A 57671-nucleotide genomic window follows, 5' to 3' on the forward strand; every position below is an offset into this window, starting at 1 on the left:
AAGAAACAGCAGATTATTGTACCAGTAGATTGAAAATAGCAGGCTGTATGAATGAAGTATTTACTCCATCAGCCTTAACTGCTATTCATACCATAACAGGTGGAATCCTAAGATCAATAAATAACATAGCCATAGCTAGCCTAATGTATTCAACCGTTAGAAAGATGCAAGTAGTAAATGAAGAAACAGTATATCAGGCTAATATTGAAACGGGAATTTAAATATTGGTTTCTTGCCTATCTGGAGGATAGGGCTCTGCAGGGATGCAACCTGAGCGCCAAATAGGATTCTATAAAAACATAAAGAATCATAAAAGGGGTATCTATCCTAGATACTTCTTTTATGTTTTTAAAGAACAAATGCGAAAAATCCCGGGGTTTGGGGCAGAGCCCCAAGGTTCTATGTAATACTAGGACAATTTGAAAATCTACTAAATATTTTCTGAATTAATTTGATAATTTAATGCTTTTGAAGTCTTTTATAGATATTATAAAGCAAGAAATTTTACTTGTTTAATTTGAGAATCGACATTCTACCAAGGAGCCCATTTTTCTCATTTTGTTCTAATAATTCATTTATTTTATCTATTATCTCATCTGTTAACTTAGTCCTAGTTCTACTACTTGTATCATACTTAGGTTTAGAAGTCATTTCTTCAATTAGAAGTAGTATTTTACTTCTATCTTTTTCTTCATCTTTATCCAAATCCTCTAAAAGTTCAAGTTTAGATTTAAATTCATTGATATATTTTGCTACTGTAGATCTTGACATTTTAAGGTCTCTACTAATTGCTCTTTGTGATTTATTTTCCCTAAAATACTGCATTAGTATTTCGGCCTTCTTATCCAAACCTATCACCCTCCATCTCCCCCTTAAAAAGATATGCTTAAGGGGAATTATATTTTAAGGTGGCTTGGTTTTCAATTATTATGGTGGCCTACTTTTAAAGTATCATAAACATCTTCTTTAGAAGAATTAAATTCTTCTTTGTTTAAATATACTGAGGAGGATTACAACTCTAAGGTTCATTCTTCTACTAAGGAGAAACCTATTGATAAGTTTATTCGTCATATTGATTTAATTAAATTTATCCCTACTAAACAGGAAATTGACTATATTTTTCTCTATAGGGTTACTCGTAGAGTTAAAAAGGATTCTACTATTTCTATACAGAATATACTCTTTGAAGTTCCGCAAAGGTATGTGGGGGATACCATTAACATCAGATATGATCCAACTAGCATGGATAAGGCCTATATCTTTTCTAATGATAATCTTCTCATTGATACGATTTATCCAGTTAAAAAGATTGATAACTCTAAAATTAGAAGGGAGCATAATGTCAAACCTGTTGATTTTTCCTCTTTTAATCCCAATGAAAATGAAAGGAGTATGAATTAATATGTATAAAGCTTTTTATGGTTTAAGCTATGATCCATTTCTAAAATCCATTGAAACCAAGGATTATTTTAAATCCCAAGACTTTAAAGGGGCATTAAGTAGATTAGAATTTCTAAAAAACATCAATGGTTTTGGTCTAGTTACGGGAGAACCTGGGGTTGGTAAGTCGTTTCTCCTTAGATGTTTCGTAGATTCTCTAAATCCTAATCTTTTTAAACCTGTATATATTCCAATTTCTACTTTAACTGTTATGGACTTTTACAGGGCCTTATGTAATGGACTTGGGATTATTCCAGCATACAAAAAAATTCTTATGTTTAAACAAATTCAAGAATCAATCTATACTTATCAGCACAGTAAGAATATTACTCCTGTGATTATTGTAGATGAGGCACAGTTTTTAACTAATTCAGTGCTAGACGATTTAAGACTTATATTTAACTTTGAAATGGATTCTAAAGACTATGCAATTTTAATTTTATCAGGGCAGACTCCATTTATCTCCCAGATTAGTCGTCAGCCCCATGAAGCCCTTCGCCAAAGGATTGTTGTGAATTTCCATCTTACAGGATTAACTAAAGATGAAACTAAAGAGTATATTAAATCAAGGTTAAAATTAGCAGGATGCTTTGATCAAATATTTACAGACAGTGCATATGAATTACTCTATTCTAGTACAAATGGCTCCATAAGAACTTTAAACTCTTTGGTTAGAATGTGTTTAATTTCTGGAGCTAATGAAAAGCTTAAGTCTATTGATAATGAATTAGTCTTTATGGCCCAAAATGAATTAAATATTGTAGCTTAACACTCAAGGTGTGTCTTCTTCCTTAGGAAGGATAGGGCTCTGCAGGGATGCAACCCGAGCGTCTTAAGGAAGGTCATACCCTTAATCTCCCCTTCTTGGGGAGAAGGCACACCTTTTTCAACATAAAATTAAGGGGTTACCTTTAAGGCGATAAATCCCAGGGGTTTAAGGGGACTGGTCCCCTTTTCTTTTATTTTCAAGGTACAATAATTTGACTTATTCCATAAAAACCTTATGGTCAGATTATTTAATCTGCTGTATTATATACTTTTCACTCCGATTTTAGGTTAATTTAATTTGACTTTTGCGGGATGGAATAATGTGCTTCGTAACATTTAGTAACATCAGAAGGATTCGCAAATGTCTGCTGAACCTTAATATTATCTTTTTTTGAAACTACTTGGTCCTGTTGTATTTCATTCTCAATTAATAATTCATTATACTTTATTAATGCACTAATTTTACAATTTATGGTTCTTCCTGTATCCTTCTTTATGTTACGAAGATAACCGATATAATCTAAGATGTTTTCCCGGTATAGCACCGAACAGTCTCTGCCAAAGGCCTCTAAATACCATTGATTATAACCATTAACATGCAAATAGTAACTATCGATAGTATTCTTGCTCTTTCCTTGCAGTGCTAAATATTCTTTAAATTCCTCCATCAAGAACTTCACCCCCCATAAATTATGTTGCCATCCATACTTCTCAATTCCAATAAATTATGTTGAATTTATAGATAGATGTTACCGCATTTCTTGATAAAAGTCAGGACCTTTGCAGCATAATTTATATTATGTTGAAATATTATTCTACTATTCAGTCTCCTAAATAGCATACTAGATTCCATAATATATGCTTATATGTTGGTCCCTCTTTCTATGGAGGCTTTTTCATTGGGTTAATGTCAGAATCAAACTCTCCCCCATTATGTTACACTGTATAGATTAAATAATAATAAAAGTGCCATAACCCTTTTATTTTCAGGACTCATGGCACTTAATTGACAGTAACATATTGTAATTATGTTACACTCATATTAAATTCGATTATTATACCTATACGTTCCTACTTATCATTTAAATCTATTAAAACAACTTAATAATTAATTCTCCAGAAGTTGTTCAAACTGCTCAGAGATTTTTTCAACAAAATAATTCCTTGAATCATTACTATTTATAATAGCAAGTCTATTTCTTCCTCTTTTTGTAACCCTTCCAAACCAAATCTCAGATTCCTTATGTAAATCTATTTGGTTAATTAAAGGTATGTACTGTTGCCAGTTTTCTATATCTCTTAACACTTTACTTATTGCTACATAACCATAAAACATAAAGTTCTCTGCTAATAATGATGTTTCTTTACTTTCTTGGCGACTTTCATAATCTAGAAGTTCTGGTACCTGATTAAATACTTCATCAAAAAACTCACATAAATAGATTGCCAATTGTCTTGCTTGGGCATTTGTCATTTCTCTATATACCATATTGATTGCATTTACCATAGTTGCAAATGTTACGACATTTCGCTTCTCACTTTTTGTGATTGTATTCCTTACAATCTCAATTCTTCCAGATAATTCACTATTTCTCATTAATTCCCTAACAATCTCATTTGAGTGATCTGCAGTATTAAAATTGGGAGAATTGATGAAATTGCTGTTGTGCTTTCTCTATATCATAATGCGTTATTTTAACTGGAAATGCAAAGGAGTCTAGAGGAATATTTGTTATTCCTTTTTCATTAGTTTCTTTTAACATTTTTAGTGCACGAATACGATGTTGCCCATCTGCTATATTTATTTCGCCATTTATCGCGATTACATTAGTATCACTTGATTCATCATAAAAAGCATCTGAAATTCTACTTTCTTCTGTATTTAATACATTAAGAGTAATCATATCTTCAAAAAAATTGCCTTCAACCATTGATTTATATATCTTCTTTACATTAGAATTACTGTACACTGGTTCTTCGATTTCTTCATTGTTTCTAATCCTTACCTTAGTGCCTCTTTGAATCTCTGGATTATATGTTATTATCCCATCATCCCAGAATTCAACTAATTGGTAACCATCTAAGATAGTCATATATACATCTTCATTTCTATTAATTGCAAATATAATATCAAATTCAATTTCTCTCATCTAGTGTTCCACCCTTCTGTTAGCATAATATACTTCTCATTCTTAGTGATTTTGATTTTTACAATTATAACCTATCGTATATATTTTCAATATTTATATTAGATTCTTTTAGTAATTTTACTGTATTTTTTATATCTACTAACTCATATTTAAGAACTTCTATTTGCGCAAACCTCGGTAAATGTTTATAAAACTTAGAATGACTTTCAAAGTTAGAGGATATTAAAGCCTTCTCAATTATTTCTTCCATTTTATCTGTATCTGTTTTAAGTCTATTGAATATATCTAAAATATGTTTTTCAGTAATATTTTTTTCTACTTTTCTAACCTTAAGTTTGTCATAGGAAACGTTAAACTCAAGCCCAAGTTCATGTTGAATTATTAATCCAAGAGTGAAATTCACCTTATGGCCTGCATAAGTATATATATCGAATCCATCTTTTACTACATCTATAAGGATTTCATCCAAATCTATAGATAATGCAGAATGCTCTAATCGTATGCTTTTTAATACATCCTTAGACCTAATATCAATGTATGGATAATCGTTGTTACTATTAAGTACTTTTAGCATTTGTTTGGCTATTTCATAAGATATGACCATCCCATTACCCATCCATATGGCAAGTCCACCTTCTTTAGATATTTGCACATATATTCTATATCTATCATAATCAATCTTGTCTATCACCCATGTATTTCCTGCTAATATAAATTTAGATGTCTTATTTTCTTTTAATAGTGAATAGATGAACCACGATTGCAAAGTTCCAATTTCTTTATTTTTATATATAATTGAAAATTCAGGTATAGTTTCAAATACAGATAAAAAGTTCATTATAAAGTTATAACCATATTCCTTCTCAATTTCCTTACCAAGCAGATATTCACCATTACTAAATTCCAGATAGTTTTCATCAATAAGATATTGAATAAATTCTAGTAACTTATCCTCGTTAATATCTTTAAATGAATTTGATTTCTCTACAATCCCTTTTAAATATGGATGCTTTAGCCCGAATTTTTGTTGGATCATAGAAAACAATTGTTGAAATAGTACAGTATATGCTGCTAATGGAGTTGGGGTAGACTCTATCCACTTTTGTCTTGCTAACTCAACAATCGCAATAGCATTTATTAAGAAGAATTCTTGGCTAACACAGAATTCATAATGTGATATAGTGCCTTGCCTTCTACCCGTTCTTCCCATTCTTTGCCTAAATGAAGCGACTGTTGAAGGACTGTTTAATTGCATAACAACATCTAGTTCACCCACATCTATCCCTAATTCCATAGTAGATGTGCAGCATAAGCACATTTCACTTGGAGCATTTTTTAATTTATCCTCTGACATTTCTCTTAAATTCTTACTAATGGAAGAATGATGAACCTTTGCATTTAGCCCTAGGTTCTTTAAGATTCTAGACATCATTTCACTATTAGTTCTACTATTACAGAAAAATAATGCCTTTTTGTCTCTTAACTCAGGTAGTAGACAACTAACGGTATTTTCACTAAACTCATCAAAATATCTAATAAAAATTTTAGATTTATTTCCCTTGTTTTCTGGCTTGATAACTGATTTTCCTCTTTTACTAGACCCAGATATCCAATCTAAAATTTCTTCTGGATTACCTACAGTTGCAGATAAACCTATCCTTTGAATATCATACTTTGAATAAGTCTGGATCCTTTCAATGATACTCAGAAGTTGAGCCCCTCTATAGTTTTCTGCAAAATAATGGACTTCATCAATTACTATGAATCTTATATTTGAAAACAATTCTTCTGGGTCATATGAATCTGACATTAGTATAACCTCTAGTGATTCTGGAGTAGTGGCGATAATATGTTTTGGTTCTATCTTAAATTTTCTCTTATTGCTATAATCAACTTCTCCATGCCATTTAAAAGCATCTATATTTCCAATTTTCCCCAGTTTTTTCAATCTAAACTCCTGATTATTAAGCAACGCCCTAATTGGAGATACATAGATTACTGAAATAGGTTTCAATTTTTCTTTATAGATTTCAGATATAATAGGTAAAAATGCTGCTTCTGTTTTTCCTCCAGCAGTCTGTGCAATTAAGATAGAGTTATCTCCATTCAGAAGACGTGGGATAGTCTTTTCTTGTATAGGTGTTAGACTATTCCACTTTAAAACGTCTTTGATTCCATTCTGAATTTTATCATCTAATAAAAAATAACTAGATTCCATCATAGTTCCATCTCCATGGCAACTTCTCTACCATATAGTTCAATTTGCTTATTAACTTCCTCTATCTGTTCTTCAGAAATGTTTAGAAGTGATTTTATTTTACTCATAGGTTCTTTTTTCGCTGCTTCTAAGATGAATATAAAATTCCGTAAAAAGGTCCTCGGTAATATGCTTACTTCCTTTCCAAAAGCATTAGTAAAACTTCGGACATATTCTCCTATAAACTCATCTGATATTTTACTTTCGGGATTCCAGCCATGGACAATTCCGTGGATGTGTCTTACCTTTTTAGAAACTTCTATTAACTGGCTTGAATCAAATCTTGATAATTTAATGAGTGGTTGTTCTAATATTCGAATATCTCCTAATTTAATTGGCTCTATTCTGGTATATAAAGCATCATGCTCCTTTATGCCTTTTTCTTCGTCTTCTATTAATTCCTCCGTACCAGTAAATAGAAGATAGCAACCGGGCAGGTTATCTTTACTTACCATATCTATAAGTAATCTTAAATTTTCATAAGCCTGATATCTTATATCTTTTCTCTCTTTTCTTACAGTCTCAACTTCATCTATTATTACTAGCAAACCTGCATAACCAGATTTTTCTATGATATATAGTAATGTTTTAAGAAATTCAAATACATTTCCCTTATCTACTGATCCTTTAACCCCTATACTCCTCTTTATGTCGGCAGGTATATTAGTATCACCAGCAAACCAAGCAAGAGACTTTTGTGCCAATGTATTATCACCACGTAATAGCCCTGTACAAAATGATATAACTGCATTTACAATAGAAACATTAGTTGTATTTGCTTTAGCAAGTTCTAATGATATCTTATCTTCAAGCCTTGCTATAAGTTTTTCTTCATCCTCTTCATTATCATCAGGATCTAAGTTATATTTACTTATAATCTCAGATTTTTCTTTTTCAATCCAACTTTCGATTATAATTCTAAAAGCAGAGAACTCCCTAAATTCATTAGTTCTCATACCAACCATTATTTTATTGTATATTGTTTCAAAATTATGGAGTTGAGTATTCTTAGATATTACTATTTCTGAAATAACAAAATTATCCTTCAGTGCTTCCTCTTTTAAGACTTCGCATAAAAAAGATTTACCACTTCCATATGGCCCATATATCATTTTGAATCCTGAATGTGAATCCCCATTTGACTTGAATTTTATATAATCCAAATCTTCTAGTATTGCATCTCTCTCTTCTTCATGACCACACATAATATATTTGGCACCTTCATATGCTGGAACACTTCCATTGTGTAAAGCCCTTAAAATTTGTTGTCCTTCGTTTATATTCATCCCTTGAACTCCCCCCTATTTCAGATAATACTCATATGTTGACATACCTACAACCTTAAACCCTATCCAATCATGTCCTTCATTGTTAAGTTTTGAGATAAAATCTTGCATAAATACCATTACTGACTTAGAAATAAACCTAATACCATCCTTATTACATATTTCTTGTATATCTGCCTCTGTATAAGATGTGGCTCTTGTAAATAGTTCCAGAATTTTTCTTTCCCTTTTTCCTAATGACTTATTATTATCTAGATACATCTCTATTCTTTCTTGTACCGTTAAACCTTCAATATTAATGCTCTCTTCCTTTTCTCTAGCATTATCCTTAGTTGGATCATTACTATAATTAAGGATTTGCATCTCAAAGTTGTATAGTCGTTTTTCTTCTAATTTTCTAGATATATATTTTTCCAACCAAACATTTAAGTTGTAAAAATAATGTTCATTGTCATTGTAATTAATCTTTTTATTATAAATTAGGTAATACATTAAAAGAGATATGTTTCTATTATCTATATAGTCAATATTAGGGATTTGTATATAGTTTGCTATTATATCATCTATATCTAAATCAATATCTTCAATGATTTTATCTTCATACCTCATTTTGAAAGAATTAGAATAGTATTTGACCATATATTTCTTGAATATTTTCCAAACTGTATTAAAATTATCTGTATTTTCCTTGGCTCCAACTTTCTTTAATATCAACCTTATGAAAAGGTCTAAATATGAATTCTTATAATGCTTAATCTCTTCCACTTGTGAATTATCTATTTGATTTTTTTCTAAGTATAATAATTTATCCTTATCTAAATATATATCACCAGAATATTTTTCTATAAAGTTATAAAATAATATTTTAAACTCATCATTGCCATAAATCGCTTCTATTTTCCAAATATCTAGAATTTTATTTAAAATACAAACTAGATCTGAAGTCCATTTTCTTTTCAATCGTGATATTTCTAAATTTAAGTCACTTATTGATTTATTTTTACTTGTGTAATTGACGTTACTTTGATTAGATTCTATATCTTTTGTTTTATATTTATTTTTATATTTATTTTTATTTTTATTATCACTGCAAATACCATTGTTATCACAATCTTCATGAGCCAGTTTATCTGCATATATATTGCCTTTTTCTAAATTTACTGACTGATGTAAGGTTAACTGAAAATTTACATTTAAATATTTTATTAATTTTTCATAGTTTTTCAGATGCTCTATCCCATATAAAGTAAAGACTATGTCCTTATTTAACCTAATATGAACACAATCTACATCAACTTCTGTATACATCTCTATCTTTTTATCTTTCAGAATATTAGTTATTTTAAAACCATCACAATAAAAAACTAAATTCTTATGATCTAATCCTAATACTCCAATTTCATACTTACCTTCATCATTATCTAAGTATTCCACATGACTAATGACTAGATTACTCGAGGTATGGTTTACTATATACCGATATAAATTTAATATATTTGATTCGGTTTTCGCGGTTAATTTTTGTATTCTTTTATCATAGGTTGAAAGTAATTCAAGCATACTTTCATAATCTAATAAATATTTATTTAGTTTTTCTTTATAAAGATACTCACCTAGAAATGTTAATTCCCCTATGCAATTATGAATATTTTCATTGTGAAAACTATTTCCATTTAATCCAGTGTACTCTGCTCTTTTTACTATCAGATATTTATTAAGAACATCATCAACATTATTTAAATTCCTAAATGCATCACCATATAAATTAAAATTGTGAATATAATTATAATCCTTACTCTTCTTATAAATTATATTAGTTAACTTATTTACCTTCTTTACAGCATCCAGATTATTATTTTTAATCCTCTCCATTAAATATCTAATTCTCTGATTTAAGTAATGAAAATCTGATTTTAGTTTTTGATTGTATTCATAATTTTCTAGTTTTACATCTTCCCATTTTCCCTTAATTACATCCCTTAATAAATATCTCCCTTTTTTAATAAAAATACATTCAGGTATATAGTTGTCCAACATTTCATCTATTAAAGCATTAATAATCGTTTCTTCATCTAAAACTTGTATATCCATAGTTTCCCCCTGTATACAATTTTTTCATCTCTATTTCAGATAGTACTCATATGTTGACATACCAACAACCTTAAACCCTATCCAATCATATCCTTCATTATTAAGTTTTGAGATGAAATCTTGCATAAATGCCATTACTGACTTAGAAATAAACCTAATACCATCCTCATTACATATTTCTTGTATCTCAGAATCTGTATAAGAAGATGCTCTTAAGAATAACTCTAGTATTCTTTTCTCTTTCTTACTTAAACTATTATTTTCAATATAGTTTTCTATTTGTTCTTTAACTGATTTAGGAATTTCCCTTGTCTTATTTTGGGCAAAATCCGTACTTAAGCCAACATCCTCTAAACTAATTTGTTCTACTACTTCAGGAGTATATTTTTTTATTACTTTTTCATCATTTTTCTCTATAACTATTACAGGTACTAGTAATTCTTGAAGCGATATTCCTCCATGGTGAAATTTAGTTCCTCCACTAACTGGAAACACATTTATTCCCCTTGGAAAATTAAAATATAAATCTCCATCATAATTTGAGGAGTAAGCACTCTTAGTTATATAGTTTCCCTCTACCTTTTTTCTTGAAATAGTATATCTTCGTTTCTTTACAACATTATCCATATCCTTTGAAATATCTACCTTCATCCATTCCTCTAGCCCAGAAGTTAATATGAAGCCATGATCAGCAACAACAACTATTTTTTCAATATCAATATCTATCAATTTCTTTATTGCACTTTGTATCTTATTGAGCAGTCCGGGAAAAATCTGTATGCTGCTATCTTCAATGTGACCAGCCTCATCGATTTCATTTGAAAAAATTAGTATTCTATTTTTTTCTTCAAATTCATTCTTTAAACTATTTATTGGAATATCTACAATTTCACTTAAGTTTTTAACTACTCCATCACCATCAGATATTTCCAAGAAAAATTTAACACGTTCCGATTTATTATTTAATGAATAATTAAGGTTTCCATCTGTTATTTTTATTAAATTATTCTCTTCATTTAAGATAAGTTTTGTATTACCGTTAGGTAACAAACTAGCCATTCCGAATTCCGTAACTGTTGGTATAGAAGAGATAATTGGTGTGATTGTTTTATATTTAATTTCATCAAGCATTGAGAATATTTCTTTTCCCATTTCATATCTTAAAGCATCTACTATTACTACTGCTGTCTTCTTATCAGAGTTTGATACATATTTAGACCAAAAATCTAATTGTATATCTGTCTTAAATTCATAATCGTGTTTACTCTCAATAATATTTGATATCTCTTCATTTAAGGGTTTAAGATATTGGTAATAATATCTCTTGTCCACAAAGTTTAGAAGTTGCGATATAAAATCATCAATCACAGTGTAATCTTCTTGAACTTTTCTATACAGTAGGTCTATCTTCCACCAATTATTCATTTCATAAAGAGAAATTATATTATCAAAGTTATTATCTATTGCTTTGAACTCTTCTTCAAATAGGTAAATCATGTTTATTAACTGAAATATATTATTAAGGATGTTCCATTTGTTAAATATCTTTGATTTAGAAAAATAGTATCTTCTTCTAATATCTACAAATACATTTAGATCTTTTAATTGGCTCCTTAGTGATTCTATATCTATACCATTTTCAATTTCGCTATACTGATAATTTCTTTGTTCTTCCTTTACATATAAACCGTTCAAATATCCTAATAAGTCTTCTTTTATTAAATGTGGGTCCTGAACCCCTTTAAATATCTGAATCTCTAATTTTTTATATAAAATTTCCTCTATACCATATAGATATTCAATAGCAAATAACTCGTCTACTTCCATTTCATTAAGTACATTTATCATGTATTTTTCTGAAACCTTTTTAGAGTACTCAACAAACTTTTCTCTATAAATTTCATGATTAGCCCAAGTTTCAAGAAGTTGAACACAATTCATTATTTTATTAATATTTGATAATCTAATTCCAAAAGGTCTTATATCTTTATTTCTGCTTTTCTGTATCAACTCACTTTGAAACAAACTATCTACGATGTATTCAACAACTTTATCCTTTGACTCAAAATTAGATACATTAATACCATATTCTAAAGAGAGGAATTCAAAAAATTTATCTTTAATCCTTGCTTCTTCAAGTATAGATTCATACTTATCTGTTTCGCAAATATATTTAAGTATTGTGTATTCTTTACTAATATCAACATACCCAAATCCATTAGTTAAGACAATATCATCAAGTGTTTCTTGATTAAGGCTTCTAATAACACTCTCAGGTATAATATCCCATAATCTTTTCAATATGTTTAGGCGTTCTTCCAGTGTTGATATGTCAAATTGACCAAAATCTATCCTGTAATTTCTTTCCAAGATATCTTTTACTGATGCAATATATGTGTCTCCAAAATATTCAAACTCAGTTAAAAAACCTTGCTTATTTTCTATATTAGAATATATTAGCCACTTTTTTGTAAGTTCACTATCAGCCAATAGTATTTTGTAGCGGAGTTCAATAAAACTGCCTTCATAGGCAATTTTATTGACTCCTTGTTCATCAAATAAATTAAACTCTTGTAAGAATTCATTCTGGTAATCATACCAAATAACAATATTAGAGTTCTTAAATTTTTCCCTTATCTCTGCTTGGATCAATTTATAAAATGGTGGTTTCATTACTTCCCTACCTCTTCATAGTACTTATCTCTTTCTCTCTTAGTTGCTACAGGGGCTGATAGTATAGGTTCTATAGGTATTATATTATACAATACCCCTTCATCTATATTAGGTTCATATGGCAATATCTCCATTATCTTTTTATCCAAAATATTAAGATCTTCTAATTTTGCTTCTAAGTCACTACATTTATCTTTGAAATCTTTTTCTTTACTCTTATCACCGTTAGTCCTTGCCTCGATTAACTGATTAGTATAATACTTTAAGTCTTCTTCATATCTACTTATCATTTGATTCAGATAGATGCTCTTAACTTTATATAAGGTATCATTATCCAGTTTATGATAGTAAATAAAACAATTAAAGGTTTTTTTAGGGCTACATATGTGCCAATATATCGGGCGTTTCTTATATTTTGTGACATGACTGTTATAGAAGTCTTTTATTAAATAGTCTTCTAATGGCTTACCCAATATCTGTTCTATTTCATCAAATATAGAGTCCCCACATTCTTCACCATATAATTTTTGTATACATACATATATTTTTTCGATAATATCCTCTTCTAAATATATTGTAGATGATACTGGTAGGATACCATCATCTTTGATAACAGTTAAATTAGATTCCCAATTTCCTAATATACAACCAATCAAATACGAAAGAAGGTTCTCCACTTCACTTTGAAGTTCTTTCTTCTTGTAAATATTGTATTTTTTAATAATATCAACTACATCGACTGGATTAATATCGAATTTTTCACCTAAAGTACTAAAAAAGTATCTTTCCTTAATATTGTTTTCCTTTATAAAATTGCATACTTCGTTTTCATTATAATTATTACCATTATATAATCCTTCCGATTTCCCTACTTCATAGAAAATTTCTTCTTGTAATGTATTTTTTATTTCATATATATTGAAGATTTCAGTATCTATTTTCCCATCATTTACAAGAATTTGTGCTTTTTTATACATGGTATCAAAATAGTATTCAGTAAAAGATTCTATAATCGAATCCCTTTTATACTTCATTAGTGGTGGTGACTCAAAAAAATATTCTGTTTCATCATAAGAAGATATTTCTTTAGCCAACAATATATTTTCTTCTACTAATTCCTCTACTATGTTTTTAATAATTTTGCTAGGTTCTTTCCAGGGTAGTCTTCTCAAATCTGTAGCCTGATAAGATACTGTAGGATTTAACAGATTCATAATATAGTTACAGAACTTTGAATTTATATATCCTAAAGTGTAATTAATCATATCATCCTCTACAAATATGGCTGGTCCTTTCATATCGAAAATACAATTTTTAGGCATGAACCTTGCATTGAAGTTTTCTCCTGCATTTGCAGAATAGCAAATTCCTTTCTTATACCAATAATCCTCTTTTAATAGATTTGATGTTTTGTTATTTTTATAAAAATGTCTAGCCTCTTCAGACCAATCCACTATCAAATTCCAATTACCAAAATACCTCTTATATTCCCCACCTTTAGAGTATAATATCCATCTCTTTCCTAATCCAATAGTATCTTTGCTTACTTCCCAAAAATATTTTAAATACTTTGAATTATTTGCCGTCTTATGCTGACTACCAGTCACATCTGCATAAGTTCCAAATGAACTTTTTTGAAACAATTCTAACATCTCTTCGTTCAGCATATATAAAAATGGTTGCTTATCTATTTTTGCAAATCTTTCTTGATTTACACTAAAGCAATAATTTTCATCTTTTTTTCTTAATAATTCATTGAGTTTATTCTTTTTCTCTTGTGCAGATTTAAATAAGGTCAATCTGATATATTCACCAAAGTTTGATTTATTCATTTGTTTGTTTAGCACAAAACTAACTGTTCTAACTTTTTCTCCTTTAATTTCTTCAAAAGCATGAGGACCTAAGTGCAAAACTTTTTCTATAAAAGAATTATTCAATATAAATTCACGTAATTTATCAAACTCCGAAATGAACATAAAGGAATCCTGTGTTATCATACCCACTCTACCATTTTTATCTAGAAATTCTAAACATCTCAATATAAAAACTGAATATAAATCTGATGAATTAACAGAGTAAGATTTTGATAAATAATCCTTTAATTTATCATTCATGCTCCTTTTCCCCATATAAGGAGGATTTGTTACTACTACATCATATTGTTTCATAAATATATCTACTAACTTAACGGATTTTTGGGCTTCGCTTGCAAATAACTGCCTTGATATATCATTTGCTTTAATAGCCTCGCTATAAATAGCATCCAAACTACTCATTAGTTCTCTTTCTTCCTTAGTAAAATCTCTTTGAGACTTATAATCTGATAAGGAAGTAGATTGTTCCTTCAGTAACGATTCTTGTCCTTTAGTTTGCTTTCTCTTAGTTCTTTTTGCCTTGCTTAATTCTTTCTTAGCAAGTCGATTCTTAAATTCCTCAAAAAGTGGAAACAACTTCTTTTCAGGTTGGATAAGACTTCCTTTAAGTCTAACATCTTCAAACTCCTCATAAATAATTTCTATCATTTTTAGTATAGTCTTATTACCTTTATGTTTTTCTTTTAGATCTTCTAATCTACTTCCATTTAATAGAATGGAATCAGCACATACTAAATTAACTGAAAGTTTATCCTTTGTATTGGTGTCATAACCATTATCTTTTAAGATTGATTTGGTCTTTATAAATAATATTAAACCAGTTAACTGAACCGCTCTTAAGTCTATATCTATTCCGTATATATTATTTTCAAGTATTTTGTAAGGTATTTCTTCTTTTGAATATATACCTTCTTCTACATACATGTCATAAAACAAATCATAAGCCTTTACTAAAAAATGACCACTTCCACAACAAGGATCTAAGAGTTTAACATCTTCTACTTTTTTATCTTCTCGTTTACCTTGTTTTATCTCATTCCATAATGAACCTAATGAATTATCTACTATCCAATCAACAATCCAATCTGGAGTGAATAATTGTGTTGCAGCAGGTATATCTTCTACCTTTATCTTTTGCTTTTTATTATAAAGTCTGTCAAATACATCTTCTTTTTCTTTTTCGTTAAAATATTGATAAATCCAACCTATAATTTCATCCTGTCCCCATGATTCCTCATCAATATTAGTGCATAGGAGTTCTATTACTTTCAATAAACTTGTACTTGATGGAGTTACGAAGGAATATTCATCCTCCGTATTAAATAACATCTTTATCTCCTCACTGATTTCTTCAAACATTATATTTAAGAGGTATCCTAATCCTCCATCCATTTCATACTTGCAAAATTCTCTTGCAACTTCATAGAATCTAGATCCAATAAATGATCTATTACCATGTTCTCCTCTAGGTACTAAAATTTCATCAATAAGGCCTCTGACCTCCATAACCCTAAGAGCCGCTAAGCGATTAAGGTAGGTGTATGATACCTCCTTTATATATTCCATAACGGCTTTGTCTTTCTCAAATCCACCTTTTTCAAATTTCTCAATTGCCTTTTCTATATTCTTTCTATTATTTTCTTGTTCCTCAGTTAAGTTTCTTAAATCTCTTAAGTTAACCCAGACTTTATTTATATAGATACCATAATTTATTAAAACCTGTTCTATATCTTTTTCTAATATTTCTCTACACTCAAGAATAGTAGATTTAATAGTTTTCTTCTGTTCTGCATTCAATGAACTCCCCCCTATTCAATCATTATGCTATTTCCAGCACTAATCTCTTCCATCAATTGCTTCTCAATTTTTTTCAGATAGTCTTTCAGAGACTTTGGACTTTGAATAAGTACATTTTTAGGAAAATTATTTGTACTTAAATACTTAATTACTCGTTTTGGAACTTCAACCTCATCCTTTTCTCTTTCTTCCTCAATTTGCTTGTTAAGATACTCATATAATTTATCCATGGCTTTTTCGTTATAAACATCTACTGCATCAATAATAGTTTTCATATCCCTAATAAATGTTCTACAAGTAGGACATGGAATTTCTAATTTGGAAATATTATGAGAACATAATTTATCAGAGAATGTACTTAATATATCTCCTTTTGCTATTTCGCTTTTAAGATTTAAGAAACTCTTATTCTTACTCATTTCTTCTATTTTCTCATTATAAACTTCATATAGAGTTTCATGAGTTTCTAAATATTCTTTTACATATGGATCATAGAGTTTATAAAAATCATCTCTAACAGTAGGCCATGAATCTATAAATGATTCACTTTTTAAATCCTTCATTATTTGAGCATATATTTTTTCTTTAATTTCTATATCCTCATCATTACGGTCAAGTTCTATTATCCATACATTATTTAAGAAATACTTCATTTTCTTATATTCTTTTAAATTCCCATTATCTATAAAATTCTTTAATTTCTTATATTTTGATAAGAATATTCCATATTCTGAGGCTTTTTGAACAAAGTTGTTTATTGTTTCACCTTGTGTCTTTGAGTTCAATATAGTTTTGAAAAACTCATCTAACTTGTCTATTGAATCTTTAAAGGCTAAATCGTTACTAGATATTACTTCTCTCATTGCTGAAATATCATTTCTATAATCAATTAATATATTTCTTGTATTGCTATATAACTCAACTAAGGTATCTTCAGAACTTCTGTTAAACATATTCATTAAAATATCCTGACATTTTTGCCTTGTAGATGCGTCAACTACTACCGCTAACTTGAAGACTGCTTTTCTAAAATTAGGCTCATTTTCAAATATATCTCTTACTCCTGATTGATTATAATCAAGAAAATCTTTGCCTTCGTAGTTAAGTTCTATATTACCATTTTTAAATAGTAAAGCCGTAAAAAGTCGTACTGCTTCTGAGGCCCACCCATATGGTTCATTATCAAATACACTTAGTAAATCCTTACCAATACATTGTCCATATTTATTTTTTAAGGTTTTTATTTCATTTAAAACTTCTTTTAATACTGCAGATTCGGCATTTACGTTAGTATCCTGTATTAGATTTAATCCACTTAAATCTATAGATAATTGATTTCCTTTAAAAACACTCTGAATATCTTCTTTTGTTATCTTAACCCCTACCGTATCAAATCTATGATAGACTTTTGGTATTGCTAGATTAGCAATATCTTCAAATATGGATTTTAAATCACCTTTATCTGGTGTAGGGAATTCCTTTCCTTGATATATATAGGTACCATCAATAAAAGACTTTTCAATCTTCTCTTTTATATCTTCATATAATTTTATATTCTTTTGTTCTTCTTTCCTTAAAAAGTAACTCTTATCTTCATCTGAACTCCATTTTCTTCTATATTCATCTATTATTTTATTGAAGATCAAATATTGCTGCATATCCTCATCAATTGTGCTATCATACTTTGCATACCAATAAATATTTCTGCTATCTCCTATGCTTTTCATTAAATGCTGCTGTTTTCTTAATTCATCTAAAGATTGCATCACACTATTTAAATTTAAACTTACTAGCCCTCTACTATTCCTTACCTCATCGTCAATGGTTAGTTGTATATCAAATGGTCTAATATTTTTATAATTTATTCTTGTTATAGTGAATATTCCATCGATTACTTCTTTTACTTTTTTATTTATATCTCTAACTCCAATTTCATTTAATCTAGAAATGGCTTCTTGCCTAAAACTCTGCTCCTCAGGCGCTATGAACTTATAATTTCCATGTGCATCTCTTTCTACATATCCATGTCTGTATAATATATCTAAGCCTGATTTAACCTCTTCTAAAATATCAATAAAATCTGCATCTACATTGTTTATTAGCAATTTTGCAATAGTATCTATATCCTTTTGTAATTTATCATCGTTGTCTAATAGATAAAGCACTTTTAAAATCTTTACTAATAGTTCACCATTATTTGGGTCCAGTTGTTCTGCTTCTTTAATACTTATTTGGATTTGATCATCTATAAATTCTTTTGCTTGTTCAAAGAACATATCTAAAGTAACTAATTCACCAATATTCTTCTCTTTCACATTAACATTACTGTCAATAAGTATCCCTTGAGTTGCTTTAATCATACTTCTATTAGTTCCACCTAGTTTCTTGTTAACTCTTGAATTAGAGATAACATTATAGTAAATAGGCTGGATTAGTCTTATATGATAAGGAAGAAAAGGATAAGTATCTATAAAATCTTCCTTATTTAGTTTAGGCATATATTTTTTAAAATCTTTAAACTCTAAGATAGATGATAACTTTCCTTTATTACTTTCATATAATCTATCTATATCTTTTACTACGTCTGACTTTTTCTTTAAAACTCTTTCATTTATAACCTTATCTAAGTTTTCTGGAGTCAAATGTATCCTTACTTCAAATCTATCTATTACTTTATTTACCTCATCTTCAGTCTTTAAGTACTGCTCTGTTATTTGTTCTAATTTGTTTTGTGAAGATACTGCAAACCATAGTTTACCTTTACCTTTTCTAGCAAAAGTACTTTCTATGGCTTGTAGATATCCAATTACCTCTGGATTTGCAGAAATGTATTGACCTATTTCATCTACGATTACAAATAATCTATTATTTTGGCCATTCTGTTTGTCTAGTTCGTCAACATATTTACATAATTCATCTGCCAAAATAGACGCAGAAATACTTTTACTTCTCTTAAGGTCTTCTATATAATCTTTTGCTATTGATTCCGTAGGTATTTGTTCTGGTAATACCCTAACTAGTGCTCTTTGAATATAGTTTTGACCTATTCTTGTTGGCCTTATATCTTCCCATTTCCTATTACTCATTTCTTCAATAGTTTGTACAAATTCTTCATACTTTCCTTCATCAGATAATTCTTTTTCCATTTCTGCTACCCAAAGTTTTCCTGTATAAAATCCTCTAGCGCTTAGCCATTGTTTATAAATAGTTTGTTCTATAGGCTCAACTTTTCCTTCTAATTTTGCTGCCTCTTCTAAGATATCAAACATCACTACAGTAGTTTTATATGTTTCATTTATTTTTTCTATATAGTTTTTTAAAGTATTGGTTTCGTCTCTTCTAATAAAAATATCCGCAGCAGAGCAATCATCAAATTGATGGTTTTCTAGTAGATATCCGAAAATCTTTAAGAAATGTGATTTACCTGAGCCAAACCATCCAGATATCCAATATCCTACCTTGTTCTTATCATTAAGATATTTATCCAAGCACTCCTTAAAATGTTCTCTTAATTGATCTGTAATAACATACTCTTGTAATTCTTGTTTTGCTACATTTACATCATCTTCTTGTACCTTAATTACTGGATTTATGTATCTTTCTATAGGATCCCTAAATAAATCTTTAATTAACATACTCTTAACCCCTTTCTATATTATTAAAGCCCTAAGGGCAGTTTCCTTATATTTGTTTAATAGTGTAACTGAAAATCTGTCATAACTTCCCGGATAAAAGAATACAACTGGAATTTGAACTCTTCCCTCTAAATAAGATAGTAATCTAATAAAGTTAAAGTATATAGCCGTTGCTCCTACTCTAGTAACCAATATTCTTCCTTTAGGACCTATTTCTTTAGCCTTGGATATGAAGTGAGACCTTACTTTTTCTAATAAAAATTCTCCTAATTCCTCAACCATGTCGATGTCTTCTTCTATCTTTTCTAATTCGATAATGCCATCTATAGTCTCGTATTCCTCTATAATATCAAACAAAAGTTGTTCCATATTTATTAATTCTAAATGAAACCCTTCTATTTCCTGTTGTAATTTGTTTATTATATACATAACATCCTTATGCTCCTCTTTTTCATAAGGACAAATGACAAAAGGAACTCCTGAATGTCGTACCCAAGCAAGGCTATCATTATTGATTAACTCTATTATCTTAGTGTATTTCTCCATTAACGTAGCCATCTATTATCTCCTTCATAGTTTTATATCTATATATTAGAGTTTTAGGTTCTTCCCTTCCAAAGTCTAAAACTCCATTTCTATATGCTTCTTCAAGTAATATATGAATATCGCTTTCTAACAGCAAAAACAAATGTAAATCCTTGCATTTATATACATCTTCTATAGTCTTAATGCTATCTTTATTCATGTATAGAACATAGTAAAAAATTATTGATGGAATAAATGGTTTATTAAACGTAGGTCTTTTTCTACTATCAATAAACCCAAATTCCTTTAATACTCCCATCATCCCTGAGCGTACATCGTTAATGGTCCTTTCAGACCATTTAGATACATTTTTGTCTTTATCAGCAAGACCTAAAATAAACTCTGTTGTGTCTGCTGAAGATATCCCTAAAAAACCATCAGCATATTTTCCATATACTAGATTCGCTACATATTCGTAGATAATTCTCTCTTCCTTGCATAAATAGTAGTATAGAAGGAGGTTTATAATACTATCTGAATCAATCTTTTTCAAAAAATAGATAAATGAGGTTTCTTTATAGCCATCTAATTGATCATATAGATACCTCTTTCTTAACTCGTAAAATATAGTCTCTGCTCTTCGTTTTGAAGTTTTTAAGATTAAATTATTATCAAGTACCTCTTTTCTTAAAAGTTCTACATCTTTTAATTCTAGATATTTTTTTAATATTACTTTTGTATCTGGTAAAACTGTACCTACTACCTTAATACTAGATCTGTAATCCTTTGATTCCATTATATAGCCATCCTTCTCTTATAGTATGGGGTTACAACGCTTCCTAGCGTACATAAATCATAAATTGAGATAAATGATTTTATTGCATCTTCAAAATTTACTTTGCTTCTATAGAATGTTTCGCTCATGCTTCCTAATTCAATAGTCTTTTTATCATCTAAAGTATGAGTTGGCAGTTTAGGTAGACTAAAAAATCCTCTAGCCCATGGACTCGTAAACTTTTTGTCCTTGATATTTTCAATCATATCTAATACTTCTTTCCAACCATCAGAGTTTGAAATTTCCTTTACGAAAGGAGTAAATATTTTGGTCTCAAATTCGTATCCAAAATTAAATAATGTAGTAAATCTTTTTTCTGGGATTTCTCTATTTTCTTTTTCAACAATAATTTTCCTTGCAATATCATAGCGTTGTTTATAGAAAGTATTAGGGAAGAATTTCTCTAAGTTTCTTCGCCCTACTTCACCTAAAATACTAGACTCCCACCATACATTGTTATCTTCTTCTCCTAAACGAATGATGGTCAATCTATAAAAAAGTGTATCTGCTAATATTTCTACATTGACTTCTGATTTATGTTTCTTTGCCAATTCATGAATTTTATTTCTTATGGCTTGCATATAAATTCCTCCAATCTGTTATGTACTATTTAAGATTATATCCCTTTTGGTAAGAAAAATAAAGAAATTCCAGCAATCTTTTTTGTATTGCTGGAATTTTTGGAGTGATTTTAATACTATTCTAAAATTTCGATTATTGCAAATAAAAGCAAGGGCTGTATACATGCTACATTCCGTAACTAGCCCTCGCTCTTACTACAATTAAAGACCAATACTATTGTTTCTTCTCCTATTTACTATCATCTATATCTTTTATAAGATACATAATAAATCTTAATATCTCCTTTATTTCTTCAGCATAAAACAGTTCATCTGGAACAGGGTAAAACTCACCTTTATACTTAATAGCACCACTGGCAATAAGTATAGTTACATCATCTAGTATGGTTTCTATCTTTTCTTTTGCAGCAATGCTTATGGACTTCTTATTTTTGAGATTTTGTCTAGCAGTCTTCCAAAAACCATGTTCTAAAATCTGCTTCTCTAAATTATAGATTAGTAGTTGAGGATCATTATAGTTACTTAAACAATTTAAATATTCTTCAGTTGTAAGTTCATCTAGCCTTCTCTTATAGGCTAAATATCTACGCTCATTTGATCCAACAATGTATTTAGGGTATTTAGGGTGGTAAAGATCTAATATAGTTTCAATTTTTAATAATCTTAGCATCTTAGACAACCTCCTAATCAAAGAATTGGTCGTAGTAATCTCTTGGGGTAGGTTTTAAGGGCGCTCTATCCTTATTAACTTCTTTAGCCCTTTGCTCTGCCTGCTTCCTTAGACTCCTATTTTTAAAACCTCGGGCAGCCGCCTTCGCCGTTGCTGTACTTGGCTTATTACATACAGACCATGCATAATTGTCGTTATCATTATCATCTGCCTCAAAGTTTACTTCTATCAGTAGTTTAAAACTTTCAAAAACATCATTTAAATGTTGTAAATTTTTATTCTCTAGAAGAGACATTATGGCATCTTGTTGTTCTTGTGAAACATTGAATTTAACCAACTGCCCTTCGATATCCTTTAAGAGTTTTTCAACTTTAGAAGTGTTTAAGGCTTTATCTTCACTGATAAACATGTCTTCAATATCTGTAACAGAAATACCTTCGAATTTATAAGTCTTATCATCAGTATTATATTGTACATTAAATTGTGTATTGCATTGTATATTATACCCCTATGTGGAGATTTCCTGTTCCCTATGGAAATTTTGAATCTCCACTGGGGTTTCCAAATCCCCTTTGGGGATTCCATTTTCTAAAAAATATTCAACTACCCGATTGTAGTTTTCCTTATCTCTTGTAGTTGCTAAAAGTATATTATAAATACCTTGTGCTAATTTTTGTGCAAATTTCTCCACTTTTTGATTAGATTCCATACGTTCTTTAGGAGATTTCCTTGTTCCATCTACCCTTTGTAAACGGCAAGTACTTTTCCTTAAATTTCGGAAAATAATTTTCCCGAACAATTTCCAGTTTCTAATCCTCTAAAAAGGATTTTCTATGTGTAAGCCTATAGCTTTTGCCAGTCATATTAAATAACTCACATTTATAGGTAAGCCTGTCTAATATAGCTGTAGTTAATGCTGGGTCTCCTAATAATTCGTTCCAATCTCCAAAGCCCTTATTTGATGTAATTATAATTGAAGTCTGTTCGTGTAAGGCTGATATTAACTGGAAAAACATATTAGCTTCCTCACGATTAATTGGTAGATATCCAATTTCATCAATAATTACAAGGTCTGAGGAATGTATTTTATTTATCTTTATCTTACTCTTTCTCATTATATCCTGTGTTTTTAATGAATAGACCAAATTGTCCATTGAGATGAAGCTTACCTTGTATCCCATATCTATAGCTTTATAGCCTAATGCTATGGCTAAATGTGTCTTCCCTACACCAGGAGGACCTAGGAAGATAAGATTGTATATCTTATCTATCCAGTCCATTTCTAGAAGCCTGTTTATATGTCTTTTGCTGATAGACTTTTGAAATTCAAAATCAAATTCTTCTATTGTCTTTATTACAGGAAATCCTGCATTTTTTAATCGAGTTTGTTTCTTTCTTTCCTCTTTAGCAATTATCTCTTCATTTAGTATTTTGTAAAGAAATTCTTGATATGATAAATCTTCATTTTCTCCATGTTCTATGAACTCATCTATCTTTTTCTGTAGATTTAATAGCTTTAGTTCTTTGGCATATTCTTTTATATAATCAATTTTACTTATCATCTTATCCCTCCAATGCTTTTACATATTCTGATGTATCCCTAATTTGGGTTTTAATATCATATTTTTGAGGGATAGAAGGGGTGCTTATGTCAGTTGTTTCTTCTGTTTTTTGGTTTTCTAATTCCTTATATTTCTCACCTAAAAATTCAATTGTATCTCTAAAACTTACAGCACTGAATATCTCTCTTTCTATGCAATATTTAAGAGATTCTTCTATGAGTTTTTTCTCTACATTTTTACAAGTATTGCATATTAAACTGTATTGGTCCCTTATGTATCTTGGTTTTTCAATCCTAATTCTATCGAGAAAAATCTTGGCTTCATTGGTGTTATTCAGTACATTTAAAGCTTTTTCATATAGTTTGTCTATCTTTAAAGTTTTATCCCTTTCAGGATGATCAATTTGTATTAATTTTCCTTTCAGTGTGCATTCATTATGTTCTGCTAAAATTTTACCTGTATCCTTATCTATTATCTGAATAATACCATCTAAATTACGAACTCCAACTGTTTTTCCTGGTTCATATGTCCCTTTAGGAACTTGATATCTATTTTGTTTATACGAAATGGTGTTGTCTTTTCTTACTGTATAGGTTAAAATTGAATTAGATGGTACATTTCTAAATGTTTGTGATACTGGAAGAAGGTATTTCTTTTCGAGGGAGAATACTTCTTTCGGTATCTTTTTTGTTGTTCCATGAATATTAGCATTTCCTGTTCTATCTAACCACAATAGACAATCTTCATTAAACTTGTCTATATCAACAAAAGTTCTATTCTTTGCAAAATTATACTTTAAATATTTAACAACTGCTTCTATTTTTCCTTTGCTTTCTGGGTCATATCCTCTACACATTCTTACTCTAATTTTCATAAAGTCTTTAAAGTTTTGAAATTCTTCTGTAAAAATTATGTCTCCATAGTTTTCATCAACTGCTAATAGTCTGTCTTGGTCATATACTATTTCGTGGGTTTTACCTCCAAAGTATTCAAAGGCCTTAGTATGAGCATCGATAAAATCTTTCGTTGTAAATGGCTTGTTCTGCCAATAGGCATATTTCATTCTAGAGTGAGACAGTACCATAGCAAAGGCATAAAGTTTAACTCTTTTTCCATCTGCATTGTTAAGCCATATTTGTCCAAAATCAACTTGTGCCTGATAGCCCATTGGAAGTTCTTGCACTGCTTCATGTTGTCTTTTAGATACAACCTTTGGAATATCATATTTATCTCTTATGTATCTTACATAGTTTCTCACACTCCTATCTGTGCATTTAATATCTCCATATCTTTCCTTTAACCAATCCAAAATCTGAGCTGCACTCATGTCTGGAAAATCTCTTAACCAACCTACTATCTCATCTTCATATTCATCTAGTATTTTCTTTCTAACCTTCACTTTTTCCATATTTTCAGCAAACTCCTTTACCTGCATATTCCAGTATTTAGATACAGTCCCATAGTCTAAATCTAAATATCTTGATACTTGAGATTTCTTTAACCCTAACTACTTCATGTTTTTAATTTCATTAAACATATGCCAACCCTTCAATCCCATTTTCTATCTACCTCCTGTAAAATATTTTACAGGAAAGTAGATTTGTTTTATATACAACTGGAAAATTTTCAGGATTCTTATTTTCCGAAATCTCATGATTTTATTTTACCACTTACACCCTTATTCTATAGCCCTTTTCTGCTTTCGTTTCATATGTTAATTTCAGATTTTTTTCATCTATATCCTCAATGGCTTTAGATAAGAAACTCATTCCTTTTCTGTACCTTATTTTATCTGTTTCGTTTTTCCTTTGTTCCCTTTTCATTAGAATATATTTTGTTACCTTTAAAAAATCTGTATTTAAGATGGTTGTATTTACAGTTGGAATATCTAATACTTGGTATTGATTAGAGATATTATATCTATAATCTCCATTTTTTACATTTATAAAGCGAAATAAATTTAAAAACTCAATACTAGCAGCAAGATTATCTTTATTTATCTGAATATTAGTTAATATGGTCTCTTGATTTGGATTACATATATTTGACTTGTTATTTAAAAACGTCTTCAAGTAAGAGTATAAGGTAAATGCTTTAGAAGGGAGGATAAACCCCCAGCCAGAGTCAAAGACTTGATTCATGCTATAAACAGCATATCTGCCGTTCTCCTGTCCATTTAAACGCCTAATCATATAAAACACCCCCAGATTAATATGGAAGTATTGTATTTATAATTTGTTTTTCCACTATAGACTCTAAACACTTTAGAAGACTAATTACTTCAAATCTTCTAAAGTGTCTAGTATCATCTATTTAAAATGTTTATTTATTGCAAGTACTGCCATTTTATAAAGTTTATCATTATTAACATAGAGTTCCTGAAACTGTTTTTCTTTTGATTTATCTAAGATATTTAGTTTTGTCTTTGCCATATCTATTTTATATGTACCTAGTTTTTTAATTGGAATGCAATTTTTATAGTTCCAGTAATTTTTGTCTGTTACTTCAAATTTACCCGTTTTTATATTTATTGCTATGTAAACCCTAATTCCATAAGTATACACATCCCAATTTTGAAAATATATTTTTTCTAGTTGTGCTCTATTTTTCTCTAAATGTTTCAGTAACATCTCTTTACTCATAGTAGATACAGTTAACATATTCAAACCTCCTATTTTAGGTTAATACAAGCGATAACTAGATTAACCATATATAACTATACCAACACATCTTACAAGCCCTAAATCTCTTATATTTCCTTTCAGACATCATTCATTAGTTGTACTTTCATCCCTATCATCTCCTTTTCATATATTGGAGATATTTTGTTTAAACTGTATTTACTCCTACACAAAATCTTTATTTAAGACTTAATAAGCCTTAAGGTCATTTTGAGAAAATAAAAAACAGAACAAGGACCCAGTGCAAATGCCTATGCATTTACACCAAGTTATTTTTGTTCTGTTTCAGGTTTGTTTTTAATATTCTATTTTTGCTTAGTTTAATTTGTATTTTATATCTTTTTTTATTTTGTAGTATAATCTTATCCTATCTTTTTTTGCTTGTCAACCCAATTATATCAGTATTTTACAACATATTTATAAAATTTTTATTTATTTCGGTAAAATTAAATTAATTATAATTTTTTCTTGTAATCCATACTTATATGCTAAAATACTTCTGCTTTCAAATACTCTATTTATTTATTTCGGTTATAGAGTTGTGTTAAAAACCTTAAAATAGGTTGTTTTCCCTTGTTTTAGTTTGTTTTTCCTGATTATGATTAAATGTCTTGCTCATGCATTTAATTCGGTTTATTTTCGTTTTATTCGGTTTATTTCCCCCATCATCTTCTATATTAGGTCATTTTATTCGGTCGAAAATAATAATTATACTGATGTCGCTAGATGAAGTACCTACAAGGGTATATGGCATCTCCTTTAATAAACATTATTAACTCTTAATAATAGTTAATAACTAATATACCTTTTAATAATAAATATATCTAATAGTAATATTTATTAAAAAATAATACTAGATATAAATCTTAATAAATGATTTATCTAGTATTATCTAAAATTAATCAATATATCTAATTTATTAGTTATTATCAGGTAATAGAATACTATTTATTGTGAAAATGAAAAGAGGGTAACAGTAGGAAGTAAGTTACCTTACACTACCATTCCCTCTTTCCACATACTTACAACTTTTCACTTTTAGGATCACAACTAAATCGGGGAAAACATAAACTAATCTTACATCCTAAAAATGAGATAATTTTTTACAAAAGAAAGGATTTTAACCTTTTGATTAACCCATTATATTATTTCAATACTCATTACAAATTTCCTTCTTTTTTAGAAAGAATATATTAACTAATTTAGATAATATATTTCTCCTTCTACTTCGTAAAAGGCAACATACAGAGCAAAAATATTGGTTATAACCTTTTCTTCAACATGGTCTACTGACCCGAGTTTATAAATTTTATACTTATAATCATAGTTATCAAAGAGTTCTGGTCTATCTTCTTTAATTTCATTTAGTGCCTTTAGGATATCTTCATTAATATCCATATTTGTTTGAACAAAAATTATCTTTGCAATTTCTACAGCATCTTCAAACCCAATTTTCTTTAAATCTTGGTTTATTTTCTTTTGCTGTCCATTTTCAAATCCTCTAATTATATTCATCTAATTACCCTCCAGTTTTGCTTCTCTTCTTATTAATATTTGACCTGAAAATTATATTCGCATAGTCAATTGCAAACTTTTTACTCATAAAAAGATTGAAAGTTAATAGTAGTAACCCTATGGATATATCTATTTCTTCAGATAAAATTTTGAAGGGCATAAAAGATGCTAAACCTAGTAAGATATTTGTAATAATAAAAACCAAGACTACTGAAACTCTTTGATTTAAGGTTAACATAATTTCACCACCTTTTCATAAAGAAAATACCTCCCATGTAAACGGGAGGCTTTGCAAAAAACACTAAGATAAGAAAGGAGTTTGTTACAAATGAACAAAAGAGAGAAACTTAAGAAACTTATTTTATTTTAAAAAGGAGGATTCTGAATAATATTTTCAAAATCTATCTGATTTATCAGATTATCTAGTTTTTCAGATAAATCTATTACCTCTTTATGAATTTGTCTATACTGATCATTTTTTTGCTCCCAAGTTGGACCAGTAATTAAATTAACTCTTACAATTTCTATATTATCTATTGGTAACTTACTACTTGAAATTCCTTCTAAGATTGATTGAAGATCCATGGTATATCCTCCCTGCTTTTATACTATTATCACCTTGTTTGTAAATACATTATAACGCAGAATCCAGTCATCTACAAGGCTACATGGCTTTTTTGTTTTAATTTTTACAAAAAAATAACGACCTATTTTTTATCTAGGTCGTTTATCAATTTATTAATTTTATTTTTATTATGGGTTTTAAAACTATGTTCCATTACTCTATTTTTTATGGTTGGTGTTCCTTGTGTATATACATCTAAGACCCTTATGTCTTTATGGCCTGTCCACTTCATTATGTCTGCTTGGCTTAATCCTTCTTCTACTAGATTGGTAATAAAGGTATGCCTAAAGTTATATGCAGTAATATCTTTGTCTATTCCACTTGCATTTGCATATTTTTTTACCATTTTACTAAAAGCAGTATCGCTTACCTTTTTACCTCTATCGCCTTTAAATAGGTAATCATCAGGCTCCAATGAATCTCTTTCCTTTAGATAATTCATTAATGATATATAAACCCTATCATCAAGGGGAAGTACATCGTGTACTTTTGTTTTACTACGTCTAACATATAGGGTTTTGTTTGTCATATCGAAATCTTTAACTTTTAAATTTAATACTTCTTCTCTTCTAAGTCCTAGGAAGGCAAGAATGTATAATATTGCTGCACTACGTTTCCAATTTTCATCCTTAAGTTCAAATGGCATTGATAGTATCTTATCTAACTCATCAGGTTCCAATATCTCTACTTTCTCCCTATCTGCAAATGGCCTAGTTGTTGGAATAACTTTCATATAATTTACACTTATTATTCTAAGGTTTTCTAGATATGTAAAGAGACTTTTAAGAGCATTTAGTTTTCTGTTTACTGTTGCTATTTTATATCCTTTTACATCATATAAGTAATCTCTATAGTCCAATAAATTATCTTCATCTACAACTTCTATGTATTCAATTCCCGCTTCCTCTTCCATATACTTTTTAAAGATATTATAATCTGTTTTATAGGCTGTAATAGTATTTTTACCTTTACCTGTTCTTTCCATATTATTAATATATCTTTCTATTGCTTTTTGTATTGTCATTTTCTCCATTGGTAATATCCTCCATAAAAATATCTATCTTTATAGTAGCACAGAACTTAGTTATTTTCAATTTGGGGCTATCTTTTTTCATAAGTATATAATAATATATAAGTAAGATAAATATTGTAAAATAAACCTTTGAGAACATTTCGGTGTAAAAAGCAAAAACACCCGAAATAATCGGGTGTTTTCTATGCCTTTTTTGAAGAGTAAATCTATAAGCCGTGTTCTGTCTTAGATGATCATCTATCTATGACCTATTGTTACCAATAGGTTCCTGCGACCTACCATTGGGACGGCGGCGGGCTACCACCTTTTTCAGTCCCTTCTTGGTCTTGCTCCAGATGGGGTTTACAGAGCCAGTTAGTCACCTAACCGCTGGTGAGCTCTTACCTCACCTTTCCACCCTTACCTAATATTAAATTAGGCGGTATCTTTCTGTTGCACTATCCTTAGGGTCGCCCCCACTGGACGTTATCCAGCATCCTGCCCTATGGAGCACGGACTTTCCTCATGCAAAAGCACGCGATCATCCGATTTACTCATCCCATTTTCAATTATTTAATAACAATAATATATCATAAATTAGAATTATCTTCAAGTGGAATATATTCCAGTTTTGTTACTTTATGGTAAGGTTGAGCTATTTATTTAGATAGAGCATTCTATCACAATTTTCACAATATAAAACTAAATTATTATTTTTCAACCTATCTAAGGTTATGGCGGGCAGAACCATATTGCATCCGCTGCACCTATTATCTATAACCTCCACTACAGCCCTTCCCCTATTTTTTCTTAACTCATTATACTTTTTTAAAAGCTCCTTATCTATTGAAGAAGATATTTCTTCCATCTTCTTCTTTTCATCAACTGCTTCCCGTTTTAATTCTTCCATAAAAGATTTGTATTCATTTACTACCTTCTTATATTCTTTTCTTAACGCCTGAAAATCTTCTTTAATCAGGATGAACTCTTTTTTTAGTTCTTCCATCTCCTCTAGCAAATTCAAAATTTCCATCTCTTTTTCTTCAATTTTTTTTGTTATATTTTCCCTTTCTTGGTTTAAGAATGTCAATTGTTTCAAATCTGAAATATTTCCTTCATACAAGCTTTTCTCGATTTCCTGTAATTTACTATCGTATTCCTTTAAAATAAGATTTCCTTTATTTAATCTATTCTCCCTTTCTTCTATTTTATTTTCTAAATCTAATAATCTTTTTTCTGTTTCCTCTAGTTTAAAACCCAAAGCTTTTATTCTATTCCCATTGCCAATTTCTTTAAGATTTTTACTAATATCCTTTAAAATATTAGTGTGTTTTTGCAGTTCCCATAAACCTTCTATTTCTCCCATTTAATTACCTCCATATAGTTTAATATACTACATAAGGCGGACTGCTTTCATCATATATGATAATTTCAGTATTTTCTCCTAAATTAACTTCTAAATAATCCCTTATAACTGGCAATACTACTTTTTCTGTATGGTAATGACTAGCATCTATTATAGTCAATCCTAGTTCATTGGCATACTGGGCTTCATGATATTTTACATCTCCTGTAATAAATATATCTGCTCCCTTTCTATAAGCATCATGAATAAAGGATGAACCGCTTCCACCGCATACCGCTACCTTTCTAATGGTTTTGATCTGATTGCCATAAACAATAATCTTATTTACCTTCAAGCTTTCTTTAATAATATCCAAATAATTAAATAATGGTCTTTCTTTGACTTCCCCTATCCTACCATATCCATAGACCTTACCCTTATTCTTTAACGGATATATATCGTAGGCTACTTCCTCATAGGGATGATGCTTTATCATCTCGTCTACCACTCGGCTTAGTTTTTTTTCTTCAACTATAGCTTCTATTCTAGTTTCTTCAACTTCCTCTAATACATAGGCTTCACCTATAAATGGATTAGTGCCTTCAAGGGGCATAAAAGTACCGATCCCTTCTATATTATAAGTACAATGGCTATAATTTCCAATCCATCCTGCACCTGCTTCACCTAGAACTTTTCTAATGGTATTAGCATGATCTCTGGGAACAAAAACTACCAGTTTATATAGGGATTCCTCAAAAATAATCTTAATGGGTTCAGTATTTTTTATTTCCAATATATTTGCTAAAGCATCATTTACACCGTCAATTGCTAAGTCTAAATTTGTATGGGCATTATATACTACTATATCTTCCCTTATGAGGTCATAGACTAATTTCTCTTTATAAGACAATTTTGCAATCCTCTTTAAGGGTTTAAATATTATGGGATGATGGGTAATAATCATCTGAACATTTTCATCTACTGCCTTTTCAAATACCTTTCTATCTAGATCTAGGGATATTAGTACTTTTGAAACTTCCTTTTCCGGATCCCCTATTTGAAACCCCGTATTATCCCATTCATCAATTAAATTTGGTGAAGCCCATTGGTCTAGCAACTTAATTATCTCTATCGCCTTCAATCTTCTTTAACACCACCTTTAACTCCTCAATTTTTTCCATTAGCTCTTTTCGTCTTTCCTCACTTCGTTCTGTCTTTTTACCCTCTAATTCCTGTAATATTTTTTTAATTATTTTGATTTTATCTTCCAGGAATTCTTTCAGTATTAGGCCATCCTTTACAATCAATTTTTCTCCTATCTCATAATAGATATAGTCCTCTACATGGGATTTTCCCTTTTTAGCATATATTATCTCATAAAATTTATTATCTTCTTTTACCAGTTTCTCATCTATTATTTCAAAATTATTCTCATATAGATATTTCCTTAATTCTTTAGTAGCAATATTAGGCTGCAATATAAAATTGGTTATAGAGTCTCTTTTTCCCCTATCCTTGTCCAGTATATCTCTGATAAGAAGACCTCCCATGCCAGCTATTACTAATGTATCTATTTCAAAGGGTTTCAATACTTTCAATCCATCCCCCAGTCTAATCTCTATATAGTTTTCCATTTTTCTTTCTTCAACAAATTGCTTTATCTTTTCTAAAGAACTTTGACTAAGATCTGTTGCAATTACTTTTTTCGCTATTCCCTTTTCTATTAAATATACAGGTATATATCCATGATCTGTTCCTACATCTCCTACTATAGTGTTTCGAGGAACAAAATCCGCAATAGCTTGTAGTCTACTAGATAATTTCATTCCTTTATTCCTTTCATTTATTTTTATAGCGAATAGGAAAGTTCTCACTTGTTTATTATAATTTAAAAGAACTTAACCTAAATGAGTTTCAAAAAAGGCTCCCCTAATACTTCAATAGAGATCTTTTTTATAATTAAAGATTCGCCTTTTGCGAATCTTTAATCTATTCCAGGAAATCTTTTAATTTCTTACTTCTACTTGGATGTCTTAACTTTCTTAAAGCCTTTGCCTCTATCTGCCTAATCCTTTCCCTTGTAACATCAAATTCCTTGCCTACTTCTTCCAAGGTTCGTGCCCTACCATCATCTAAGCCAAATCTTAATCGGAGTACTTTTTGCTCCCTAGGGGTAAGGGTATCTAGCACATCTATCAATTGCTCTCTTAACATAATATAGGTAGCTGCATCTGCAGGTGCCAATGCATTATCATCTTCTATGAAATCACCAAGATGACTGTCTTCTTCTTCACCAATTGGAGTTTCTAAAGACACTGGCTCTTGAGCGATTTTCATAATCTCCCTTACTTTTTCCACTTCCATATTCATCTCCTTAGCAATTTCCTCAGGAGTCGGATCCCTACCTAACTCTTGTACTAGCTGTCTCTGTACTCTTACTAGTTTATTTATAGTTTCCACCATATGGACTGGTATTCGGATAGTCCTTGCTTGATCAGCTATAGCTCTAGTTATAGCTTGACGTATCCACCAAGTAGCATAGGTGCTAAATTTAAAACCTTTTTCATAATCAAATTTTTCAACTGCTTTCATCAAGCCTAGATTTCCTTCCTGGATTAAGTCCAAAAAGAGCATGCCTCGACCTACATACCTTTTTGCTATACTTACTACCAATCTTAAGTTCGCTTCTGCTAATTTCTTCTTGGCTATTTCATCACCTGCTTCCATTCGTTGGGCTAACTCTACTTCCTCTTCAGCTGTTAACAAGGGGATTTTCCCTATTTCTTTTAGATACATCCTAACAGGGTCATCTACATTTATTCCTTTAGGTACTGAAATATCTTCCTCCTTAATTTCTATCTCCTCTGATTCTCCTTCTTCATCGGTTTCAAGGAGCATATCTTCCTCTTTTTCTCCTACGATATCTATTCCCATATCTTCCAATCTTAAATAGATATCATCAATTTGATCTGCATCCAAATCAATTTCCTCTAGTGCATCCATTATTTCTTTATATGTTAACATGCCATTTTTCTTGCCCTTATTTATCAGGTTTTTTATAGCCAATAATTTTTCTTTTCCTATTTTTTCCCCTTCTTTATTTTTTTGGTCCAATGCAGCTCCCTCCCTTCCTAGTCTTTATATATGTGATTTTAACTTCTTGTCTAATTTTGTTAATTCTAAACATAATGATTTAAATTTTTCCACATCTCCTTCATCTTTTCTTTTCTTAGATTCAATTTCTTGAATCTCTTTTAAAATCTCTTTTCTCGTCATTTCTAATTTAGAATACTCTATTCTTTTAATTAGATCTTCTATCAATTTATGCTTGTTATCAGGTAGAAAATCCACATCTATATCCATTATTTCATATATCAAATTATAATCTAAATTCTCCTCTTTGCCCAGCTTATCTATTATAAGTTTAGGTGCCAATTCTGTCAAATCTGAATTAGTCTCATATTCTTTAAATATTATATTTGCTAAAATATTATGCTCATAATTCAAAAAGTCTTCTCTACCTAGATAGCTTCTTATCACATTATAATATTCTTTGTTTTTAATCATTAATCTTATTAAAGTTTTTTCTGCAGTTAAGTGGGCTGGTTCTAATACAGTCTTAATTGGCATTATTTTATTCTTATTATACCTATTTCTGCCATTTATATACTTGTCCTTGTAAAAACTTGTGTTGCCTTTATAATCCCTACCTGATACTTCCTTTTGGATTGCTTCTTTCGATACTCCTGTTTCTCTAGATACCTTATCTATATATACTTCCTTTTCAATAGGGCTTTTTAAATCTCTTAGAATTTTTGATATTTCTTTAGTAAATTTAATCTTATCCTCTGTATTATTTAGATTATATTTTTGTTTATTTATAAATATTTTATAATCTATATGGTTTAGTGCCCTATCTATGAGATTATTAAACTCTTCTAGCCCATTCTCGTTTATAAAGTCATCTGGGTCTTGTCCTATTGGTAATACTATTATCTTAGGTTCTATTCCTTCTTTTCCTAATATATTTAATGCTTTTATTGTTGCACTTATTCCTGCTCTATCTGAGTCATAGCATATATAGATTTCTCTCTTATATCTCTTCAGTAGTTTAGCCTGGTTATGAGTAAATGCAGTTCCAAGACTCGCTACGGCATAGTTAATCCCATTTTTATATAAAGATATAACATCCATATAACCTTCTACTAATATCAGTTTTTCATCATCTGAATGCTTTTTTATCAAATTTAGTCCATATAAATTATTGCCTTTTGAAAATATTAAAGTATCCCTGGAATTTAAATATTTTGGCATAGAATTATCTAGCACTCTACCTCCAAAACCAATTACTCTACCTTTAAAATCTATTATTGGAAATATTATTCTATTTCTAAACCTATCATAATAACCAGTATTGTCCTTTCTTCTTCCTATTAAACCAGCCTTTTCTATATCTACTTCCTTATAACCCTTCTCAATTAAATAGTTATTTACACTTTCCCATCTATCTGGAGCATACCCTAAACCAAATTTGTTTATTATATTTTTATCAATATTTCTATTTTGTAAATATCTTAAAGGTCTTTTGTTATTATTCAAATTATAATAATAAAACCTCGCAGCATCTTTATTTATTGCATATAAAATATCTTTTTCTAATTTTAATTTATAGTCAATTTTGTTCTCTTCCAAAGGTATTCCTTGTAAATCCGCCAAAAATTTAACTGCATCTATAAATGATAAATTCTCTATCTTCATAACAAAGTTTATTAAATCTCCGCCTTCACCGCATCCAAAACAATGGAATAACTGTTTAGATTCTGAAACGGTAAAAGAAGGAGTTTTCTCACTATGGAAAGGGCATAACCCTACGTAGTTACCCCCAGTCTTTTTTAAACGTACATATCTAGATACTATATCAACCAGGTCACTACTATCATGAATTTTTTCAATCAATTCATCGTTAATTTTATATGTCATAAACTACCACCTTGTTTTTCTCTTAATAAATATAAGAGAATACTTTATAGTATTCGACAAAAAATTAGAAAATCCTTCTTTTATTAAAATTTTCCCCAAGATTTTGGCATAAATAGTTCTTTAAACAGATTTACTGCGTATCTATCAGTCATGCCTGCTATATAATCGCATATTATATCCTCTTTTAATTCATATTTATCATATAATTTAATATGTTCTATGGGTAATTTATTGAAATTATTTATATAATGAAAGTATAATTGTTCAATAATATATTTAGCCTTATTCTCTTCGCTTTTTGCAGCCTTGTTTAAATATACCCTTTCAAACATAAAATCCCTTAATTTTTCCGTATAATAATCTATTTCTTCACTCATGGCTATATGGCCTATGCCCATACTATTCTTTATCACATCTACAATCATAGAATTTATTCTTTCCCCATGGTATTTTCCTAACCTTTTAATACAGTCTCTTGGTAGTTCTTCCCTTTTTATTATATTAGCCCTTATAGCATCATCAATATCATGGTTAATATAGGCAATCCTATCCGCTATCCTCACAATATGCCCCTCTAAGGTCTCAGGCTTTTCTTTACCTGTATGTTTTAGAATTCCATCCCTCACTTCATAGGTTAAATTCAATCCTTTTCTTGACTCAGTATGTTCTAGACGGTCTACTACCTTTAAACTCTGTCTATTATGATTAAATCCATTGGGATGTAATTCATTTAATATATTTTCCCCTGTGTGTCCAAAGGGAGTATGACCTAGATCGTGACCTAAAGCTATAGCTTCAACTAAATCTTCGTTTAGTCTTAACGCTCTTGCTAAAGTTCTTGATATCTGAGCAACCTCTAAGGTGTGAGTCAATCGTGTCCTATAATGGTCACCTTCTGGCGCTATAAAAACTTGGGTTTTGTGTTTTAGCCTTCTAAAGGATTTTGAATGGATTATTCTATCCCTATCTCTTTGATAGTCAGTCCTTACATTACAACTTTCTTCTTCAATAACCCTTCCTTTAGTGTTTTTACTCAAAGCTGCATATTGGGATAAAGTATTTTTTTCAAGATCTTCAATTTGAACTCTTATACACATATTATATACCCCATTTTAAATAAAAATAGTATTGATATATATATACAACATAAGTTCCTATAATCCTTCAAAATTTTGAAAGTTTTTTTAGATTTTTATTCTAAATATATGGAAGCAAAAGAAGTGTTGCATATACAACACTTCTAATCTATCATTTCTTCTCCAAAATTCTTCTTCATATAATCTATTACTATTCCTGCAGTTTCTTCTACCGCTTTGTTAGATACATCTATTACTGTACAATTAAGTTTTTCCATTATTTTCTTAGAATATTCAAGTTCTAAGTTTATTCTTTCTATACTTGCGTAATTGGCATTATTATTTAATCCTAATGATTTTAATCTTTCTTGCCTTATTTCATTTAGTTTAAACGGGTTAGCAATAAGTCCAAATACCCGCTTTACATCCTTTTCAAACAATTCGTTTGGTGCAGGTACTTCCGGAACTAAGGGTACATTTGCTACCTTAAAATGTTTGTGAGCTAAATACATACTCAAAGGTGTTTTAGAAGTTCTGGACACCCCTACCAATACTATATCAGCTTTTTTTATTCCTCTTGTATCTTTTCCATCATCATACTTTACTGCAAATTCTACAGCTTCAACTTTTCTAAAATATTTTTCATCTAATTTTCTTATAAGCCCTGACTCCCTTTTTGGTTCATATCCTAATACTTCTTCCAGGGCATCTAAGGTTGGTGTCATCAAGTCAATTACAGGAATATTATATTCTTTGCCCATTTTAATAACAAAATTCCTTAATTTTTCTATTACTATGGTATAAATAACTATACTTCTTTCCTCTTTTGCTTCTTCAAATACTTCTCTGATTTGTTCTTCTACTGTAATATACGGAAATCTTCTCACTTCATATTTCTCTGGATTAAATTGGCTTACTGCTGCTCTAGCCACTTGCTCGCCAGTTTCTCCAATGGAGTCTGATAGTACATATATTGTAATACTCTTGTCCATAAGCTACCCCCTATTCATTATTCCCCAGCTCAACAAAAAGTCTTGTAATAGTAGTTTTTGTAATTCTACCTACTACCTTATAGGCCTTGTCACCTTCATCTAGAATAACTTCTTCTACTACCGGTAGGCTATCTATCTCATGCTCAATTAATTTCATTGCTGCATCAAGAACACTTTCTTCTGGGGCTGTTACTATAATATTTGGCATCCGTGTCATAATTACTGCTATGGGTGTTTTAGTCAAATTTAGACCTCCGATGGCATTCTTTAAAAAGTCCTTCCTAGACACTACTCCTGATAAATATCCCTTTGAGGTGACAAATATGGTACTGGTATCCTCCAAAAATATGGTCACTATTCCATCATATATACTTGTCTGTTCGTCTACTATAATGGGAATTGATTTCCTTTCTGCCACCTTAATTCCCTGAATTTTTTCCGAAATAAAACTAAAGGTTGTTTTTCCAGTATAAAAATATCCTACTTTTGGCCTTGCATCTAATATACCTGACATGGTAAGTATGGCTAAATCTGGTCTAAGAGTTGCCCTAGTCAATTTTAAAGTTTTTGCAATATTTTCACTAGTTATAGGCTCATTGGCTTTAACAATATCGATAATTTTTTCCTGTCTCTCACTTAATTGGATTTGAATCACACCCCTTTGCTATTGGAAAATAAGCCCAAGGAATTGGGCTTATTTAACTAATTTGGATAAATCGCAGATTAAGAGCATAGTTTCAGATATTTTTCCCAAAAGATTTAGCCTATTTCCCCTTAAATCCTCATCATCAACCATAACCATTACGTGATCAAAGAAATTATCAACTGGTTCCTTTAAACCTATAAATAGTTCTAAAGCCTTATCATATTCTTTCTTATCTAGACAACTTAATACTTTTTCCTCAATATCATTAAAAGCCTCATATAATTCTACCTCCGCATCTTCAACAAATAGATCTCTTTTTACTTCTGTAGAAGTAGTTTTTTCAGCCAAATTGATAACTCGATTGAAAGTAAATAAAACCTCTGTTAATCTATCTTCTTCTAGATATTGATTTAATTTATCAGCTCTTACCTTTAGGTCATAAATATTGTCAATCCCCGTGCTTATAACGCCATCTATTATATCATATCTTATCCCCATATCGATAAACATGTTTTTAATTCTACCATTGAAAAAATCTACTATCTCCTTTTTTATGCTGGAATAGTCGAATACTAGTCCTAGTTCCTCTACATATATATATAAAGCAGAATCTATTAACTCTCCTAAGGCTAGATTTAGTCGTTTATCCAAAATGATATTTATAATACCTAAAGCTTGCCTTCTAAGCCCATAAGGATCTTGGGAACCTGTTGGCTGTATCCCTATGGCAAAAGAACCTGCAATGGTATCCAATTTATCTGCAATACTCAATATGGATCCAGCTGTAGTTGTTGGAAGTTCATCGCCAGCAAACCTTGGCAAATATTGTTCATATATTGCAGTACTAACAATTTCATTTTCCCCAGCCTGCTTTGCATATTCCATCCCCATCCTACCTTGTAATTCTGTAAACTCATCTACCATCTTAGTGACCAAATCAGCTTTTGATAGATAGGCAGCCCTTTCCATATTTCTTTGGGTTTCTTCTCCAACCTCTAAATAATCGCCTATCTTTTTTGATAGTTTTTGAATCCTTATGGTTTTATCATAAAGGGTACCTAATTTTTCTTGGAATACTATATTTTTCAATTGTTCTACATAGTCTTCCAATGGTTGCTTTATATCTTCATGATAAAAGAATTTTGCATCTTCTAATCTGGCTTCCAACACTTTTTCATTCCCTTTAACTACCATTTCTATATATTCTTTATTTCCATTTCTCACTGTAATAAAATAAGGCAATAGCTTACCTTTATCGTTTACAATTGGAAAAAATCTAAGATGTTCTTTCATCGGTGTTATTATAACATCCTCTGGTAAGCTCAAATATTCCTTCTCTATTCTTCCTATTATCGGTGTTGGATACTCAACAATATTAGTTACTTCATCTAATAAATCTTCATCTATAAGAAGATTGCCTCCCTTTTCTTTAGCTAACCTTTCCGAGCCATATTTAATTATTTCCCATCTTTTATTTTGATCCACCAGTACGAAATTATCTTCTAATTTACTAAAATATTCCTCCACTGAATTGATTACAATCCTATTGCTTCCTAAGAATCTATGCCCCTTGGTTAAATTACCAACCTCTATACCTTCAAATTCAAAGGGGAGTACTCTATCGTTTAATATAGACACTATCCATCTTATTGGCCTTGCAAACCTTATATTTTTCCCACCCCATTTCATTGACTTAGGAAAAACTATAGATTTTATTATATCTGCCATATTATTTGACAATACAGTAAAGGTATCCTTACCCTCTTTAATCACATTCCCATATACATATTCTTCCCCATTATGTTCATCAATAAAAATCTGTTCTATACTAATACCTTGCCCTCGCATAAATCCTTGTAAAGCCTTTGTTGGATTATCTTTATCATCATAGGCGATTCTCTTTGCAGGTCCCTTTACTCTTTCCTTTAGGGTACTTTGCTTATCACTTAAACCACGAATTATCAATACCAATCTCCTAGGAGTAGCGTATGTTTCCGTGTTAGTATATTCAATCCTTTCATTCTTTAACATCTTTTCTGTATTTTCTTTTAGCTGAGCTAATGCACCATTAATTAATCTTGCTGGAAGTTCTTCTACTCCTATTTCTAATAAATATTTATTGCTCATCCTACATCCCCTCCTTTATTAGAGGATATCCTAGTTTTTCTCTTTGCTCTATGTATTCAGACGCAACCAATTTAGCAAGATTTCTAACTCTACTAATATAATGGGTTCTTTCCGTTACACTTATGGCTCCCCTTGCATCTAACACATTAAAGGTATGAGAACATTTTAAAACATAATCATAACTGGGTAATACTAGTCCTTCTTCTATAACGTTTTTAGCTTCTTCTTCATATATATTAAATAGATTTTTTAATGTTTCTATATTAGCTTTTTCAAAACTATATACGGAATGTTCATACTCTGGTTTTTTAAAGATATCTCCATAAGTAATATCCTCATTCCATTTTATATGGAATATTTCGTCCACATCTTGAAGATACATGGCTATTCTTTCTAACCCGTAGGTTAGTTCTGCCGATTCTAAATGACAATTGATACTGCCTACCTGTTGGAAATAGGTGAATTGTGTGATTTCCATACCATCTAACCATACTTCCCAACCTAATCCCCAGGCACCTAATGTGGGAGCTTCCCAATTATCTTCCACAAACCTTATGTCGTGTTTTAATGGATCTATACCTATAGCCTTTAAACTATCTAAATAGATATCCTGAATATCCTCCGGTGAAGGTTTCAATATTACTTGAAGCTGGTGATGTTGATATACCCTATGGGGGTTTTCTCCGTACCTAGCATCTGCAGGTCTTCTCGATGGTTCCACATATACTACTCTCCATGGTTCAGGTCCTAAAGCTTTTAAAAATGTATGAGGGCTCATGGTTCCTGCACCTTTTTCTACATCATAAGGTTCTAATATTATACATCCTTTACTTCCCCAAAACTCTAGTAATTTCAGCATTAAATCCTGAAAATACATAACTAAACCTCCTTATTTTCTTATTAAAAACGAACAAAAAACCTTTACATCCCTATAGGGACGAAAGGTTACTTCCGCGGTTCCACCCTATTTAATACCTCATGGTATTCTCTCTTAAATATGCTCAGAAGTGCCTTTCATCAATACCATTGTACTAGGCTTTCACTATCCCCAGTTCGCTTTCATAAATATATTGACTTCCTTCTTCTTCATTGCATACTTTATTCAGGTTTTCTATACAGATAATAATCTAGCAAAAAATCATAAAATTGTCAATATGCTTATCTGTTAGTTCTCAAAATCATCTCTGTTACTATTAATATTTTTTGCAACTAAATTATTGATATTGATTACTTCTCCATCTTCTTTTAAAACTTCGATTGTACATTTGGATATAATAGCACTACCTAATCCTATTAAAGCCAAAGGCGCAGATATTAAACTGCCTAGAGCAGCTGCTGTTATTGGAATATTCATTAGTACTTCTCCATCTTTCTTAACGGTAATTTTAGTTACATTACCTTTTCTAAGTATTTCCTTTACCTTATCAATCATCTGCTGACCTCTATCAGCCATATCATCTGACCAGGAAGTCCTATTCTTTTCTATCAATACAATGGCATCTACTACATCTCCATCTGTCTTTTCCAAAGCTTCTTTAGCTTCAGCAAAGGTTACACCTGTTCTATCCACAACCATATCAACTTTTTCTAGAGAAATATCCATCTAATTCGCCTCCATTATCATTCATTGATTTTAAAATATTTAAAGAATTAAATTGATTTCTTTCTATTTTGCTTAATATGTATTTTACCATAATCTCATGCAATTTAAACGTAGTATCTTTAGGAATTTTTATAGAGGATAATTTGTCCAGAGGTGTGTACAACAAGGTTCTCATAGCTTTATACATAGAAATATCCATATTTTCACAATAAGGTTCTATAGTTGAGCAGCTGGGACAAATAATTCCTCCTTGATTAATGCTAAATTTAAAATTTGAAATTTTTTTTCTTCCACATACTGCACAGCCTTCCAAAAAAGGTTTGTAACCTAAATATGAAATATATTTTAGCTCGTAGGACAGTATAAATTTATAATAATCTCTATCTAATTTAGACAAAACCTTTAAACCTTTAGCCAATAGTAGGAATAATTTTTCATTTTCTTCTTCTTCCATTATGGATAGGTCTACTAATTCCAACAAATAGGAACCATACATCATTCTTTGAATATTTTCTCTAATTGGATAGAAAGAGTCTATTATATCTCCTTGGTTTATATAATAAAAATTCCTGCCTTTATAAAGATAATAATCATTATAAGAAAAAGGCTGGGTATTAGCTATTAGTTTACTTTTTGGTCTATAAGCTCCCCTTGCCATTGCATGAATCTTCCCATGTTTTCTCGTAAAAATAGTCAATATTTTACTAGTTTCTCTAAACCGAAACTCCTTTAAAACTATTCCTTCCGTTTTTGTATGCATATTTATTACTACCTTCCTATTTATAACCGAAATATCTTACTTTTCCTTCCTTTTCTCTCCAATTTTTTTCAACCTTTACCCAGAGTTGAAGATTTACTTGACTACCCAATAATTTTTCTAAATCTATTCTTGCATTTTTTCCAATTGATTTGAGCATCCTTCCTCCCTTTCCAATTATTATACCTTTATGGGATTCCCTTTCACAATAAATGGTGGCATGAACATCTATTAATTCTTTCCCTTCTCTCTCCTTAATCTCTTCTATAGAAACGAAAATTCCATGGGGTACTTCTTCTTGCAAGTTTTCTAATGCCTTTTCCCTAATTATTTCCGAAATAATAAACTTCTCTGGTTGGTCTGTAATCATATCTTCTGGAAAATATTGAGGCCCCTCTGGTAACAATTCTTTAATAGAGTCTATATATGCATTAATATTCTCTCCATCTATTGCAGATATGGGAATAATCTCTTCAAACATATTCATTTCTTTATACCTCAATATCAATTGGTTTGTTTCCTCTTTACTTATCTTATCAATCTTGTTTATTAGCAGTATTACTGGTGTCCTTAATCCCTTTAATTCTTCTAGTATATAACTATCTAATTTACCCGTCTCTAGGCTTTCATCTACCATAAATGTAACTATATCTACTTCTTCTAAAGTCTCTCTTGAAATTTTTAACATATACTCCCCTAATTTATTCTTAGGCATTTGAATTCCTGGTGTATCTAAAAACACAATCTGAAATTCTGGTTCAGTATATACCAACTGAATCTTATTTCTAGTAGTTTGGGGCTTATCCGATATTATAGATATTTTTTCACCAATTATATAATTTAAAAGTGTAGATTTGCCTACATTTGGTCTGCCTATTACCGTAACAAAACCGGATTTATACATTTTATCACTCCTGCTCCTTTTCTTCCAAATCCTCTGGTCCAAAACTATGGGGTAGTAGGTCATCCAATTTATATTCCCGATAATCCTCTTCCGAATTAGCAACAATGATAGTGGCATCTTTACCAAACTCCCTAATTACCTGTCTACACACACCACATGGATAGGTAAAATCAGAATCCCCTACAACTGCTATGATTTTAATCTTTTTATGGCCTTCCGATACGGCTTTAAATATAGCAGTCCTTTCTGCACATAAAGTAGGTGAATAGGATGCTATTTCAATATTACAACCCGTATATAGTTCTCCATCTTCTGTTAATAATGCTGCACCTACTTTAAAATTAGAATAGGGAACATAGGCTTTTTCTTGAGCTTCTAAAGCTTTTTTTATTAAATATTGCTTATCCATTAAAACCACCCCTTATATACCATTATACTATTGGATAATTAAGTCTGGATTTACGTTTACAACTTGGATCCAAGTCACTCCTGGGTTTAATACAATTTCCTTCCCAGATTCATCATAGAAATAAGTTTTACTACTTCTAGATTTCTTCATCCATTTAATATTAATGCCCTTCCCATTAGTTATATATTTACCCTTACCTTCACCTACCAAATCTATGGAAAGTCTCCCTTCCTTATCTATTATTCTAGTCTTTGTCTCTTGCATAATAATATTCTTTGCAATTATGGGGGATTTATTAAACTCATCTCTATGACTAACCCCATCTTTTTCACGATAGTAGACCTTTTCTTCAGGATTATATAAATACAAGGTTGTATTGTTTTTATAATAATTTATCAATATTTTCTCTGCTGAAAATCCATCTAATTCCACATCCTCTTCATTGAAATTAAATCCTTTATAGTCCCCTGTTTGTCTAAAACCTTTCTCCAATTGGGTTTTTCTAATAACTTCCATACTGGAATAGGTATTATGGGGTGCCTTTTTGTTAACCCCTTTGTTCTTCCATAATACTTTATTTGAAGAGGAAAGTCCATCAATATCAGCAATTTTAAAATTGATTATATCCTGTTTTGCTTCTTGACTTCCACCTACTCTAACATATACAGGGTCGTATTCCAATAAAGTTGTTACAAAATATGGCCTGGAAGACCTAATAGGCCCTATAGATTTAGGATCCATTATTAAAAATATGGCCATATACCTAGTATATGGGGCCTCTACCATAAATTCATAGACTATTTCCGCTTCAGACAATCCAGCTTGCCATCTAGCGCTGGGATGGTTATCATACATTATAGCCACTGGCCTTCTATTAACTTTATCCTCAGAAGCATATAGACCGCTTAAAGGAGAAGGGATACCCTCTTTTGGGACAGTTTCTTCTGCTATATTCTCCTCTTCTATCTTTTCTCCTTCTTTAATAATTTCATCTTCTACTTCCTTAACATCTTTCTTCCAACAACCAGACGATAATAAGGTTAATAAAATAAAAAACAGAATAGCGATTTTCATCTTTCCCATGATCTTACCTCTTTATCCAATTATTTGAAATACTAGTATCCCTACTATTATACCTAATAATCCACCAAGTATTACTTCCATTAAACTATGTATCCTACCCTCTATCCTGCTTTCCCCCACCAGAATAGCCATTAGATAAGAAAGAGTGGATACTAACATATTATTAGCTATAAAAGCTATTATAGTAGCTATGCAAAAAGAAACCGCTGCATGTCCACTTACGGTTCCTCCTTGAAAAGGAGTACCTCTTCCCTTATAATATTTGGTCTTCAAAGCAATAGTTAATAATACAACAAGTGCTAATGCAACAAATGTTAAATGGATAGGAGAATTTTTTATCTTGAACAATACCAAATTTGTTAAAGGATTGAGTCTATCAAAAAAAAGTAAATATCCTACTATCAATGAATTGAGGGCAGCTATTAGCACCCCTCCTGCAGCAATATCCTTTGCTAAACGAGCTAATGGATGGTAGTCTTCTGTTATTAAATCTACAGTCCTTTCTATTGCTGTATTAATCATTTCTGCAATTAGCACTAAGGCTATTGAAAAAAACAAGATCAGTAATTCCAGTCTAGTAAAATCAAAAAATAGGCTAAGTATTATAACTATGGTAGCTATTATAAAATGGATCCTCATGTTTTTTTCAGTCTTCAAGGTATAAATAATACCGGATACTGCATAATTAAAACTTTCAATTAAACTCCTGGATTTCATTTTAAGGCTAATCTTCCCTTCCATTTTTAAATATCTTTAGTTTTTCCATTACCTCTTTCTCTTTATTTCGCATAGTGAGTTTTTCATTTTCATTCATATGATCATAACCTAGTAAATGTAACATGCTATGGACTGTTAAATAGGATATTTCTCTAACAAAGGAATGGCCATATTCTATCGATTGCTCTAAGGTCTTCTCTGCAGATATTACGATATCGCCTAGCATAGGTACTGGAAATTGAGACTCATCCTGTTCCATAGGAAAGGATAAGACATCAGTTTCCCTATCAACTTTTCTATATTCCCTGTTTAATTTCCTAATCTCTTCATTGTCTACAAAAGTTAAACTGATTTCGTAGTTTAAGGATTTGCCTTCTAATAATAAGGTTTCCTTAATGGCATTCTCTACCGCCTCAAATATATCTTTATCCAGTTTTACTTTATCCTGTCTATCATCTATATACAACTCCATAAATTTAAGCATCTCCTTTTTCCTTAACCAAATCCAAATTAGGATATTCTATCCTTTCATGGAAAATGCCCATCATAACCGATGAAAAGGCATTGGCTATAGTATTTAAGTTTTTTAGAGTTAAATCACATTCCTCTAATTGGCCATCTTCCAATTTCCCTTTGATAATATTTCTTATCATCTCTTCTATATTTTTTTTCGTTGGTTCCTTTATAGATCTAACAGCAGCCTCCGTTGAATCTGCCAGCATAACTATGGCTGCTTCCTTAGTTTGAGGTTTAGGTCCTAAATACCTAAAATCTTCTATCTTAACTTCTGATAGTTCATTTTCTTTTGCTTTATGATAGAAATAGAAAACCACCGTATCTCCATGATGCTGAGCTATAATATCTATTATTTCCTTTGGCAATCTATTTTTCTTCCCTAATGCAACTCCATCTTTAATATGATTGGTAATTATTAGGGTACTCATATTAGGCTGCAATTTATCATGAGGGTTGTCCGACCCCAATTGATTTTCCTTAAAAAAATAAGGTCGAATAAGCTTCCCTATATCGTGGTAATAAGCCCCTACCCTAGATATTAGAGGATCTGCCCCTACCACTTCTGCAGCCCTTTCGCTTAAATTTCCTACTATTATACTATGATGATAAGTTCCTGGAGCTTCTATTAGCAATCGCTTTAACAAAGGTTGATTTGGGTTAGATAACTCTAATAATTTTAAAGGAGTTAATACTTCAAATACATTTTCCCAAATAGGCAAAGTTCCGATAGTAAGAATTGCACAAAATATTCCATTTAAAAACCCATATCCGCCTTTTATTAATATATCCATAAATTCTAATTTTTTTATCAGTCCAAAAGATAATATAGTTAATAAATTAGAAATCCCTATCAATAATCCATTAATTAGAATATTGTATCTCTGTTGTTGTTTAATTACCAAAAACGCACCTACACTCCCACCTATTAAATACATTGTCATTAAGGTATCATCAAGTTTTAAAATAAAACTCAAAATAAAAACTAAAAAGATATTTACAATTAAAGATAGCTTTATATCTAATAGAATGGCAATGAGCAATGCCCCCGTAGATACAGGTATAATAAAAGGAGAAATATTATATATTCCTTGAGATATTAATATTAGGGCTGTAACTATTATCAATAGAATCAGTAATCTATTTCCCTCCAATATTTCTGGATTAAAATAGAATATATATCCAAAAACCACCGTCTCTAATAGTAATATTAATACAATAATCCCCAATACAGTTCTTCTATCATACCCTTCTTTCTCTTTCAACAGCCCCAACTCTTTGATTAAGTCCAATGTATTGCTATCTATTCTATCTCCCTTCCTTACAATTACTTGATGTTCCTTAATTATTACCGGTTCAACCTTTTCCACTTCCTCGTCAATTCTACGTTGAGTTGCTTCTTCATCCATAAATTTGTTCGGTTGGATGGTGTTATTTATAAGGGAAATTCCTAATTCTTTTTTATTGTCACTAATATCAATAGATTCAAATATCTTTTCAATATTTTCTTTTTCATATTCTAAGTCTTCTTCTTTAATACCCGCTGCCATTATTTGATTTGTCAAATCGTTGATGATATTTTCAAAACTAATTAATTCATCAGATTCCATCCTTAAAGCTGTTTGATACTCATTTCTAGAAAGAAGAATCCTAGATTCTTCTACCAATAAATCTGTCTTTTTACTTACGCCAATACTTTGGTCTAATTGGAATTCCCTAACCGTATCAAAAAATTCTTTAATAGTTGCCTTCATAGTCATCTGTACCGAAGGGCTAAGTCGGTATCTAGGTTCTACTCTATCAGAGGCTTCCTTTTTTAGCTGTTCAGTAGCCTGTTTATCAACAATATCTTTAGTTGCTCTAATTTCCAGCGGTGCAGCATCTCCAACCTTAACATTAATCCTTTTAGTCTCTACTTTTTGAATGGTAACAAAAAAAAGGACCATTGTGAAAATTAGTATTAAAAAAATATTGAAATATAGTTTGTTTTTCCTAATATTGAAAGTTGTCTCTTTGCAATTATTGCCATTGATCTCCTTTGAACTTTTTTTCATTTGGGATTTCCCCCTCATTTTTCTATCTTTATGTGCTTTTCGTGTTTTTCATAAGCTTCAATTATTTTTTGAACCAATGGATGTCTTACTATATCATATTTCGATAGATATACAAATTCAATGCCTTCCACATTGGAAAGTATCTTTGATACGGTAACCAAACCTGAAGTTCTGCCTTTAGATAAGTCAATTTGAGTAATATCTCCAGTAATTATTGCCTTTGATCCAAAACCTAGCCTAGTTAAAAACATTTTCATCTGCTCATTAGTAGTATTTTGAGCTTCATCTAATATTACATAAGCAGAATCTAAGGTTCTTCCTCTCATATATGCTAAAGGCGCCACTTCTATTAAGTTTTTTTCCATTAATTTTAAATAGGTCTCAGCACCTAATATATCAAATAATGCATCATAAATAGGTTTAAGATAAGGGTCTACTTTTTCTTGTAAATCTCCAGGCAAAAAACCTAAACTTTCTCCAGCTTCAACAGCCGGTCTAGTTAAAATTATCCTATTCACTTCCTTATTCTTAAATGCATTAACTGCCATAGCCATAGCTAAATAAGTTTTCCCAGTGCCTGCGGGTCCTATGCCAAAGACTATGTCGTTATTTTTAATACTGTCAACATATCTTTTTTGCCCTAATGTTTTAGGCTTTATGCTCTTACCCGATGCTGTAATACATACAATATCGTTTAATAAATCCTTTACCTTTTCTTCTTTTCCTTCAAGTATTAACTGGATAGTATATCTTAACTCTTGTTTAGTTAGTTTTTTCTGACTTCTTATTATCTCAGCTAATTTTTCAATCAACCTCTCTCCTAATTTAGCCGAAAGTCTATCTCCTTTTATAACAATATTACCATCCCTTAAAACTACCTCAACCCCTAGCTCTTTCTCAATTATTTTTATATTTTCGTCTAGCTTTCCAAATAATTGAGATATTAGCTGATTATCTTCAATATATATTTGTCTCTCTTCCTGTACTTTTGTCAAACTTTATCCTCCCTTAATCTATATTAATGATTATTTTTTCTCCAATATCTTCAATGACTTCTAAAGTCGCATAAGTTGAAAGTATACCACCTTTGATATAATGTTTTACGTCCTTAGATTCTATTTGAGCATTTTGAGGCAATTGTTTATTTAGTTCCTCTATAGCTTTAATATGGGTAGATTGTTTTAAAAAATCTATATTTTGTTTTATCTCCTTTTTTTCTACCTCCTTAAACTGATGAATCAATATTTTAATTGGTAAATCCATATCCATGTCAAAAAATTTTACCTCTTTCACTTCCTCAATATAATCAGCATAAGGAATTTCCCCTTTAAAGAATTGAACTCCTTTTTGACCAATCTTTAATTCTCGCCTTTCATACACTCTTCCCGTTTCTTCTTTAACAGCCTTCACTATTGGTTCATCTATTCTATAATTGTACACTGTTTTGGCTAGAACTTCTCCATCTGCATGGACCAGGATCTGCTCCTCTGAATACTCATCGGAAATCAATCCAGTTATTAGGATTTGTCCTTTTTTTACTACATCTCCTTTTCGCACCAATGCTTTTCCATTCCTGGCAATAGCCTTAACTATTACCCCTTTTTTTGCTGCAACTATATTGCATGGTGTATCCGTATGAATTTTTTCTGGTGGTAAATCCTGCTCCTTTACTTCTATTATTAGCTTTGTCCCCTTAATTTCAACGGACAAAAAAGAAAAGGTATCGAATTCATTTAGCAATAAATGCTTTGTATAATCTTTATCTATTTTATACTTTATTATACCATTTTTTATATCCTCTTTTTCTAATATTTTCATAATGTCTTCTGTTTTTACCCTTTCATTTCCTATAATTTCAATGTTCCAAATTAAAGAAGATAAAAAAATAATTATTCCTAGAAAAAGTAAGAAACCAAAAGCAAGCATCTTCCTATGTTTTAACCTATAGATAATAAAGGGAAGACCTCTTTTATCTATTATTTCTACTCTACAACCTACCCTCTTTACTATTTCCTTCAAGGCCCTAAAGCCTTCGATTGTAACCTTCATCTCCAATATCGTATGTCCTATCCTATTAATATCCCAAAGATATATATCTCTGGTTGCAGCTAAGTTTAAAAACCTTTCCAAGGTCAGCCCTTCAACCTTAATAATAACATATCCTTTTAAAAAATTCCACGCCTTTATAACCTCCATAATAACACTCCTTAAGAGTATATTTCTATTTTTTCAATATTCCCTTTAACTATTATCTCTTCAGAAAGAATTGTCTTTAATTCCATACTGTTTCCTGTTACTTTAATTATTCCTATACTAGAGTTAATTCTGAGGATTTCTTGTGTATACTCTACAATGCCTTTATGGTTAGAGATATTCAGTTGAATATTTCCAATCATAGTGATTTTAGGCAAATCTAATACTACATCTTTAGGTAGTTCTAAAGCTTCCGAAATATTATATTTGAAATTCTCCATTCTATTTTTCATCGACAAATCCCCCTCTTAACAATTTATGCCCTATACAATATGAGTATTACTAAGGAATAAGAAAAAACATATAGTTTCCTATATGCTTTTTCTCATATTTCTAAGGCTCTTAGGCTCGGATAATATTTCAGAATATATTATGCCTCTCAAGATATCATTTTTAAATTCCTCTTTTGACTTTTTTGTTTCCTTCCCTTCAATCCCTTTTTCTATAGAAGATTGAATTTCATCTTTGTATAATTTGGATGTATAACTTTCTTCCTTTATTGTCCACATCTCCAGTATTCTCTCATCTCTTAAAGGCCTTGTTCTTTCTTTTGGCAATTCTTTCTTTACCTTAGGCTTTAGAACATTTTCTTTTTCCTTATTCAATGTTAATACTGTAGATTCCATACTACCAGATTGACTGCTTAACTGTTCCTTTCTTTTTCTCCTGGCCTTTTCAATCTTCTTCTTATCCTTTACACTCTTTAAAACAATATCAATTAGAATCATAAAAATAAAGAATAATAAACCTCTTGGGAACATTTTTTCGCCCCCTTAATCTTGTTTCTTATCATCATCAGCCATCCTAGATATTGAATTTCTCATATCAGTATCAGCTAATATATTTCTCATGTTGTAATAGTCCATAAATCCCATATTCCCTTCTTTTAACGCACTAGCTATAGCAAGAGGTACTTCAGCTTCTGCTTCTACTACTTTGGCTTTCATCGCTTGAACTTCTGCCACCATTTCTTGTTCTTTAGCTACCGCCATAGCTCTTCTTTCTTCTGCTTTAGCCTGAGCTATACGCTTGTCAGCTTCTGCCTGTTCTGTTTGAAGTTTTGCCCCTATATTTCTTCCAACGTCAACGTCTGCAATGTCAATAGATAGTATTTCAAATGCAGTTCCTGAATCTAATCCCTTATCAAGGACAGTTTTAGATATTAAATCTGGATTTTCCAATACATCCTTATGGGAACCAGAACTACCTACGGTAGTAACAATACCCTCTCCTACCCTAGCAATAATGGTTTCTTCTCCTGCTCCCCCCACTAATCGTTCAATATTGGCTCTGACTGTAACTCTAGCCTTGGCAATAACCTCTATTCCATCTTTAGCAACTGCTGCAATTTGAGGTGTTTCTATTACCTTTGGATTAACACTTACCTGTACCGCTTCTAATACATTTCTACCTGCTAAATCTATAGCAGCAGCTCTTTCAAATTCTAAAGGAATATTAGCTCTTTGTGCTGCAATCAATGCATCTACAAGAGTGTTAACATTACCACCTGCAAGATAATGAGCTTCTAGTTTATCTACCCCTAAACTCAATCCTGCCTTAGTAGCTTTAATCATGGGATTAACAATTCTTGAAGGTATGACCCTCCTTAATCTCATACCAATTAAAGTACCAATCCTGATTTTAACCCCTGAAAAGAAAGCTGTAATCCATAATCCAACAGGTATAAAAGTGAAGAATAACATTACTAAAATAATAATTAATAAAGCAATACCTATCGTAAACACAAATGATCCCGGCATAAATTAAACCCTCCTAACAATTATTTTTGATCCTTCTACCCTTACTACTTCAATATTAGTTTGTTTTGGTATAAATGTTCCATCAGATAGTGCATCTAATCTTTTGCCATCTATTTCAATAATCCCTGAAGGGCGAAGTTCTGAAATGGTAATTCCTTCTTTTCCTAAATATTCATCTTTAGTAAAAGAACTTAAATATCCTTCCTCATCTTTTTGATGGGTTGTCAATACTATCTTATCAAGAAACGGACTTCTATGCCCATATTTTACCAACAACATAGTAATTATTGCAGTAATAATAATTGCTATACTTATAGACATTAGGGCTGTTGATAAAGACCCCATTGCTAATATGGTACCTAATATGACCAGTATTATACCTGAGATGCCAGGTAATCCAAAACCAGGCACAATGGCCTCTATAACCAAAAGTATTAATCCAGTAACAAATATAACTAAAGATGTCCATTGGGAATTGCCAGCTATTATATTTCCGCCAAAAAATAAACCAAAGGCGATTATACTTATAGTTCCGCCAATTCCAAAACCTGGTGTAAATATTTCTGTTACTAGACCTACGAAACCTATGGTCAATAGTAAAGTATTAATATATGGGCTTGACAAAATTTTTGCAACTTTCAATTCCATGCTTTCGTCAATTTTAACAACATTGCTATAGGGAATATTAAAATGGGCAAGTATTTCATCATAATCATTGGATATAAAATCTGCAATCTCAAATTCTAACGCTTCCCTACTGGTTAGATTAAGCAGTTTACCTTTTTCAGAAACACCAGCAATATAGATATCTCGGTCTGCCATAGCTTCTATTATTTCAGGATCTCTTCCCCTAAACTGAGCTACATCCCGTAAAAAGCTTCTCCACATGGATAGCACTTTTTCAGTATTGGGTATGGTTTCTGCTGAACCGATAGTAGAGCTTTCTGCCATAACTACTTTCTCTCCAGCAATAGTAATTAACACACCTGCTGATTCAGCTTTATTATTGACTAGAGATATAGTTGGTATATCTAAACCTATAATCAAATTCTTTATCTTTTCAGCTTCATCAATTAATCCTCCGTAGGTATCTATTTCGAAGATTATGGCTTTTGGAGAGTTCTTAACGATCTTGTTTAAGGTATCTCGTAAGAAATTATAGGTAGCCCTATTGATTTCTCCTCTGACCGGTATTACATAAACTTCTCCCTCATCTTCTGCAAAAACGATTCCATTAAAAAAAATTAGAATTAAAAAAACAAAAGCCAAAATTCTATTCTTTCTCAAAATTTCACCCCCTAATTCTATTATATTATTACCCTAAAATTTATACAATAAAAATAAAAGTTGAGCCTAGTAAAAAAACCTGGAGTAAAACTCCAGGTCTATTTTAAAATTTCCCTTACTATTTTATTAACTGTATTGCCATCAGCTCTACCTTTTACCTTTGGCATTACAGATTTCATCACCATTCCAATATCCTTCATGGATTTTGCATCTACCTCATCTATGGTCGTTGCCACAATTTTTTTGATTTCTTCTTCAGTAAGTTGTCGGGGTAAATATTCAAGTAAAATATCCATTTCTTTTTCGGTTAAATCAACTAAATCTTGCCGATCTCCTTTTTTGAAATCTTCAATGGCATTCTTTTTTTCCTTTAATTGCTTAGAAATTATTTCAATTATTTGCTCATCCTCTAGTTCAACCCGATGATCAACCTCTGTCTGTTTTATTGCTGCCCTAACCATAGTAATGGTATTTTTCCTAACAGTATCCTTATTTTTCATGGAAGCCTTTAAATCTTCCATTAGTTTTTCTTTTAAGGACATAATTTCACCTTCTTATTAGTATCTTCCCTTTTTTCTTCTAGCTGCTTCAGATTTCTTCTTACGCCTTACACTTGGTTTTTCATAATGTTCTCTTTTTCTGTATTCGGAAAGAACACCAGCACGGGCACATTGCCTTTTAAACCTTTTTAGTGCATTATCTAGAGACTCGTTTTCTCCTACTTTAATTTCTGCCATCGACTTCTCCCTCCCCTCTTCCACTGCAAGAGTGCTCCCATAATATCTATGGAAATCGGAATACAACACTAAATCATTATACATTAAGTTGTAGAATTCTGCAACTAATATTTAACCTGGTGGCCAAGAAAATTTACGTCCTCCTAAAATGTGAAAATGCATATGAGAGACAGTTTGTCCTCCAAATTCACCACAGTTATTAACAATTCTATAACCTTCCCTATCTATTCCCAATTCCTTAGCCAAATCCTTAATGGTTAAAAATATATGGCTAATTAAATTTGAATTCACATCATCTATATCGTTTGCAGATTCTATATGCTCTTTGGGTATTACCAAAACATGAATAGGCGATTGAGGATTAACATCTTTGAAGGCTATAACTTTGTCATCTTCATAAATAATTTCAGAAGGTATTTCTTTATTTATTATTTTACAAAATATGCAATCACTCATATTTTCACCTCCCCTATTGCCTTATACATAATATATTCTATAAAAATTCTATAATTCCTCTATTTTTCCTATTAAAAAATCATTTTCTTTATCAACTATTTTTACAGGTAGGATTTTTCCTCGTATTTCATCTCCAGCCTGGGCCTTAATCCGAATATAGTTTGTCGTATAACCTTCCATCCATCCCTTTTCTCCCTCTTCAAAAAGTACTGGCAAAGTTTTATCTATATATTTTTTATTAAAGGACTCCATTAATTCTTCACCTAGGAGAATTAATTTTTCACTTCTCTCCTGTTTTATATTGCCATGGATTTGATCTTTAAATCTACTTGCTGGAGTCCCTTTTCTAGGGGAATATTTAAATACATGAATACGTGAAAAATGAATATCTTTAACATAATTGTAGGTTTCTTCAAATTCTTCAGCAGTCTCTCCGGGAAAACCTACTATAATATCCGTTGTTATTCCTGCATCTGGCATATACTCTCTTATTAAATTTACAATATCCTTATATTGACTAGTAGTATACTTTCTATTCATCCTTTTTAGTACTGTATTACTTCCACTTTGCAACGATAGGTGGAAATGATCACATAGTTTTTTTGAATTAACCGCTCGTTGCATAAACTTTTCATTAACAAATCTTGGTTCAATAGAACTTAGACGTATTCTTTCTATCCCATCTATTTTTGATATTTCTTCTATAACATCAACTAGCGTTAAATCTTGAAAATCTTTTCCATAGGAAGTTACATGAATTCCTGTAAGTATAACTTCCTTAAATCCAGCCTTCGCTAACCTTTTCGACTCATTAATAATTCCCTCTAAATCCCTACTTCTTATAGGCCCTCTTGCATAGGGAATTATGCAATAACTACAAAATTGATTACATCCTTCCTGTATCTTTATATAGGCTCTTGTTTTAGATTTTAAATCAGCTATATTTAAATTCTCAAATTCTTTATGACCTTTTATACTTTTTACTATATTTATTTTTTTATTTTTATTCTTAGCCTCTTCACATAGGTCTACGATACTATTTCTATCGGTAGTACCAATTACAATATCTACTCCTTCTATTGCTTCTACTTCCTCTGGCGCTACTTGAGAATAGCAACCTACTGCTGCTATTATTGAATTTGCATTTGCCTTTTTAGCCCTTCTAATAAATTGCCTAGATTTTCTATCACCTAAATTTGTAACAGTACATGTATTTATTACGTATATATCAGCGTCTTTATCACTATCTACTATTTCATAACCCCTTTTTTCAAACAATTCCTCCATAGCTTCTGTTTCATATTGATTTACTTTACAACCTAATGTATAGAATGCCACTTTTCTCATATTCTCACTCCTAAATCTCCAAGTTCATATAGAGTAATGGATATTACAACTAGACCTGCTGTTTCTGTTCTAAGTATTCTTGGCCCTAAACTTACCGGTTTTCCACCAATTTTTTTTATCATATCTACCTCTTCCTCTTCAAAACCACCTTCTGGTCCTATTATTATATGAACTTTACCATCTTTCGTATCCTTAATCCCTTCCCTTAATGTATAGATCCTTTCCATCTCATAAGGGATTATTATATTTTCTTCTCCCTTTAAAAGGTCTATCATTTCATTATAACTAATTACATTATTAACTAAAGGTATAGCATCCCTTTTACTTTGTTTGGCCGCTTCTTCAGCTATGGTTCTCCATCTTTCAACCTTCTTTTGTTCCTTCCTTTTATCCTTTATTTTAACGATTGTCCTATTAGTGATTATGGGATAAATTTCTTTCGCTCCTATTTCAGTACATTTCTGAATTATAAAGTCCATTCTATCTCCTTTAGCTATTGCTTGGTATAAAATAATATCAACTGGTGGCTCGTTTTTACCCTTAAAACTATTTAATATTAACACCACAATAGCATCAGATCTTATCTCAGCTATTTCACATATATAAATTTTATTTTCCGATATAATTTCTATTTTATCTTTATTTTTT

Annotated in this window: 55 protein-coding genes, 1 other RNA gene, 1 pseudogene and 1 other annotated feature (1 of these 58 running past the window's edge); of the genes and pseudogenes, 3 read left to right on the top strand and 54 right to left on the bottom strand. The window is 30.7% G+C overall.

The window, feature by feature from the left end:
- Window positions 1–221, top strand: a 221-nt coding sequence (locus tag CUL_RS18680; RefSeq protein ID WP_162147640.1) for an AAA family ATPase, incomplete at its 5' end; no start/stop codon positions are given.
- 283 nt (window positions 222–504) lie between these two features.
- On the opposite strand, the gene CUL_RS0109735 is transcribed toward CUL_RS18680, so the two are convergent.
- Complete coding sequence (locus CUL_RS0109735) at window positions 505–849, bottom strand: helix-turn-helix domain-containing protein (protein ID WP_157752641.1); 345 nt, start codon at window positions 847–849, stop codon at window positions 505–507.
- Window positions 850–987: 138 nt separating this feature from the next.
- Between CUL_RS0109735 and CUL_RS0109740 the strand changes: the two genes are divergently transcribed.
- Entirely contained in the window at window positions 988–1401 is a 414-nt protein-coding gene (locus CUL_RS0109740; protein ID WP_025641416.1) for a Mu transposase C-terminal domain-containing protein, read from the top strand.
- A 1-nt stretch (window position 1402) separates the two neighbouring features.
- Window positions 1403–2209 carry an ExeA family protein gene (locus CUL_RS0109745; protein ID WP_025641417.1) on the top strand — a complete coding sequence of 269 codons (807 nt, stop codon included), beginning with the start codon at window positions 1403–1405 and terminating at the stop codon, window positions 2207–2209.
- A gap of 292 nt (window positions 2210–2501) precedes the next feature.
- Here the strand turns inward: CUL_RS0109745 and CUL_RS0109750 are convergent, their stop codons facing one another.
- The 53 genes and pseudogenes from CUL_RS0109750 to CUL_RS0110005 all read right to left on the bottom strand — a co-directional run.
- Window positions 2502–2876: a phage integrase N-terminal SAM-like domain-containing protein gene (locus CUL_RS0109750; protein ID WP_157752642.1), complete on the bottom strand. Its 375-nt coding sequence runs from the start codon at window positions 2874–2876 to the stop codon at window positions 2502–2504.
- Between the two features lie 440 nt (window positions 2877–3316).
- Window positions 3317–3805: a DNA sulfur modification protein DndB gene (locus CUL_RS19915; RefSeq protein ID WP_201767891.1), complete on the bottom strand. Its 489-nt coding sequence runs from the start codon at window positions 3803–3805 to the stop codon at window positions 3317–3319.
- A 37-nt stretch (window positions 3806–3842) separates the two neighbouring features.
- Complete coding sequence (locus tag CUL_RS19920; protein WP_201767874.1) at window positions 3843–4358, bottom strand: DNA sulfur modification protein DndB; 516 nt, start codon at window positions 4356–4358, stop codon at window positions 3843–3845.
- Between the two features lie 64 nt (window positions 4359–4422).
- Complete coding sequence (locus CUL_RS0109760) at window positions 4423–6579, bottom strand: DEAD/DEAH box helicase (protein WP_025641419.1); 2157 nt, start codon at window positions 6577–6579, stop codon at window positions 4423–4425.
- On the bottom strand, window positions 6576–7901 hold the full coding sequence (locus CUL_RS0109765; protein ID WP_025641420.1) for a BREX system ATP-binding domain-containing protein: 1326 nt from the start codon (window positions 7899–7901) through the stop codon (window positions 6576–6578). The genes CUL_RS0109760 and CUL_RS0109765 overlap by 4 nt, the downstream gene beginning before the upstream one ends.
- Window positions 7902–7916: 15 nt before the next feature.
- Entirely contained in the window at window positions 7917–9992 is a 2076-nt protein-coding gene (locus CUL_RS0109770) for a hypothetical protein (protein WP_025641426.1), read from the bottom strand.
- 30 nt (window positions 9993–10022) lie between these two features.
- Complete coding sequence (locus CUL_RS0109775; RefSeq protein ID WP_025641428.1) at window positions 10023–12665, bottom strand: PglZ domain-containing protein; 2643 nt, start codon at window positions 12663–12665, stop codon at window positions 10023–10025.
- On the bottom strand, window positions 12665–16336 hold the full coding sequence (pglX, locus tag CUL_RS0109780; RefSeq protein WP_025641430.1) for a BREX-1 system adenine-specific DNA-methyltransferase PglX: 3672 nt from the start codon (window positions 16334–16336) through the stop codon (window positions 12665–12667). The genes CUL_RS0109775 and pglX overlap by 1 nt, the downstream gene beginning before the upstream one ends.
- An 11-nt stretch (window positions 16337–16347) precedes the next feature.
- Entirely contained in the window at window positions 16348–19971 is a 3624-nt protein-coding gene (gene brxC / locus CUL_RS0109785) for a BREX system P-loop protein BrxC (protein WP_025641432.1), read from the bottom strand.
- 15 nt (window positions 19972–19986) lie between these two features.
- Window positions 19987–20529 carry a BREX protein BrxB domain-containing protein gene (locus tag CUL_RS0109790; RefSeq protein WP_025641434.1) on the bottom strand — a complete coding sequence of 181 codons (543 nt, stop codon included), beginning with the start codon at window positions 20527–20529 and terminating at the stop codon, window positions 19987–19989.
- Complete coding sequence (locus tag CUL_RS0109795; RefSeq protein ID WP_025641436.1) at window positions 20501–21292, bottom strand: BrxA family protein; 792 nt, start codon at window positions 21290–21292, stop codon at window positions 20501–20503. The genes CUL_RS0109790 and CUL_RS0109795 overlap by 29 nt, the downstream gene beginning before the upstream one ends.
- Window positions 21292–21912 (bottom strand): BrxE family protein, encoded by a 621-nt coding sequence (locus CUL_RS0109800; protein WP_025641437.1) that lies wholly within the window; start codon window positions 21910–21912, stop codon window positions 21292–21294. Before CUL_RS0109800 ends, CUL_RS0109795 begins: the two co-directional genes overlap by 1 nt.
- Window positions 21913–22141: 229 nt before the next feature.
- Window positions 22142–22582 (bottom strand): hypothetical protein, encoded by a 441-nt coding sequence (locus tag CUL_RS0109805; RefSeq protein WP_025641439.1) that lies wholly within the window; start codon window positions 22580–22582, stop codon window positions 22142–22144.
- 13 nt (window positions 22583–22595) lie between these two features.
- Window positions 22596–22991: a hypothetical protein gene (locus tag CUL_RS0109810; protein ID WP_025641441.1), complete on the bottom strand. Its 396-nt coding sequence runs from the start codon at window positions 22989–22991 to the stop codon at window positions 22596–22598.
- 99 nt (window positions 22992–23090) lie between these two features.
- A complete protein-coding gene (locus tag CUL_RS0109815; protein WP_157752643.1) occupies window positions 23091–23291 on the bottom strand; it encodes a hypothetical protein in 201 nt (66 codons plus the stop codon).
- A 100-nt stretch (window positions 23292–23391) separates the two neighbouring features.
- Window positions 23392–24144 (bottom strand): IS21-like element helper ATPase IstB, encoded by a 753-nt coding sequence (istB, locus tag CUL_RS0109820; protein WP_025641444.1) that lies wholly within the window; start codon window positions 24142–24144, stop codon window positions 23392–23394.
- Between the two features lies 1 nt (window position 24145).
- Window positions 24146–25636 (bottom strand): annotated as a pseudogene (istA, locus tag CUL_RS17145) (IS21 family transposase); the annotation flags it as partial.
- Between the two features lie 178 nt (window positions 25637–25814).
- A complete protein-coding gene (locus CUL_RS0109830) occupies window positions 25815–26336 on the bottom strand; it encodes a hypothetical protein (protein WP_025641446.1) in 522 nt (173 codons plus the stop codon).
- A 117-nt stretch (window positions 26337–26453) separates the two neighbouring features.
- The gene (locus tag CUL_RS0109835) at window positions 26454–26804 is read right to left on the bottom strand and encodes a hypothetical protein (RefSeq protein ID WP_025641448.1); all 351 of its coding nucleotides are present in this window, start codon (window positions 26802–26804) and stop codon (window positions 26454–26456) included.
- A 1218-nt stretch (window positions 26805–28022) separates the two neighbouring features.
- Window positions 28023–28340, bottom strand: coding sequence for a hypothetical protein (locus tag CUL_RS0109840; RefSeq protein ID WP_025641450.1), 318 nt, complete (start codon window positions 28338–28340; stop codon window positions 28023–28025).
- Between the two features lie 4 nt (window positions 28341–28344).
- Window positions 28345–28578, bottom strand: a complete 234-nt coding sequence (locus CUL_RS0109845) for a hypothetical protein (protein ID WP_025641452.1) — start codon at window positions 28576–28578, stop codon at window positions 28345–28347.
- Window positions 28579–28706: 128 nt separating this feature from the next.
- A complete protein-coding gene (locus CUL_RS0109850) occupies window positions 28707–28925 on the bottom strand; it encodes a Spo0E family sporulation regulatory protein-aspartic acid phosphatase (protein ID WP_025641454.1) in 219 nt (72 codons plus the stop codon).
- Between the two features lie 122 nt (window positions 28926–29047).
- Entirely contained in the window at window positions 29048–29998 is a 951-nt protein-coding gene (locus CUL_RS0109855; RefSeq protein ID WP_025641456.1) for a tyrosine-type recombinase/integrase, read from the bottom strand.
- 193 nt (window positions 29999–30191) lie between these two features.
- Window positions 30192–30534: RNase P RNA component class A (gene rnpB / locus CUL_RS18075), an RNA gene on the bottom strand.
- Window positions 30535–30632: 98 nt separating this feature from the next.
- A complete protein-coding gene (locus CUL_RS0109865; protein ID WP_025641460.1) occupies window positions 30633–31343 on the bottom strand; it encodes a zinc ribbon domain-containing protein in 711 nt (236 codons plus the stop codon).
- A 19-nt stretch (window positions 31344–31362) separates the two neighbouring features.
- A complete protein-coding gene (locus CUL_RS0109870) occupies window positions 31363–32463 on the bottom strand; it encodes a Nif3-like dinuclear metal center hexameric protein (protein ID WP_005587653.1) in 1101 nt (366 codons plus the stop codon).
- Window positions 32441–33148 (bottom strand): tRNA (adenine(22)-N(1))-methyltransferase, encoded by a 708-nt coding sequence (locus tag CUL_RS0109875; RefSeq protein WP_025641463.1) that lies wholly within the window; start codon window positions 33146–33148, stop codon window positions 32441–32443. Before CUL_RS0109875 ends, CUL_RS0109870 begins: the two co-directional genes overlap by 23 nt.
- A gap of 163 nt (window positions 33149–33311) precedes the next feature.
- Window positions 33312–34406: an RNA polymerase sigma factor RpoD gene (rpoD, locus tag CUL_RS0109880; protein WP_025641465.1), complete on the bottom strand. Its 1095-nt coding sequence runs from the start codon at window positions 34404–34406 to the stop codon at window positions 33312–33314.
- A gap of 54 nt (window positions 34407–34460) precedes the next feature.
- Window positions 34461–36302, bottom strand: a complete 1842-nt coding sequence (gene dnaG, locus CUL_RS0109885) for a DNA primase (RefSeq protein WP_035143048.1) — start codon at window positions 36300–36302, stop codon at window positions 34461–34463.
- 83 nt (window positions 36303–36385) lie between these two features.
- Window positions 36386–37399, bottom strand: coding sequence for a deoxyguanosinetriphosphate triphosphohydrolase (locus tag CUL_RS0109890; protein WP_025641468.1), 1014 nt, complete (start codon window positions 37397–37399; stop codon window positions 36386–36388).
- A 143-nt stretch (window positions 37400–37542) separates the two neighbouring features.
- Complete coding sequence (locus tag CUL_RS0109895) at window positions 37543–38370, bottom strand: pyruvate, water dikinase regulatory protein (RefSeq protein WP_005587660.1); 828 nt, start codon at window positions 38368–38370, stop codon at window positions 37543–37545.
- A 10-nt stretch (window positions 38371–38380) separates the two neighbouring features.
- Entirely contained in the window at window positions 38381–39025 is a 645-nt protein-coding gene (locus CUL_RS0109900; protein ID WP_005587661.1) for a transcriptional regulator CcpN, read from the bottom strand.
- 39 nt (window positions 39026–39064) lie between these two features.
- On the bottom strand, window positions 39065–41143 hold the full coding sequence (gene glyS / locus CUL_RS0109905) for a glycine--tRNA ligase subunit beta (protein WP_025641471.1): 2079 nt from the start codon (window positions 41141–41143) through the stop codon (window positions 39065–39067).
- A gap of 1 nt (window position 41144) precedes the next feature.
- The gene (gene glyQ / locus CUL_RS0109910) at window positions 41145–42020 is read right to left on the bottom strand and encodes a glycine--tRNA ligase subunit alpha (RefSeq protein WP_025641473.1); all 876 of its coding nucleotides are present in this window, start codon (window positions 42018–42020) and stop codon (window positions 41145–41147) included.
- A 53-nt stretch (window positions 42021–42073) separates the two neighbouring features.
- Window positions 42074–42242: a binding site (T-box leader), on the bottom strand.
- Window positions 42243–42308: 66 nt separating this feature from the next.
- A complete protein-coding gene (locus CUL_RS0109915) occupies window positions 42309–42746 on the bottom strand; it encodes a DUF4342 domain-containing protein (RefSeq protein WP_005587663.1) in 438 nt (145 codons plus the stop codon).
- Window positions 42721–43506, bottom strand: a complete 786-nt coding sequence (gene recO / locus CUL_RS0109920; RefSeq protein ID WP_005587664.1) for a DNA repair protein RecO — start codon at window positions 43504–43506, stop codon at window positions 42721–42723. Before recO ends, CUL_RS0109915 begins: the two co-directional genes overlap by 26 nt.
- Before the next feature lie 16 nt (window positions 43507–43522).
- Window positions 43523–44407 (bottom strand): GTPase Era, encoded by an 885-nt coding sequence (gene era / locus CUL_RS0109925; RefSeq protein WP_025641476.1) that lies wholly within the window; start codon window positions 44405–44407, stop codon window positions 43523–43525.
- A 4-nt stretch (window positions 44408–44411) separates the two neighbouring features.
- Window positions 44412–44816, bottom strand: a complete 405-nt coding sequence (locus CUL_RS0109930; RefSeq protein WP_005587667.1) for a cytidine deaminase — start codon at window positions 44814–44816, stop codon at window positions 44412–44414.
- Between the two features lie 27 nt (window positions 44817–44843).
- Window positions 44844–45899 carry a DUF3048 domain-containing protein gene (locus tag CUL_RS0109935; protein ID WP_005587668.1) on the bottom strand — a complete coding sequence of 352 codons (1056 nt, stop codon included), beginning with the start codon at window positions 45897–45899 and terminating at the stop codon, window positions 44844–44846.
- 12 nt (window positions 45900–45911) lie between these two features.
- Window positions 45912–46616 (bottom strand): diacylglycerol kinase, encoded by a 705-nt coding sequence (locus tag CUL_RS0109940; RefSeq protein WP_025641479.1) that lies wholly within the window; start codon window positions 46614–46616, stop codon window positions 45912–45914.
- Window positions 46617–46623: 7 nt separating this feature from the next.
- On the bottom strand, window positions 46624–47088 hold the full coding sequence (gene ybeY / locus CUL_RS0109945) for an rRNA maturation RNase YbeY (RefSeq protein WP_025641481.1): 465 nt from the start codon (window positions 47086–47088) through the stop codon (window positions 46624–46626).
- 4 nt (window positions 47089–47092) lie between these two features.
- A complete protein-coding gene (locus CUL_RS0109950) occupies window positions 47093–49183 on the bottom strand; it encodes an HD family phosphohydrolase (protein ID WP_025641482.1) in 2091 nt (696 codons plus the stop codon).
- A gap of 14 nt (window positions 49184–49197) precedes the next feature.
- Complete coding sequence (locus tag CUL_RS0109955; protein ID WP_005587673.1) at window positions 49198–50178, bottom strand: PhoH family protein; 981 nt, start codon at window positions 50176–50178, stop codon at window positions 49198–49200.
- A 13-nt stretch (window positions 50179–50191) separates the two neighbouring features.
- A complete protein-coding gene (yqfD, locus tag CUL_RS0109960; protein ID WP_005587675.1) occupies window positions 50192–51379 on the bottom strand; it encodes a sporulation protein YqfD in 1188 nt (395 codons plus the stop codon).
- An 11-nt stretch (window positions 51380–51390) separates the two neighbouring features.
- Window positions 51391–51669 (bottom strand): sporulation protein YqfC, encoded by a 279-nt coding sequence (gene yqfC / locus CUL_RS0109965; protein WP_005587676.1) that lies wholly within the window; start codon window positions 51667–51669, stop codon window positions 51391–51393.
- A 78-nt stretch (window positions 51670–51747) separates the two neighbouring features.
- Window positions 51748–52197: a hypothetical protein gene (locus tag CUL_RS0109970; RefSeq protein ID WP_005587678.1), complete on the bottom strand. Its 450-nt coding sequence runs from the start codon at window positions 52195–52197 to the stop codon at window positions 51748–51750.
- A gap of 12 nt (window positions 52198–52209) precedes the next feature.
- On the bottom strand, window positions 52210–53196 hold the full coding sequence (floA, locus tag CUL_RS0109975) for a flotillin-like protein FloA (RefSeq protein WP_025641486.1): 987 nt from the start codon (window positions 53194–53196) through the stop codon (window positions 52210–52212).
- 3 nt (window positions 53197–53199) lie between these two features.
- Window positions 53200–54483 carry an NfeD family protein gene (locus CUL_RS0109980; RefSeq protein ID WP_005587681.1) on the bottom strand — a complete coding sequence of 428 codons (1284 nt, stop codon included), beginning with the start codon at window positions 54481–54483 and terminating at the stop codon, window positions 53200–53202.
- A gap of 98 nt (window positions 54484–54581) precedes the next feature.
- The gene (locus tag CUL_RS0109985) at window positions 54582–55025 is read right to left on the bottom strand and encodes a GatB/YqeY domain-containing protein (RefSeq protein WP_005587682.1); all 444 of its coding nucleotides are present in this window, start codon (window positions 55023–55025) and stop codon (window positions 54582–54584) included.
- A 15-nt stretch (window positions 55026–55040) separates the two neighbouring features.
- A complete protein-coding gene (gene rpsU, locus CUL_RS0109990) occupies window positions 55041–55220 on the bottom strand; it encodes a 30S ribosomal protein S21 (RefSeq protein ID WP_005587683.1) in 180 nt (59 codons plus the stop codon).
- A gap of 111 nt (window positions 55221–55331) precedes the next feature.
- Window positions 55332–55676, bottom strand: coding sequence for a histidine triad nucleotide-binding protein (locus CUL_RS0109995; RefSeq protein WP_005587684.1), 345 nt, complete (start codon window positions 55674–55676; stop codon window positions 55332–55334).
- A 48-nt stretch (window positions 55677–55724) separates the two neighbouring features.
- On the bottom strand, window positions 55725–57023 hold the full coding sequence (gene mtaB, locus CUL_RS0110000) for a tRNA (N(6)-L-threonylcarbamoyladenosine(37)-C(2))-methylthiotransferase MtaB (protein WP_005587685.1): 1299 nt from the start codon (window positions 57021–57023) through the stop codon (window positions 55725–55727).
- Window positions 57020–57671 carry the 3' portion of a 16S rRNA (uracil(1498)-N(3))-methyltransferase gene (locus tag CUL_RS0110005; RefSeq protein WP_025641488.1) on the bottom strand. It continues 95 nt past the right edge of the window, so the window shows 652 of its 747 coding nt (coding positions 96–747); its start codon lies beyond the right edge, outside the window; its stop codon occupies window positions 57020–57022. Before CUL_RS0110005 ends, mtaB begins: the two co-directional genes overlap by 4 nt.

The organism is [Clostridium] ultunense DSM 10521 (genome assembly GCF_000511955.1).
Lineage (GTDB): Bacteria > Bacillota > Clostridia > Tissierellales > Tepidimicrobiaceae > Schnuerera > Schnuerera ultunensis.

Excerpts from the sequence above, each read along its gene's own strand:
- CUL_RS0109850 (WP_025641454.1), bottom strand. The coding sequence starts at position 28,925 with ATGGATCTTCAATCAATCTTAGAAGGAATTTCAAGTAGTAAGTTACCA.
- CUL_RS0109770 (WP_025641426.1), bottom strand. The coding sequence starts at position 9,992 with ATGGATATACAAGTTTTAGATGAAGAAACGATTATTAATGCTTTAATA.
- CUL_RS0109810 (WP_025641441.1), bottom strand. The coding sequence starts at position 22,991 with ATGTTTATCAGTGAAGATAAAGCCTTAAACACTTCTAAAGTTGAAAAA.
- CUL_RS0109760 (WP_025641419.1), bottom strand. The coding sequence starts at position 6,579 with ATGATGGAATCTAGTTATTTTTTATTAGATGATAAAATTCAGAATGGA.
- CUL_RS0109940 (WP_025641479.1), bottom strand. The coding sequence starts at position 46,616 with ATGAAATCCAGGAGTTTAATTGAAAGTTTTAATTATGCAGTATCCGGT.
- CUL_RS0109750 (WP_157752642.1), bottom strand. The coding sequence starts at position 2,876 with ATGGAGGAATTTAAAGAATATTTAGCACTGCAAGGAAAGAGCAAGAAT.
- brxC (WP_025641432.1), bottom strand. The coding sequence starts at position 19,971 with ATGTTAATTAAAGATTTATTTAGGGATCCTATAGAAAGATACATAAAT.
- CUL_RS0109775 (WP_025641428.1), bottom strand. The coding sequence starts at position 12,665 with ATGAAACCACCATTTTATAAATTGATCCAAGCAGAGATAAGGGAAAAA.
- glyQ (WP_025641473.1), bottom strand. The coding sequence starts at position 42,020 with ATGTATTTTCAGGATTTAATGCTGAAATTACTAGAGTTTTGGGGAAGT.
- CUL_RS0109800 (WP_025641437.1), bottom strand. The coding sequence starts at position 21,912 with ATGCAAGCCATAAGAAATAAAATTCATGAATTGGCAAAGAAACATAAA.
- ybeY (WP_025641481.1), bottom strand. The coding sequence starts at position 47,088 with ATGGAGTTGTATATAGATGATAGACAGGATAAAGTAAAACTGGATAAA.
- glyS (WP_025641471.1), bottom strand. The coding sequence starts at position 41,143 with ATGAGCAATAAATATTTATTAGAAATAGGAGTAGAAGAACTTCCAGCA.
- yqfD (WP_005587675.1), bottom strand. The coding sequence starts at position 51,379 with ATGGAGGTTATAAAGGCGTGGAATTTTTTAAAAGGATATGTTATTATT.
- CUL_RS0109855 (WP_025641456.1), bottom strand. The coding sequence starts at position 29,998 with ATGGAGAAAATGACAATACAAAAAGCAATAGAAAGATATATTAATAAT.
- CUL_RS0109985 (WP_005587682.1), bottom strand. The coding sequence starts at position 55,025 with ATGTCCTTAAAAGAAAAACTAATGGAAGATTTAAAGGCTTCCATGAAA.
- CUL_RS0109950 (WP_025641482.1), bottom strand. The coding sequence starts at position 49,183 with ATGAAAAAAAGTTCAAAGGAGATCAATGGCAATAATTGCAAAGAGACA.
- CUL_RS0109915 (WP_005587663.1), bottom strand. The coding sequence starts at position 42,746 with ATGGATATTTCTCTAGAAAAAGTTGATATGGTTGTGGATAGAACAGGT.
- CUL_RS0109790 (WP_025641434.1), bottom strand. The coding sequence starts at position 20,529 with ATGGCTACGTTAATGGAGAAATACACTAAGATAATAGAGTTAATCAAT.
- yqfC (WP_005587676.1), bottom strand. The coding sequence starts at position 51,669 with ATGAAAAATAGAATGGAGAATTTCAAATATAATATTTCGGAAGCTTTA.
- CUL_RS0109865 (WP_025641460.1), bottom strand. The coding sequence starts at position 31,343 with ATGGGAGAAATAGAAGGTTTATGGGAACTGCAAAAACACACTAATATT.
- CUL_RS0109890 (WP_025641468.1), bottom strand. The coding sequence starts at position 37,399 with ATGTGTATAAGAGTTCAAATTGAAGATCTTGAAAAAAATACTTTATCC.
- CUL_RS0109895 (WP_005587660.1), bottom strand. The coding sequence starts at position 38,370 with ATGGACAAGAGTATTACAATATATGTACTATCAGACTCCATTGGAGAA.
- CUL_RS0109840 (WP_025641450.1), bottom strand. The coding sequence starts at position 28,340 with ATGAATATAATTAGAGGATTTGAAAATGGACAGCAAAAGAAAATAAAC.
- CUL_RS0109835 (WP_025641448.1), bottom strand. The coding sequence starts at position 26,804 with ATGTTAACTGTATCTACTATGAGTAAAGAGATGTTACTGAAACATTTA.
- CUL_RS0109795 (WP_025641436.1), bottom strand. The coding sequence starts at position 21,292 with ATGGAATCAAAGGATTACAGATCTAGTATTAAGGTAGTAGGTACAGTT.
- CUL_RS0109935 (WP_005587668.1), bottom strand. The coding sequence starts at position 45,899 with ATGGGAAAGATGAAAATCGCTATTCTGTTTTTTATTTTATTAACCTTA.
- CUL_RS0109930 (WP_005587667.1), bottom strand. The coding sequence starts at position 44,816 with ATGGATAAGCAATATTTAATAAAAAAAGCTTTAGAAGCTCAAGAAAAA.
- CUL_RS19915 (WP_201767891.1), bottom strand. The coding sequence starts at position 3,805 with ATGAGAAATAGTGAATTATCTGGAAGAATTGAGATTGTAAGGAATACA.
- era (WP_025641476.1), bottom strand. The coding sequence starts at position 44,407 with ATGTATAAATCCGGTTTTGTTACGGTAATAGGCAGACCAAATGTAGGC.
- CUL_RS0109995 (WP_005587684.1), bottom strand. The coding sequence starts at position 55,676 with ATGAGTGATTGCATATTTTGTAAAATAATAAATAAAGAAATACCTTCT.
- CUL_RS19920 (WP_201767874.1), bottom strand. The coding sequence starts at position 4,358 with ATGAGAGAAATTGAATTTGATATTATATTTGCAATTAATAGAAATGAA.
- CUL_RS0109830 (WP_025641446.1), bottom strand. The coding sequence starts at position 26,336 with ATGATTAGGCGTTTAAATGGACAGGAGAACGGCAGATATGCTGTTTAT.
- mtaB (WP_005587685.1), bottom strand. The coding sequence starts at position 57,023 with ATGAGAAAAGTGGCATTCTATACATTAGGTTGTAAAGTAAATCAATAT.
- CUL_RS0109765 (WP_025641420.1), bottom strand. The coding sequence starts at position 7,901 with ATGAATATAAACGAAGGACAACAAATTTTAAGGGCTTTACACAATGGA.
- CUL_RS0109845 (WP_025641452.1), bottom strand. The coding sequence starts at position 28,578 with ATGTTAACCTTAAATCAAAGAGTTTCAGTAGTCTTGGTTTTTATTATT.
- istB (WP_025641444.1), bottom strand. The coding sequence starts at position 24,144 with ATGATAAGTAAAATTGATTATATAAAAGAATATGCCAAAGAACTAAAG.
- CUL_RS0109805 (WP_025641439.1), bottom strand. The coding sequence starts at position 22,582 with ATGCTAAGATTATTAAAAATTGAAACTATATTAGATCTTTACCACCCT.
- CUL_RS0109815 (WP_157752643.1), bottom strand. The coding sequence starts at position 23,291 with ATGGAATCTAATCAAAAAGTGGAGAAATTTGCACAAAAATTAGCACAA.
- dnaG (WP_035143048.1), bottom strand. The coding sequence starts at position 36,302 with ATGACATATAAAATTAACGATGAATTGATTGAAAAAATTCATGATAGT.
- rpsU (WP_005587683.1), bottom strand. The coding sequence starts at position 55,220 with ATGGCAGAAATTAAAGTAGGAGAAAACGAGTCTCTAGATAATGCACTA.
- CUL_RS0109875 (WP_025641463.1), bottom strand. The coding sequence starts at position 33,148 with ATGAAATTATCTAGTAGACTACAAGCTATTGCGGATTTTGTTCCTCGA.
- CUL_RS0109745 (WP_025641417.1), top strand. The coding sequence starts at position 1,403 with ATGTATAAAGCTTTTTATGGTTTAAGCTATGATCCATTTCTAAAATCC.
- CUL_RS0109970 (WP_005587678.1), bottom strand. The coding sequence starts at position 52,197 with ATGTTCCCAAGAGGTTTATTATTCTTTATTTTTATGATTCTAATTGAT.
- floA (WP_025641486.1), bottom strand. The coding sequence starts at position 53,196 with ATGCCGGGATCATTTGTGTTTACGATAGGTATTGCTTTATTAATTATT.
- recO (WP_005587664.1), bottom strand. The coding sequence starts at position 43,506 with ATGCATACAAAAACGGAAGGAATAGTTTTAAAGGAGTTTCGGTTTAGA.